Annotated in this window: 50 protein-coding genes and 10 pseudogenes (1 of these 60 running past the window's edge); 17 read left to right on the forward strand and 43 right to left on the reverse strand. The window is 57.3% G+C overall.

Annotated features, from left to right (window positions below; translation table 11 throughout):
* Positions 1-67: 67 nt before the first annotated feature.
* Positions 68-706, reverse strand: a complete 639-nt coding sequence (locus PD885_RS14085; protein ID WP_002811317.1) for an HD domain-containing protein — start codon at positions 704-706, stop codon at positions 68-70.
* Between the two features lie 149 nt (positions 707-855).
* Here PD885_RS14085 and PD885_RS14090 point away from each other — a divergent pair, with 149 nt between their 5' ends.
* Positions 856-1602 (forward strand): EAL domain-containing protein, encoded by a 747-nt coding sequence (locus tag PD885_RS14090; protein ID WP_040762866.1) that lies wholly within the window; start codon positions 856-858, stop codon positions 1600-1602.
* A gap of 51 nt (positions 1603-1653) precedes the next feature.
* Here PD885_RS14090 and PD885_RS14095 read toward each other — a convergent pair.
* From PD885_RS14095 to PD885_RS21450, 4 genes and pseudogenes are all read right to left on the reverse strand, one after another.
* Positions 1654-1917 (reverse strand): annotated as a pseudogene (locus PD885_RS14095) (ubiquitin carboxyl-terminal hydrolase family protein); the annotation flags it as partial.
* Positions 1914-3623, reverse strand: a complete 1710-nt coding sequence (locus PD885_RS14100) for an FAD-dependent oxidoreductase (RefSeq protein WP_002811323.1) — start codon at positions 3621-3623, stop codon at positions 1914-1916. The gene PD885_RS14100 and the pseudogene PD885_RS14095, both read right to left, overlap by 4 nt.
* 289 nt (positions 3624-3912) lie before the next feature.
* Positions 3913-4017 (reverse strand): annotated as a pseudogene (locus PD885_RS20870) (alpha-ketoglutarate-dependent dioxygenase AlkB); the annotation flags it as partial.
* Positions 4018-4076: 59 nt separating this feature from the next.
* Positions 4077-4214 carry a hypothetical protein gene (locus PD885_RS21450; RefSeq protein WP_156775348.1) on the reverse strand — a complete coding sequence of 46 codons (138 nt, stop codon included), beginning with the start codon at positions 4212-4214 and terminating at the stop codon, positions 4077-4079.
* Here PD885_RS21450 and PD885_RS14105 point away from each other — a divergent pair.
* The 5 genes and pseudogenes from PD885_RS14105 to PD885_RS14125 form a co-directional block, all read left to right on the forward strand.
* A pseudogene (locus tag PD885_RS14105) lies at positions 4209-5190 on the forward strand (SDR family oxidoreductase). The gene PD885_RS21450 and the pseudogene PD885_RS14105 overlap by 6 nt on opposite strands.
* A gap of 422 nt (positions 5191-5612) precedes the next feature.
* On the forward strand, positions 5613-6515 hold the full coding sequence (locus PD885_RS14110) for an SDR family oxidoreductase (protein WP_002811326.1): 903 nt from the start codon (positions 5613-5615) through the stop codon (positions 6513-6515).
* Positions 6512-6864, forward strand: a pseudogene (locus PD885_RS20875) (trehalase-like domain-containing protein); the annotation flags it as partial. The gene PD885_RS14110 and the pseudogene PD885_RS20875, both read left to right, overlap by 4 nt.
* Positions 6865-6901: 37 nt before the next feature.
* Positions 6902-7708, forward strand: a complete 807-nt coding sequence (locus PD885_RS14120) for an IS5 family transposase (protein ID WP_088056944.1) — start codon at positions 6902-6904, stop codon at positions 7706-7708.
* 6 nt (positions 7709-7714) lie between these two features.
* Positions 7715-9164 (forward strand): annotated as a pseudogene (locus PD885_RS14125) (glycoside hydrolase family 15 protein); the annotation flags it as partial.
* Between the two features lie 111 nt (positions 9165-9275).
* Here PD885_RS14125 and PD885_RS14130 read toward each other — a convergent pair.
* Both PD885_RS14130 and PD885_RS14135 read right to left on the reverse strand, forming a co-directional pair.
* A complete protein-coding gene (locus PD885_RS14130) occupies positions 9276-10145 on the reverse strand; it encodes an NAD(P)H-hydrate dehydratase (protein ID WP_002811336.1) in 870 nt (289 codons plus the stop codon).
* On the reverse strand, positions 10145-10924 hold the full coding sequence (locus PD885_RS14135; RefSeq protein WP_002811337.1) for a histidine phosphatase family protein: 780 nt from the start codon (positions 10922-10924) through the stop codon (positions 10145-10147). Before PD885_RS14135 ends, PD885_RS14130 begins: the two co-directional genes overlap by 1 nt.
* Positions 10925-11110: 186 nt before the next feature.
* Here PD885_RS14135 and PD885_RS14140 point away from each other — a divergent pair, with 186 nt between their 5' ends.
* Complete coding sequence (locus tag PD885_RS14140) at positions 11111-11740, forward strand: TetR family transcriptional regulator (RefSeq protein WP_002811339.1); 630 nt, start codon at positions 11111-11113, stop codon at positions 11738-11740.
* Between the two features lie 107 nt (positions 11741-11847).
* On the opposite strand, the gene xopAV is transcribed toward PD885_RS14140, so the two are convergent.
* Positions 11848-12543 carry a type III secretion system effector XopAV gene (xopAV, locus tag PD885_RS14145; protein ID WP_231895693.1) on the reverse strand — a complete coding sequence of 232 codons (696 nt, stop codon included), beginning with the start codon at positions 12541-12543 and terminating at the stop codon, positions 11848-11850.
* A gap of 422 nt (positions 12544-12965) precedes the next feature.
* Here xopAV and xopQ point away from each other — a divergent pair, with 422 nt between their 5' ends.
* Positions 12966-14312 (forward strand): type III secretion system effector XopQ, encoded by a 1347-nt coding sequence (xopQ, locus tag PD885_RS14150; protein ID WP_162138791.1) that lies wholly within the window; start codon positions 12966-12968, stop codon positions 14310-14312.
* Positions 14313-14447: 135 nt separating this feature from the next.
* On the opposite strand, the gene PD885_RS14155 is transcribed toward xopQ, so the two are convergent.
* From PD885_RS14155 to PD885_RS14170, 3 genes and pseudogenes are all read right to left on the reverse strand, one after another.
* On the reverse strand, positions 14448-14630 hold the full coding sequence (locus PD885_RS14155) for a hypothetical protein (protein ID WP_002811345.1): 183 nt from the start codon (positions 14628-14630) through the stop codon (positions 14448-14450).
* A gap of 86 nt (positions 14631-14716) precedes the next feature.
* A pseudogene (locus tag PD885_RS14160) lies at positions 14717-15010 on the reverse strand (XAC0095 family protein); the annotation flags it as partial.
* Between the two features lie 343 nt (positions 15011-15353).
* Positions 15354-16498, reverse strand: a protein-coding gene (locus PD885_RS14170; RefSeq protein WP_088056946.1) for an IS3 family transposase whose coding sequence is annotated in 2 segments (ribosomal slippage) — positions 15354-16261 and positions 16261-16498 — 1146 coding nt in all. Because the reading frame shifts where the segments join, the coding sequence is not laid out codon by codon here.
* Between the two features lie 62 nt (positions 16499-16560).
* Here PD885_RS14170 and PD885_RS14175 point away from each other — a divergent pair.
* Positions 16561-17514, forward strand: a pseudogene (locus PD885_RS14175) (MFS transporter); the annotation flags it as partial.
* 99 nt (positions 17515-17613) lie between these two features.
* Here the strand turns inward: PD885_RS14175 and PD885_RS14180 are convergent.
* The 14 genes and pseudogenes from PD885_RS14180 to PD885_RS14245 all read right to left on the reverse strand — a co-directional run bounded on the left by PD885_RS14180 (position 17614) and on the right by PD885_RS14245 (position 33915).
* Entirely contained in the window at positions 17614-18198 is a 585-nt protein-coding gene (locus PD885_RS14180; RefSeq protein WP_082244309.1) for a hypothetical protein, read from the reverse strand.
* 116 nt (positions 18199-18314) lie between these two features.
* On the reverse strand, positions 18315-18839 hold the full coding sequence (locus PD885_RS14185; RefSeq protein ID WP_002811354.1) for a hypothetical protein: 525 nt from the start codon (positions 18837-18839) through the stop codon (positions 18315-18317).
* A gap of 43 nt (positions 18840-18882) precedes the next feature.
* Entirely contained in the window at positions 18883-19557 is a 675-nt protein-coding gene (locus PD885_RS14190) for a cupin domain-containing protein (protein WP_108773690.1), read from the reverse strand.
* Positions 19558-19587: 30 nt separating this feature from the next.
* Positions 19588-20118 (reverse strand): hypothetical protein, encoded by a 531-nt coding sequence (locus tag PD885_RS14195; RefSeq protein ID WP_002811357.1) that lies wholly within the window; start codon positions 20116-20118, stop codon positions 19588-19590.
* A gap of 438 nt (positions 20119-20556) precedes the next feature.
* On the reverse strand, positions 20557-21051 hold the full coding sequence (locus tag PD885_RS14200) for a hypothetical protein (RefSeq protein ID WP_002811359.1): 495 nt from the start codon (positions 21049-21051) through the stop codon (positions 20557-20559).
* A gap of 251 nt (positions 21052-21302) precedes the next feature.
* A complete protein-coding gene (locus tag PD885_RS14205; protein WP_002801519.1) occupies positions 21303-22109 on the reverse strand; it encodes an IS5 family transposase in 807 nt (268 codons plus the stop codon).
* 173 nt (positions 22110-22282) lie between these two features.
* A complete protein-coding gene (locus PD885_RS20885; protein ID WP_134656588.1) occupies positions 22283-22849 on the reverse strand; it encodes a hypothetical protein in 567 nt (188 codons plus the stop codon).
* Between the two features lie 13 nt (positions 22850-22862).
* Positions 22863-23591, reverse strand: a complete 729-nt coding sequence (locus PD885_RS14210) for a hypothetical protein (protein WP_002811363.1) — start codon at positions 23589-23591, stop codon at positions 22863-22865.
* A gap of 110 nt (positions 23592-23701) precedes the next feature.
* The gene (locus PD885_RS14215; RefSeq protein WP_002811366.1) at positions 23702-25912 is read right to left on the reverse strand and encodes a peptidase domain-containing ABC transporter; all 2211 of its coding nucleotides are present in this window, start codon (positions 25910-25912) and stop codon (positions 23702-23704) included.
* Positions 25909-27218 (reverse strand): annotated as a pseudogene (locus PD885_RS14220) (HlyD family secretion protein). Before PD885_RS14220 ends, PD885_RS14215 begins: the two are co-directional and overlap by 4 nt.
* Positions 27219-27522: 304 nt before the next feature.
* Positions 27523-30465 (reverse strand): peptidoglycan-binding domain-containing protein, encoded by a 2943-nt coding sequence (locus PD885_RS14225; RefSeq protein ID WP_040762871.1) that lies wholly within the window; start codon positions 30463-30465, stop codon positions 27523-27525.
* 740 nt (positions 30466-31205) lie between these two features.
* Positions 31206-31667, reverse strand: coding sequence for a hypothetical protein (locus PD885_RS14235; RefSeq protein ID WP_002811373.1), 462 nt, complete (start codon positions 31665-31667; stop codon positions 31206-31208).
* A 40-nt stretch (positions 31668-31707) separates the two neighbouring features.
* Complete coding sequence (locus tag PD885_RS14240) at positions 31708-33411, reverse strand: type IV secretory system conjugative DNA transfer family protein (RefSeq protein ID WP_002811375.1); 1704 nt, start codon at positions 33409-33411, stop codon at positions 31708-31710.
* Between the two features lie 162 nt (positions 33412-33573).
* The gene (locus PD885_RS14245) at positions 33574-33915 is read right to left on the reverse strand and encodes a helix-turn-helix domain-containing protein (protein ID WP_002811377.1); all 342 of its coding nucleotides are present in this window, start codon (positions 33913-33915) and stop codon (positions 33574-33576) included.
* A 235-nt stretch (positions 33916-34150) separates the two neighbouring features.
* Here PD885_RS14245 and PD885_RS14250 point away from each other — a divergent pair, with 235 nt between their 5' ends.
* A complete protein-coding gene (locus tag PD885_RS14250; RefSeq protein ID WP_006449057.1) occupies positions 34151-34468 on the forward strand; it encodes a hypothetical protein in 318 nt (105 codons plus the stop codon).
* Between the two features lie 49 nt (positions 34469-34517).
* Entirely contained in the window at positions 34518-34910 is a 393-nt protein-coding gene (locus PD885_RS14255; RefSeq protein ID WP_088056947.1) for a hypothetical protein, read from the forward strand.
* A gap of 225 nt (positions 34911-35135) precedes the next feature.
* On the opposite strand, the gene PD885_RS14260 is transcribed toward PD885_RS14255, so the two are convergent.
* The 4 genes from PD885_RS14260 to PD885_RS14275 form a co-directional block, all read right to left on the reverse strand.
* Positions 35136-36050, reverse strand: a complete 915-nt coding sequence (locus tag PD885_RS14260; RefSeq protein WP_231892717.1) for a MobA/MobL family protein — start codon at positions 36048-36050, stop codon at positions 35136-35138.
* A gap of 79 nt (positions 36051-36129) precedes the next feature.
* Positions 36130-36624 (reverse strand): hypothetical protein, encoded by a 495-nt coding sequence (locus PD885_RS14265; protein ID WP_002811384.1) that lies wholly within the window; start codon positions 36622-36624, stop codon positions 36130-36132.
* Positions 36625-36655: 31 nt separating this feature from the next.
* Complete coding sequence (locus PD885_RS14270) at positions 36656-37780, reverse strand: DUF4062 domain-containing protein (protein ID WP_002811386.1); 1125 nt, start codon at positions 37778-37780, stop codon at positions 36656-36658.
* 80 nt (positions 37781-37860) lie between these two features.
* Positions 37861-38307, reverse strand: a complete 447-nt coding sequence (locus tag PD885_RS14275; protein WP_002811388.1) for a hypothetical protein — start codon at positions 38305-38307, stop codon at positions 37861-37863.
* A 224-nt stretch (positions 38308-38531) separates the two neighbouring features.
* Between PD885_RS14275 and PD885_RS14280 the strand changes: the two genes are divergently transcribed.
* Together PD885_RS14280 and PD885_RS14285 are read left to right on the forward strand one after the other, a co-directional pair.
* Positions 38532-39330, forward strand: a protein-coding gene (locus PD885_RS14280; protein WP_088056611.1) for an IS5 family transposase whose coding sequence is annotated in 2 segments (ribosomal slippage) — positions 38532-38803 and positions 38802-39330 — 801 coding nt in all. Because the reading frame shifts where the segments join, the coding sequence is not laid out codon by codon here.
* A gap of 106 nt (positions 39331-39436) precedes the next feature.
* Positions 39437-40660, forward strand: a pseudogene (locus PD885_RS14285) (conjugal transfer protein TraG); the annotation flags it as partial.
* 19 nt (positions 40661-40679) lie between these two features.
* Here the strand turns inward: PD885_RS14285 and PD885_RS14290 are convergent.
* Complete coding sequence (locus PD885_RS14290) at positions 40680-41060, reverse strand: DUF3742 family protein (RefSeq protein ID WP_002811392.1); 381 nt, start codon at positions 41058-41060, stop codon at positions 40680-40682.
* 225 nt (positions 41061-41285) lie between these two features.
* On the opposite strand from PD885_RS14290, the gene PD885_RS14295 reads away from it, so the two are divergent.
* Positions 41286-42044 (forward strand): type IV toxin-antitoxin system AbiEi family antitoxin domain-containing protein, encoded by a 759-nt coding sequence (locus PD885_RS14295; RefSeq protein WP_002811394.1) that lies wholly within the window; start codon positions 41286-41288, stop codon positions 42042-42044.
* Positions 42037-42963, forward strand: coding sequence for a nucleotidyl transferase AbiEii/AbiGii toxin family protein (locus PD885_RS14300; RefSeq protein ID WP_002811396.1), 927 nt, complete (start codon positions 42037-42039; stop codon positions 42961-42963). The genes PD885_RS14295 and PD885_RS14300 overlap by 8 nt, the downstream gene beginning before the upstream one ends.
* Positions 42964-42992: 29 nt before the next feature.
* Here the strand turns inward: PD885_RS14300 and PD885_RS14305 are convergent, their stop codons facing one another.
* Positions 42993-43283 (reverse strand): hypothetical protein, encoded by a 291-nt coding sequence (locus PD885_RS14305; protein ID WP_002811399.1) that lies wholly within the window; start codon positions 43281-43283, stop codon positions 42993-42995.
* A gap of 103 nt (positions 43284-43386) precedes the next feature.
* On the reverse strand, positions 43387-44409 hold the full coding sequence (locus PD885_RS14310; protein ID WP_040762874.1) for a GGDEF domain-containing protein: 1023 nt from the start codon (positions 44407-44409) through the stop codon (positions 43387-43389).
* Positions 44410-44790: 381 nt separating this feature from the next.
* Here PD885_RS14310 and mobH point away from each other — a divergent pair, with 381 nt between their 5' ends.
* The gene (gene mobH, locus PD885_RS14315) at positions 44791-46713 is read left to right on the forward strand and encodes a MobH family relaxase (RefSeq protein ID WP_088056948.1); all 1923 of its coding nucleotides are present in this window, start codon (positions 44791-44793) and stop codon (positions 46711-46713) included.
* Positions 46714-46840: 127 nt separating this feature from the next.
* On the opposite strand, the gene PD885_RS14320 is transcribed toward mobH, so the two are convergent.
* The 10 genes and pseudogenes from PD885_RS14320 to PD885_RS14355 form a co-directional block, all read right to left on the reverse strand.
* On the reverse strand, positions 46841-47647 hold the full coding sequence (locus tag PD885_RS14320) for an IS5 family transposase (RefSeq protein WP_002801519.1): 807 nt from the start codon (positions 47645-47647) through the stop codon (positions 46841-46843).
* The gene (locus PD885_RS20890) at positions 47634-47978 is read right to left on the reverse strand and encodes a hypothetical protein (protein ID WP_145954106.1); all 345 of its coding nucleotides are present in this window, start codon (positions 47976-47978) and stop codon (positions 47634-47636) included. The genes PD885_RS14320 and PD885_RS20890 overlap by 14 nt, the downstream gene beginning before the upstream one ends.
* Positions 47965-48477 carry a DUF4189 domain-containing protein gene (locus PD885_RS14325; RefSeq protein WP_088056949.1) on the reverse strand — a complete coding sequence of 171 codons (513 nt, stop codon included), beginning with the start codon at positions 48475-48477 and terminating at the stop codon, positions 47965-47967. Before PD885_RS14325 ends, PD885_RS20890 begins: the two co-directional genes overlap by 14 nt.
* A gap of 178 nt (positions 48478-48655) precedes the next feature.
* Positions 48656-48826, reverse strand: a pseudogene (locus PD885_RS22120) (type IV secretion system protein); the annotation flags it as partial.
* A gap of 144 nt (positions 48827-48970) precedes the next feature.
* A complete protein-coding gene (locus PD885_RS14330; RefSeq protein ID WP_088056950.1) occupies positions 48971-50347 on the reverse strand; it encodes a Tle-like phospholipase domain-containing protein in 1377 nt (458 codons plus the stop codon).
* Complete coding sequence (locus tag PD885_RS14335) at positions 50344-50934, reverse strand: hypothetical protein (RefSeq protein WP_088056951.1); 591 nt, start codon at positions 50932-50934, stop codon at positions 50344-50346. The genes PD885_RS14330 and PD885_RS14335 overlap by 4 nt, the downstream gene beginning before the upstream one ends.
* 65 nt (positions 50935-50999) lie before the next feature.
* Positions 51000-51530, reverse strand: a complete 531-nt coding sequence (locus PD885_RS14340; RefSeq protein WP_088056952.1) for a hypothetical protein — start codon at positions 51528-51530, stop codon at positions 51000-51002.
* 377 nt (positions 51531-51907) lie between these two features.
* Positions 51908-52456 (reverse strand): DUF4189 domain-containing protein, encoded by a 549-nt coding sequence (locus PD885_RS14345; RefSeq protein ID WP_088056953.1) that lies wholly within the window; start codon positions 52454-52456, stop codon positions 51908-51910.
* Positions 52457-52473: 17 nt separating this feature from the next.
* Positions 52474-53607, reverse strand: coding sequence for a TrbL/VirB6 family protein (locus tag PD885_RS14350; protein WP_088056954.1), 1134 nt, complete (start codon positions 53605-53607; stop codon positions 52474-52476).
* A gap of 31 nt (positions 53608-53638) precedes the next feature.
* Positions 53639-54310 carry a hypothetical protein gene (locus PD885_RS14355; protein WP_231895752.1) on the reverse strand — a complete coding sequence of 224 codons (672 nt, stop codon included), beginning with the start codon at positions 54308-54310 and terminating at the stop codon, positions 53639-53641.
* A 71-nt stretch (positions 54311-54381) separates the two neighbouring features.
* Between PD885_RS14355 and PD885_RS14360 the strand changes: the two genes are divergently transcribed.
* A protein-coding gene (locus PD885_RS14360; RefSeq protein ID WP_088056955.1) for an IS5 family transposase occupies positions 54382-55180 on the forward strand; the annotation gives its coding sequence in 2 pieces (ribosomal slippage) (positions 54382-54653 and positions 54652-55180; 801 coding nt in all).
* A gap of 987 nt (positions 55181-56167) precedes the next feature.
* Here PD885_RS14360 and PD885_RS14365 read toward each other — a convergent pair.
* Positions 56168-57325, reverse strand: partial view of an MASE1 domain-containing protein gene (locus PD885_RS14365; protein WP_088056956.1) — the 3' portion only. Its footprint extends 390 nt past the window's final position; 1158 of the gene's 1548 nt are visible here — the last part of the coding sequence; the start codon falls outside the window, past its right edge — the gene reads right to left on this strand; its stop codon occupies positions 56168-56170.

A 57325-nucleotide genomic window follows, 5' to 3' on the forward strand; every position in this document is an offset into this window, starting at 1 on the left:
TGCAGCCGATATCAGCGTTTGCGGCCGATCAGCGGCGACGTCCAACTTGCCACATCTTGCAAACGCATTATCCCAGCGCGTGCGCTGGCACCGGCTGCTCGCCGGTGTGCGCCAACGCCTGCATATGGGTCACCACGCCACTGAACAACCGTGCGGTGGCGGCACTGCGGGTGCGGAAAATCTCTTCCAGCGCGCCGTAGTACCACAGCGTGCCCTCACGCCCGGCGGTGAACACGTTGAAGATGTCCTGGCCCACGGCAGGGTTTTCCAGGTCCTGCACGATGGTCCGCGCGTTGTAAAGCTTGTCGCAGCCCGACACCAGCAGCGCACGCTCCGGCGTCTTGCGCAGATGGTCCAAGTAGGCGAGCTTGCGCTCGCGCCAATCGCGTTTGCGCGCACTCCGGGTATTGTCCACCTCGGCCTTGTCTTCGGCAGTGGCGTCGGTACATGCCATCACGATGTCGGCCACCGCATTGCCGAACTGCGCGCGGATCGATGCTTCGTGGCCGCCACCACAGTCTTCCACTACATCGTGCAACAAGCCGGCAATGGCCTGTTCTTCGTCGCCGCCGCATTCCAGCACTAGCGTCGATACGCCCAATAAATGGCTCAGATACGGGATCTGCGTGCCCTTGCGCACCTGCCCGGCATGGGCGATGCGCGCGTAGTCCACGGCCAAGGCGTAGCGTTCGGTGAGAGCGGTCATGGGGCGTCCGATGCGAGCGATGGACACATTATCGCCGAGCCCGACCACGCGCGGAGTGAGGATGCCGCGACGATACGTGTGCAGACGCGATAACGCGCTGTTGCCTCCGATAGGACTAGGGTAGCCCCACGCCGCACGATTGCTCAGCCATGCCTATGCTTTCCGTTTGCAACGCCTGCCGCGATGGACAGGACTTTCCCACCGCGATCACGATGGCCTTCCAGCCGATCGTCGATGTGTCCACCCGTAGCATCTATGCCAGCGAAGCACTGGTGCGCGGGGTCAATGGCGAATCGGCCGGCAGCATTCTGGCCGCCGTCGATGAGCGCAACCGCTACGCCTTCGACCAGGTCTGCCGCGTCAAGGCGATCGAATGCGCAGCGCAGATCGCGCTTCCGACATTGCTGTCGATCAACTTCATGCCCAACGCGGTCTACAACCCCGAGCACTGCCTGCGCGCCACGCTCTCGGCCACCGAACAATACGGCTGGCCGCTGGACGCCATCATCTTTGAGGTCAGCGAGCAGGAACGCCTGGCCGACCCGGCACATCTGCTCTCGATCCTGCGCACCTATCGGGCGCGCGGCATGAAAACCGCCATCGACGATTTCGGCGCCGGCTACTCGGGGCTCGGCCTGCTGGCCGATTTCCAACCGGACCTGCTCAAACTGGACATGGCCCTGATCCGCGGCATCAACACCGACCTCAGCCGCCAAGCCATCGTCTGCCACGTCACCCGCATGTGCGAAGAACTCGGCATCGCGGTGATCGCCGAAGGCATCGAACACCCCGACGAATGCCGCACCCTGCGCGACATGGGCATCCGCCTGCAACAAGGCTACCTGTTCGCCCACCCGCAAATCGGCGCGCTGCCGCAGGTCCATTGGCCAGAGTGAATGCATCGACTTCCCAATCCCGATTCCCAGCGGCGCTACCGTGCCGTCACACACGGACCGCGGAATTGGCCCGAGTTGCGATGTCTTACCCGGCAGCTCCACTTCCACCTCGTCTACATAGCACCAGCCCCAACCTTCGGGTCGGTCGTAGACTTCGATAATTGGGTGGCCGGTGGCATGGCAATGCGCGGTGGCCACACCTGCGGCATAGGCGTACATGCACCCATGGGCTATCGATGGCCAGGCATTGTTCGCAGCCACGCGCGCTCGACACGACCTCGGCAATCTGCGCGGTGTGGCGCAGTGGTCGCTCATGAGGTGGTGGACTCCTGGTTGGCGCTGGCAAGTTCGGACATGGGCACCGGGTCGGCCTGGCGCGCCAGATACTGGTGAATCTGCGCGACCACTGCGGCGCCCTCGCCCACTGCGGCGGCCACGCGCTTGACCGAGCTGGCGCGCACATCGCCGATGGCAAACACACCGGGGCGATTGGTTTCCAGCGGCCAACACGCCGGCATGCCATCGCCACGCGCGGTGCCGGTAATGACAAAGCCGCGCTTGTCGGTTTCTACGCAGTTCTGCAGCCAATCGGTGTTGGGGTCTGCGCCGACAAACAGAAACAGATGCCGCAATTCCAAGCGCATGGTCTGCCCGTCGGCACGGGTGCGTAGCACCGCCGCGTGTAGGCCGCGCTCCGGGTCGCCTTCGAGCGCGGAGACTTCGGTGCCGGTATGCAGTTGCACATTCGGCAGTGCGGCAATGCGTTCGATGAGATAATGCGACATCGACGCTTCCAGCCCATCGCCCCGAATGATCAGGTGCAGTTGCTTGACCCGCGGCGCCAGAAACGCCACCGCCTGGCCTGCAGAATTACCGCCACCGACCAACACCACCACACCACCCTCGCACAGGCGCGCTTCCACCGGCGATGCCCAGTACGACACGCCATGGCCTTCGAAGCGATCCAGCCCTTCGATGTCCGGGCGCCGGTAGCGCACACCCGAGGCGATGACCACGGTGCTAGCCAGCAATTGTTTGCCGTCGGCAAGATCCAGCGTCAACGCGCCATCGTCGCGCCCGCATTCCAGCGTGGCCGCTTCAATCGGGATGGCCAGTTCGGCGCCGAATTTCAGCGCCTGGTTGTACGCACGCCCGGCCAGCGCCTGGCCCGAAATTCCGGTCGGAAAGCCTAGATAATTTTCGATACGGGCCGAGGCGCCGGCCTGCCCGCCGATGGCGCGCTGATCCAGCACCAGCACCGATAAACCTTCGGACGCGGCATACACCGCCGTCGCCAGACCGGCCGGGCCGGCACCCACAATCGCTACGTCGTAGCGCTTGTTGGGGTCGATGTCCGGCGTCATGCCCAGGCAATGCGCCGCTTCGACATCGCTGGGCTGGCGCAGCACACGGCCGCTGGGGCAGGCCATCACCGGCAAGTCGTGCTCCTGGATGCCCAGCCGATCGACCAGCGCGCGGCCTTCTTCATCGGAAACATCGATCACCGTGTTAGGGTAGCCATTGCGAGTCAAGAACCCCTGCAAACGGGTCAGATGCGCATCGTCCGGCTCGCCGATCAACATCGAGCCGGAGGCATCGCCTTCGATCAATCCAACGCGGCGCAGGATCAGCGCACGCATCACCACCTCGCCTACGTCGGCCGAGCTGATCATCAGCGCGCGTAGATGCGCGGTGTCGAACGGCAACGCCAGACAGCCATCCGGCCCGGCCCGGCCGGCAGCGAGCGACGCGCGCCCTGCCAACTGGCTGATCTCGCCGGTGAACTGACCAGGCGTGTGGAGCATGATCGGCTTTTCATTGCCCAGCCCGTCGCGATGCACCACTTCGATGGCGCCGTCCAGCACCACCCACACAGGCGCGTGCGCATCACCCACGTCGAACACAGTTTCGCCGGCACTGAAGCGCTTTGCCGACCCGCTGGCGAAGCGCCGCGTAATCGCCAATTGGGCCAAGTCCAGCTCGGGAAACATCTGATGGTGGCGGGTATCGTCCAAAGGCATGGATCGGCGACACTGACGGGACAACATGCAAGCATGGCCAGCGGTGATGACGATGGCAAACAACTAATCGCGCAATGCCGGCTACGACATGCATCGCACGTGCAGCAAGCGCACGCGAGCAGATGCGGCGCAGGTTTGACGGCTCGCAATGCGTTTGGCGAAACCGTCGGCGAAACCGTCGAATGCGTGGTCGGCTTACCGAGCGCAACCCAGGCAATCAACCACAACCGTGCGCATTTAGTAGTGGCCAACAAAACGACTGCGTTCACCTCAAAGTGCATAACACGCGCTAATGCTGCGGCGGCTCCCAATGCCGGCCGTGCTGCCCGGCAGCCATGCGTTCGGCCGGGCGCACGCAACTCACCACGCTGATGCGCCACCCAGCACTGGGAGCGCCGCTGTGGGAACGTCGAATTCATCCATCTGCGTGATATGCGGGCAATGCGCTGGATTTCAGCGCAACAGTCTCGTCACGCACAGCGCCACTGCGACCAGTTCAGCTTCACGCTGCGGTACGCAAAACGCCGCGCCTTGTTCACCCATCATGATTAAGCATGCCTGTCTGATTTCGATGGAGTCATCAGTATGCATCGCACCCCTGCTGCCCACGTGGTGATTTCGGGCGCTTCCAGCGGCATTGGTCAGGCCACCGCTGAAGCGTTCGCCGAACAAGGCGCACGCCTGCTGCTGGCCGCTCGCAACGAAGACGCGTTGAATGCCATCGCCAAACGCTGCCGTGCGCATGGCGCCGAAGTATTGGTTGTGCGCACCGACGTCAAGCATGTCGAACAGGTGCAAGCGCTGGCCGCCAGCGCGCGGAGTTTCCTGGGCCGCGTCGATCTGTGGTTCGGCAATGTCGGCGTCGGCGCGGTGGGTAAATTTCATGAGGTGCCGATCGAAGCCAGCGCGGCGGTGATCCACGCCAATCTGCTGGGCCGCATGCACGACGCACACGCGGCCATCCCGATGTTCATCGAGCAAGGCCACGGGGTCTTCGTCAACATGATCTCTTCCGGCGGCTTTGCGTCCACACCATTCGCTGCCGCCTACAGCGCCAGCAAGTTCGGCCAGCGCGGCTTCTACGAAGCACTGCGTGCAGAACTGAGCGAATACCCCCAGCATCCATGTCTGCGATGTGTACCCGTACTTCGTCGACACACCGGGTTTGACACACGGCGCCAACTACGTGGGGCGGCGCGTCACCGGGCCGCCGCTCATACTAGACCTGCGCACCGTGGCCGCTGCGGTCGTGCGCCTGCTGGATCGTCCACGCAACACCGTGGTGCTGGGCGCGGCGACCTATGCAATGCGCGTAGGCCATGCGCTGGCGCCGCATGCGTTGGCGCGCGCCATGAATCGGTTATTCCAGCGCTACTTTGCACAGTCTCCACGCGTGGCGCGCTCCAGCGGCAATGTGTTCGGGCCGCCCATCATTGCCGGCGGCATCGATGGTGGCTACCGCAGGCGTGCTGCGGCGCGGCCGCGCTCGACAAGTAACAAGGTGATGATCGGTGCGGCAGCCTCCACGGCCGCGACCTTGGCGGCGTTGGCGTTGCGGCGTCGTTAGCGGCTGACGTTCGCACTCAGCTCGGCCCATGCCGGGAGCGCGTGGTGCGTGCTTTGCTCAAACCAGGCCGGATATCCACGCCAAGCGCATCAATCGCGCGTAATGCGGATAGCCAGCTCGGCCACGGTTGCGTAATACGCAAACGCCAACGCCAACGCATTGCTCGACTTTCCCGCTGCCAGCCAGCCGCTACCGCGCCATCGATTCCTGCACACTGTATTTTTCGCATGCCTGCCGGTTGGCTGATGCCTGGTGAAGCGACGCGTTCATCACGCGACACACGCCTGCTGCATGCGCCCCACGCGTTCACATGATGCACAACATTCGTTCACCCGTGCGCATCGTAATGGTTCCCACACTGGTGTCGATCGATACGCAGCCTGGTTGCGTATCTTGCTATCGCCCAATGCAGGAGACCGTGCATGTCCAGCGCCAAGAATCAGTACCAAATGCAGAACCCGTTGACCCAGTTTCCGCAGCCGCAATTCCCGGAACAGACCCAGCACGCGCCCGGATCCATCCACGCGTTGCAGCCGCAAGCCGACCATGGCGAGCAGAGCTATGAGGGCTTTGGCCGGCTCAAGGGCCGCAAGGCGCTGATCACCGGCGCAGATTCCGGTATCGGCCGCGCCACTGCAATCGCGTTTGCGCGCGAAGGTGCCGACGTCGTGCTCAACTATTTGCCGGAAGAAGAGTCCGATGCTGCCGAAGTCGTGCAGCTGATCCAGGCTGAAGGCCGCAAAGCCATCCCTATGCCGGGCGATCTGAACAACGAAGCGTTCTGCACCGAACTGGTCGAACGTGCCGTGCAGGAGCTCGATGGCCTGGATGTGCTGGTCAACATCGCCGGCAAGCAGACCGCAGTGAAAGACATTGCCGACATCACCACCGAGCAGTTCGACGCCACTTACAAGACCAACGTCTATGCGATGTTCTGGCTGTGCAAGGCAGCCATCCCGCACTTGCCGTCGGGCGCATCGATCATCAATACCGGCTCGATCCAGTCGTATCAGCCCTCGGCCACTCTGCTCGACTACGCCTCCACCAAGGCAGCCATCGTCAACTTCACCAAAGGGCTGGCGCAGCAGATTGCCGAGAAGGGCATCCGTGTCAACGCGGTTGCGCCCGGCCCGGTGTGGACGCCGCTGCAGCCCAGCGGTGGTCAGCCACCGGAAAAGATTCCCGATTTCGGTTCGGAAACGCCGCTCAAGCGTGCCGGCCAGCCGGTGGAAATGGCGCCGCTGTACGTCATCCTGGCGTCGCAGGAATCCAGCTATGTCACTGGCGAAGTCTTCGGTGCCACCGGCGGCCTGTTGCTGTCTTGAGCCACCGCGACGCACAGTTTCAACGTGATGCCACAGGCACCTTGCCGATCGCTGCGTATGCGGCGATCGGCGATGGCCGTTCGGTCGCCTGTGCGGTGCAGACGGCAGCATCGACTGGTGGCGCGTGCCACAGATGGATTCGCCACCGTTGTTCGATCGCCTGCTCGATGCTCGCGAAGGCGGCTATTTCGCACTCACACCGCAACGCCTGCAGCACGCACAACGCCGATATCGCGACGGCAGCAACATCCTCGAAACCACCTTTACGACCGAACACGGCATTGCACGCCTGACCGAATCGCTCAACAGCGGCGAAGCCGGCCGCTTACCGTGGTCGGAACTAGAGCGTGTTATGAACTTTGCCCTTGTCACGCTAACGTATACGGATGAAGCCTCGTAAGCCTTATTCCACCGATATTTCCGACGAAGAATGGGCCTTTGCGGCTCCCTATTTGACGCTGATGGACGTGCAGGCACCGCAGCGCAAGTATGAGCTACGCGCGATGTTCAACGCACTGCGGTGGATCGCGCGCGCCGGCGCACCATGGCGATTGCTTCCCAACGATTTTCCGCCCTGGGAAGCGGTGTATCAGCAAACACAGCGCTGGCTGCAAGCGGGCTGCTTTGAGGCCATGGTCAGTGATCTGCGCTCACTCTTGCGTGTGGCGCAAGGGAAAAAAGGCCAGCCGAGCGCGGTCATTTTCGATGCTCGCACGCTGCAGTCCACCTGCGAAAGCGGGCCGCGTGCTGGATACGATGGCTATAAACGCAAGAAAGGCAGCAAGGTACACATGGCCGTCGATACGCTTGGACATCTGCTCGCTGTCCAGGTGACGCCGGCTAATGAGCAGGAGCGCGCGCAAGTCCGATCGTTGGCACAAGAGGTACAACACGTGACCGGTGAAACGGTCAAGATCGCCTTTGTTGATCAGGGCTACACCGGTCAAGAACCGGCGCAGGCGGCCACGGAAGAAGGCATTGAGTTGCAAGTGATCAAGCTGCAAGAAGCGAAAAAAGGCTTTGTCTTGCTGCCGCGCCGTTGGGTTGTCGAGCGCAGCTTCGGATGGGCCAATCGTTTCAGACGGCTGGCACGCGACTACGAGCGATTGCCGGAAACCTTGGCCGGTTTGCACTTCGTCGTCTTCACGATCCTGATGCTTGGAAATGCAGCCACCCTCTTTCAAATTTCATAACACGCTCTAGCACGACGCATCGAAGGCGTCGAAGGCGAGGTCGTTTTCGATCTGATCTACCACCCCGGCACGCGTGCCGGCCAGGCCACGCCCTGGCAAAGCGAAACACCTAATGGCCGCGTGCATCACGTCGGCCCTGTGATGACGATGCTGCGCTTTGATGAAGCCGCAGCGACCATCTCGCTTTGCGACGACCGCGGCGTGCACGCCACGTTTGCCATCCGCGCAGGCGATACGCAAGTGGTCGCATTGCTGGCCGCTGATGCCGGTTCCTGCGCTGGAAGACATCGACGGACGCATCGAGCGCAGCGATGCGGAGTGGCGCCAGTGGAGCGGCAACCTGCGCTACGACAGCGGGTATCGCGAAGAGGTCGTGCGCTCGGCATTGGCGCTGAAGTTCCTGTGGTTTTCTCCTACTGGCGCCATCGCTGCAGCGGTCACTGTTGCATTACCCGAGCAGATCGACGAAAACGGCAATTGGGACTATCGCTACGCCTGGGTGCGCGATACGGCGTACACCACCAAGGCGTTTTTGCGCGTGGGCGCATTGGCTGATGCCAAGGCCGCATTTAGCTGGTTGATGCGCACCATCCGCCGCCATCGCCCCGGCGAGCGCCCCTGCAATACCCTCGATGGCGAGCTGGTGCCGGACGAACGCGAGATCGATATTCCCGGCTATCGCGGCACACGCCCGGTGCGCGTGGGCAATACTGCCAACACCCAGTTGCAGTTGTGCTTGTACGGCGATATTTTCGAAATGGCATCGCGCTTTCTCGACGCCGGCCACATCCTGGATCAAGCAACCGCCCGCCAGTTATTCGAGCTCGGTAACGAATGTGCGGACACCTGGATGCGCAAGGACTCCGGATTCTGGGAACTGGAAATCCACGAGCATTACACCATGTCCAAGGTGGAATGCTGGCTCGCGCTCCGCCGCGCCAGCGAGCTGGCCAAGGCCGGCCATCTCTCCACCGCCATGCTGCCACGCTGGGAGCGCGAGCAGGCACGCATCCTGGAATGGATCGACATGCAATGCTGGTCCGAGGCCAAACAGTCGTACACGTTCTACGCCGGCACCGAAGACCTGGACGCCGGCCTGATGCTGGCCTCGCGCTTCGGCCTGGGCGGCCCGCGCCGCGAACGCATGATCTCTACACGCGATGCCATCCGCACAGAACTGGGCAGCGACGAACTGGTGCATCGCTACAGCGGCATGCAAGAACGCGAAGGCGCTTTTATCGCATGCTCTTTCTGGATGGTTGAAGCCTACGGCCTGTTCGGCGACCGCACCGAGGCCAAACGTCTGTTCGAACGCCTGCTGGATCGCCTGGGCAACGACGTCGACCTGATGCCGGAGATGATGGATGCCAGCACCGGTGAAGCGCTGGGAAATTTACCGCAAGGCTTGAGCCACTTGGCGTTGATTCATGCAGCGCTTGCGGTAGATGGCGAGTAGCTGCCAAGCGCCGTAACACAGCTGCACGCACAAGCGCATGCCAGCCTGCGCCAACGGCACAAGATCTGGCTGACCTGGACACACGCATCGCCCAAGAAGAGGGGGCTTTGATCACCCGCGCGACAATCGATCAAGAATCCCAGGCACTTCCACCGGAATCTCACGCGCCAAAAACCCCACCGTGCCAATGCGCTTGGACAACTGCCTACCGGCCGTTGCATGCACGAGCACGCCCCACAACGCAGCGGTCAACGCATCGCTCCCACGTGCAGCAAAGCCCGCAATCAAGCCGGCCAACGTATCGCCCGAGCCGGAAGTGCCCAATCCGGACACGCCACCACGATGCACCCACAACGCACCATCCGGCCCAGCGATAAAACTGTCTGCACCTTTGACGATCACCACGCTGCGCATCTTCTTCGCAAAGGTCAGCGCGTACGCATCTGGCGCCGCTTCCACCGCCGCCTTGTCATCACCGGCCAACGTGGCCATTTCGCCTGCATGCGGCGTCAACACAAACGGCCGCCCAATCGGCGCACGCAAACCACGCGACAACGCCCCGGCATCCAGCACCAACGTGCACATCGCCTTCTCAGCTGCGCGCTTCACCAACGCAGCCGTGATCGATGACGGCGCCATGCCCGGCCCGATCACCGCCGCGTCGCATCCGGCCAAGGCCGCATCCAACGCACGATGCCCACGCGTAATCTCGCCCTGCCCGTTCTGCGCCAATCCCAACACCAGTGCTTCGGGCACCGCCAATGCCATGCCCGCTGCCAGGCTTGCCGCGGTGGCGATCTGCAACTTGCCCGCGCCCGCGCGCAATGCTGCTTCGCCGGCCAATAACACCGCGCCTGGCACGCGCATCGACCCACCCACAATCAACACGCGCCCGCGCTGCTCCTTGTCGCCGCCGGGCGATGGCAGCGGCATCGTGCGCAAAGCAGCAGCGGTGAGCGTGCGGATACGTGCGGCGGCCATCAGCGTGCTCCGGCCGGGCGATCGGATTCAGTGGTCACCGGCGCATCGGCCCGCTCGGGCGGCACGAACTTGGTACGCACCAGCTCCAGCGATTGCCCATCGGCAGCGGCCGCGTATTCGGTGACGCCGCAGTTCGGCACATCGCCTTCGCGGTCGATGCCCAGAATGGCGGCCTCGTCCATACGTTCGATCAGATAGCGCAAGCAATTGACGATCACCTGATGCCCCACGATCAACACGCGCGTGCCCACATGGTTGCGCTGCAGATCGCCCACGATGCCGCGCAGCCGAAAGATCACATCGCACCAACTCTCGCCACCGGGCGGGCGGAAATAAAACTTGCCCACCAACTTGCGCTGCTCGGCCAACTCCGGAAACGTCGCGATGATGCCGGCGGTGGTGTAACGGTCGAGCACGCCGAATTCCCTCTCGCGCAAGCGCTCATCCACACTCACCGACGCGACCGGCTGGCCCAGCGCACGCGCAACCGCGGCCGCGGTCTGGCGCGCGCGCACATAAGTGGAACTCAGGATCAAGGTCGGCCGCTCATGCTCGGGCAACTCGGCTACCCACGCACCCAGGGCTTCGGCCTGGCGCTCGCCCAACACCGACAACGGCACATCCGCATCGCGATGCTCCAGCGCGATTAGCGTCGCCCCGTTGGACTCGGCCGCATCGCGCGCCACATTTCCCGCGCTCTGCCCATGCCGCACCACCCACAACCGCGCCGGCCACTGCGCCGACACCCCGGCAACCGCACTGTTCTCACTCACATGCATCTCCTGCAATCCAGACCCACATGTCGCACAGCGGCCGTGAAAAAACGGTCGATCGCCGCATCGGCAACACGCATTTTCAAGCAACACGCGCAGCTACCCATGACCGATGGCATGGCAACAAGCCAACCCAACGGGTGAGTGACGCCCCGCCGGTATACTGCAGCCCCCACCGCCAACCTGCCGCCCATGTCCAACGTCCTGATGCTGCGCACGGCGAAAGAGCGAGAAGAACTGCTGCTGGAAGAGGTGCTGGACGCCACCGAGCAATGCATCGACGCCATCGGCCTGGGCGCCACCAGCTTCGAACTGATCGCCGAGCGCGCAAAGGTCAGTTGCGGCAGCCTGCTGCAGCGTTTCGAAGACAAGGATGCGCTGGTGCGCGCATTGCTCGAACGCAACTACATGCGCGCCATCCGCCAGATGTGGCTGGTCGAACGCCCGGCCAATGTGCACGTAGTGGATTTCATCGCCGGGCTGCTTGAAGAATGGCTGCTGCGGGATATCAACATCAAGCGCACCCGCATCGACCTGGAGCTGCACCTGGCCACTTTGCGCGAGCCGGTGCTGGACGCCTTCATGCGCCGCCAGAGCGCATCGCTGATCGAACACCTCAGTGCTCTGCTCAAGCGCCTGCTCCGCGGGCACGCCGACCCCGCCAGCAGCGAGCAGGAATTCCAGGCCCGCGTCTACGCCGTCGCCGCCATGTGCGGCGGATTGCATACCGTGATGACCTCCGGCATGGAGCTCAACCGCATGCATTTGCAACTGATATTGCGTGAGAGTTTGTCGGGGATTTTGAAGTCGGCGCCCGTGTAGGCCCGAAAAACAGCTGGCCCATGCGCGGTGCCACTCACCGCGCCATAGGCCGCATCGCGCTCATTCTAAAGTACCCAGACACCCGCTAAGAGGCGCCAAGAGGGCGCTCAGCTAGAGGACGATGCAGAGGCCTCCGCAGACGCACGGCTGCGCGCAGCCGACAGTAGACCATTAACCAACGCATAGGCATCGTCGCCAACGCCACTGGCGACGTCCCAGAGTTCAGAAGGCAGTACGGAACGATCTGCCGTTGCCAGGTGCATAAGATCCATGGCCAGCGCATTCCGTTCCCCTTCGTTCATTTCAGGGGCGGGAGTATCTGTGTCGAGCATGGTGACCATTTCAATGGCGGCATCCAAACATTCCTCAGTGATTCCTAATTCACGCGCTCTAGCTGCTTTTTTGACAGTTGTCTGTGTGAAAGGTGGCTGCTGTTGTGCTTGCAAATACCAGGCCGCCAAGTGCCCGACTGCGGACATCGCAACCACCGCCCCAAGCGAGGCCATAACTGGCACAACCAGGCACTTTGAATAGTTTTTCCACCATGCATCATCTGTCGCGTGGCCATATGCCCCTGTAAAAGGAATCTGCAATGCATTCGCGACGGAAATGAAGGCAGCCAGCTTGGAACCAGCACCTGCCACTTGCAGCCCACGACTCGCAATCCGGACGCCGATGCGCCTGTTCGGCTCTCTTGCTTCTCTTGGCTCTCTAAGCCGCGCCGCACGTACTGGCGGCCGTGGTAGGCGTTGCGCCAATTGTGTGTTGACCTGCGGATCGTCTGCCTGCGACGTGGAACCCACGCCAGCTTCGGCCGGCACATCTTTGTGATCTTGCCTGACCGGTCTACGTGTCGCTGACGTCAATGGCATAGGACGCATGTATCACCTCTCGAGCGGTTCGGTGAGTAACCAGTATTCCACTCCAACGCCATTGCGCCCCGGCCGACGCCCGAAAAATCTTGGCCTCTGGCGAAACAGATAGAACTGCATTGCCCAATCGATGCATAACACCCGTATCGCCTATCACGCGGCCACGCAAATAGACACCCATCACACTTTTATGTTGGGCAAGCATAGAAGAAATCGTCGCTTCGGGCTGTGGTAGCGCACTTCGCTTATCAATCTCCCGGGCAGATGGAGCCTTGTCCACAGTGATCTCCCATTGATCGGCGTCGGCACGAGGAGAGCAGATGGACTCCATCAGGCATCAACGCAAGACCCCCATGCATCTGAGCGCTCAGAACAGGCACGAGGACGCCGGTGAGCGCACTGCCACTGCGTCAACAGGCAATCACCTCGCCTGCCCGGAGATCGGCGACGGCTTGCTGCAGGCACTGCCGCGGAAAAGCCGCCCCGCCGCTTCTGTACTCAAGCGCTCACGCAGTGCCCCTCCACTGACGGCAACACAGCGGCGGATGCTCCTGCAACTCGGGGCTGAAGGCGATACGCGTCTGACGCCCGACGAAGCGGCGGTGTTGCGGGAGCTCACCTTCCACACGCCGGCAACACCGCGCGACACGGTGCTGTTTACCGATCCGAACAAGGACCCTGACGATGTGGTCACCTATACCATCGGCAAGCAACTGCAAGTGGCGGGCTTTGTGCGCCTCACCGACGTTGCAGTGACATTGGGCGATGCGGACGTGCGCCAGGAACGCGCCCGGCTCGCCAAAGGTGTCTTCAACCGCCTGCAATTACCCGACGTGCGTGTATCGCGTGGGCAGGATTACCAGATGCGTGCGGCGCAGGCCAAAGACCATGCCAAATTCCTGCAGGAAGGCCGTGCGTTGCGCGCGGAATCGGGCGAGATTTGCAGCAACAGCCTGGAGGCGATGAAGGACCGCCTGATGCAGACACCGCAGGGGCTGAGCATGGTGGTGATTGCAGGCATGACCGACGCCAATGCGCTGGTCCAGGCGCATCCGGATCTTGTGCGCGAACGCGTCAAGAACATCACCATCATGGGTGGGGTCGAGCCGGTCAAGGACGCACACGGCTATGTGCAGCCGGACGCGCGCGCCTACAACAATGCGACAGATCTGGACGCGGCGCGTGGTCTTTATCGGCAAGCACAGCAACTGCGCATTCCGTTGCGCATCGTCACCAAGGAGGCAGCCTACAAAACAGCGGTGTCGCCGGCGTTCTACGAAAGCTTGGCAGAGAATGGGCACTCAGTAGGCCGCTACCTGAAGGACGTGCAGAAAAACGCATTGAACGGCTTGTGGGACGGTATCCAGGCAGGGTTGCTTCCGGGCCTGGACGAGGCATGGTTTTTCCGCACATTCACCGCAGGCGCGCCAACGCAGGTGAATGGCCAGCAAGACGCTGCAGAAAAAGCGACTGCGTTCGACCAGATCTGGCCAAAGGTCACCAAACTCAACCTGTACGACCCGCTGACGATGCTGGCATCGGTTCCCGGCGCGTCGGAGATGCTGTTCACGCCAAGGCAGATACACGCCGATGGATTCAGCGTTGTGGAGCAGGTGAGCGACAATGAAGTCAAGCATCCAGAAAAGGCGAAACTGTTGATGTCTGCCTTGGCAAAAGCGGCGCTTGCCACGAAAGAATGATGATCGATTATTCTGTTGAAGCACTACACCGGGTTCTGTAGATCGGCCGCTGCACGCAGCGACGGGCGGCTCTTGTGTCTGCCACGCCAATGCGCGCAGGCGCCATGGGCGCAGGGAGCAGACAAGACCGGGTCATCAGAGCCGCTGAAGTTCCAACTGGTCCAGAAGGGTGCGCATGGCGCCGGCAGCATCGAAGGTCTCGCTGCCCAACCCGGGCAAGCTGCAGCGGTCCAGCCGATCGGCGTTGCCGCTAGCGATCACATCGCCATGGGCGGCGATGGGCAGCACCAACTGATCCAGCGCATCTACCTGCTCCACGGTGATACAGAAGGCAAACCCATCACGCTGCATGCCGTCCCCTGCCCGCCTGCGGGTGGGGGGGATGCCATCACCGGCCGGCTCAGATGGCCTCCCCCCGCGTCAGCACACTCGCTGTCAGAGGCGTCGGACTCCAGCCGCGCAGGCCACCGCACTTGTGCCAGTGCCTGCGTTAGCTGCTCGGCCAGCAGCTCCAGGCAGCACGCCAGCTCGTCCATGCGGATGGCTGGCTGCCGCAACTGCTCTTCGGCCTGCGTGCGTGGCTGCGCCAGGCGCGCCAGAAAGCGCATGTGGTCGCGTAGTTGCTGCAAGCGGTATTGCGCACCGTCTGGCAGGTAGTAGCCCGAGTGTGACTGCGCATCTCGTACATCGTCCGACATGGCCCGCTCCTCATTCCATGGAATCAGCCCGCCCGCCGCAAAGGCGACGGACGGGAAGTCGGGAGGCTCGAAACCGCAGACAGCCGGCGGGCGTATTCCCCTTGCGGGTGTTGTATTAGCCGCCCTCCCGACGCAGAGGATCGCGCCGGTTGCACCTGCAGAAAGATGCAGGCACAAAAAACCCACCGGTTTGTCGGAGGTGGCTACCGCTGTCTGCGGAGTTTCGAGGCTCCGTGAGGTGATCGTGCTACCCGTCAGGCGGCGCGTCAAGTTGCTTGAACGAGTCAGCTCTCTTCAGCCGGCGAGTCCCAGTCAACTGATACGCCCAGGGTTCCGTAGACACTCAAGACCCTCGTTGCGCGTAGCGCCGTTCAAACTCTACAGGGGACAGGTCGCCAGTTGAACCGTGGCGGCGGTTGGGGTTGTAGAACATCTCGATGTAGTCGAATACCTCGGCGCGAGCGGCGTCCTTGGTGGAATAGGTCCGTCGCCTGATCCGCTCGCGTTTGAGCAGGCCGAAGAAGCTCTCCACGGGTGCGTTGTCGTGGCAGTTGCCACGCCGACTCATGCTGCACACCACGCCATGGGACGCCAGGAAACTGCGCCAGTCATCGCTGGTGTAGACAGACCCTTGGTCCGAATGAACCAAGCAACCAGCGTTGGGTTTGCGCCGCCACACCGCAGACAACAAGGCCTGCACGACCAACTCGGTGTCGGCCCGATCGCGCATCGCCCAGCCGACGACCTGCCGGGAAAACAGATCGATCACAACAGTCAGGTACATCCAGCCTTCATGCGTGCGGATGAAGGTGAAATCGCTCGCCCAGGCCGTGTCCGGCTCAGTCACGTCGAACTGTCGGTCAAGCAGGTTGGCCGCCGCCTTGCACTGCATTCCTCCATGGAAGCGCGGTTTGCGACCATAGCCCACCTGGGCACGCAGTCCCTCGGTGCGCATCAGCCGATGCACCCGATGGCGACTGCAACGCTCACCCAGATCGCGCAGATCCCTGGTGATCTTGCGATGCCCATAGACACTGCCGCTGGCCAGCCAGTGGTGCTTGATCAGTCCAAGCAAGCGCTCATCTTCCTTGGCGCGCTCACTGTTGGGCGAGCACAACCAGGCGTAATAGCCCGACCGGTTGACTCGCAATACCCGGCACATCGCACACACCCTGAATTCCCCACAGTGGGCTTGCATGAAGGCGTACTTTGCCCTTACCCCTTGGCAAAGTACGCGGCGGCCTTTTTTAGGATGTCGCGCTCCTCGGTCACTCGACGCAACTCTGCCTTCAGCCGCCGAACCTCGGCGCTCTGGTCCACCTCGGCGCGCTGCACCACGCCAGGCTTGCCGAACTTGCGCAGCCAGGCGTAGAGGCTGTGCGTGGTGACACCTAGTCGCTCCGCGACTTCTGCTACCTTGAAACCACGATCGGTCACTTGCCGGACCGCCTCGATCTTGAATTCATCCGTATACCGCTTGCTGCTCATAGACACCTCCGAATTGACCATTTTCCATGGCCTTGAGATGTCTAGGAAACCCTGGGCGTATCATTCCGCTCATTGCACTGAGCTGCATCGCAGCCGCGTTTGGCGGTGCGACCCTGGATGCCTCAGTCGATGCATTTCGCATCGAACAGGAGGCGGTGCACCAGCAGCCAGCCAAGCTCCTCACCGCCTATCAATTTGGCTACCGCATTGCTCTGCTGTTGAGCGACGGCCTGGTGTTCCTGCTCGCAGCGCGGCTGTCCTGGCAAGTTGCTTATGCACTTCTGCTGCCCCTGATGTTGGTGCCCATCTGCGGAACGCTCTTTCTGCGATCTGCCCCCGATAGCGTTCTCACCCCAGATCGCGCGAGTGCGGATAAGCAGGGCTCTCCACTGATATCACTTCGACCATCCACGCTCCAAGGATGGATCGCGGTGGTCGTCTTCATCAGCTGCTATCGCCTACCGGATATTGTTCTGGGTCCCATGATCAATCCGTTCTTCTATGCCCTCGGCATTGGAAAGAGCGTGGTCGGATCCCTGCATATCTGGCTTGGGATCCCAGCAGCCTTCCTCGGAATTTTGGCTGCAGGCACAAGCTTGAAGCGCATGTCCTTGAGCACGACCATCCTTGTTGGCGCAGCTCTCCAAGTCCTTGCCCTCCTCGTTCTTGCATCGCTTTCGTCGAACGAGCAGTCTGCTGAACTGCTTTGGGCTAGCGTAATTCTTCAAAACCTTGCCAGTAGCTATACCGGCATCGCATTGGTTGCTTATATGTCAAAGCTGGTCACGCTTGGACGAGCAGGTGAGCACTACGCATGGCTAACCAGCTTCTACTCCATCTTCGGCAGGGTGCTTGCCGGCTTTTCAGGCCTTGCAGTGGCTTATCTCACCACGCGCTATGGACAAAGCCAAGGCTATGGCACTTTCTTCATTGGCATCTACCTGACGTGCGTGCCTGCCCTCCTCGTCTACTCGCTCATCATTCGGAACAACTTGAAGGAGCGACCCGAGCCGTAAGTGCCATCACGCTGTTGCCTTGCAATGACCTTGGGTTCTTTACAGAACATGTAACGCGTGAGCTCATTCGTTATGCACAGGCCGGTGCAAAAATGAACACTATTTGCTTGACGTTTGATTGACAGCATCCAAACCATCAGTCAGACTCATCGAAACCGTCAGCCCAGAAGCACAAGGCGAGGTCACGTCCGTCGTCGAGACATAGATTTTATACGGCCCTTTCGTCAATGTCGCTGGCTGAGTCCAAGCTGCATTTTTTATCACGGCCCGAGGCTCACGTATGCCTTCCACAAAAGCATATTTTTTTACGATATCACTATATCTTTCACAGCCTCGGGCTTTTTTGTCAGCAAAAATTACAGCCAGGGCAGCTACTGTCCAAGCCTGAGAGCTTTCATCACTGCGATGAACGCCGAAGCTCAACGCTGTTGCCTGTGACTTCCGATCATTCAATGAAACTCGATAGTGACGACGAAGGGGCTCGTCTCTGACAATCTCGATCTTGCCGGCTCTAATTAATTTATTGACCTGAGACTCTTCAACAATAACGCCGCTACTGAATAGCGAGACCAGTTCGTCAAGCAATTTTTCTGAACCATACGCGTCACCACAGAATGGGGCCGATACTAAAATAGAAAAGGCCACGATAGCTGAGGACCGTACACTACTCTTATAAAATTTCATTACAGCCCTCATTGCATTTAAAGCGCTTCAAGTGTTGTCTTGAAGCCTGCCCAGGTATCGGCCCAGATTAGCGCTAACCAATTAGATGCCTAATTGGCTAGCACCAGCGGACCTCATCAGTTTCGACTTCTCGTGAGACCAAGCAAGCACTCGCCCTTCGAACTCGCCTTTACATACACCGACGTTTCACCAAGATTAGTTTTATAGAAGACATCCTTACTAACGTCGGCGAGTGGCGCATGGGGATTGGGTGGCAGGACGTATGGGGTGAGCGCAAATTTCTGCTTGATCTTAGACACTTCATAACAGCGCCCAGGAGCGAGCTCCATATACATAAAACTCACTCCTTTATCGAGTTCAGGCGGGACCCTGAACTCAACAAAGGAGATCGCATACTGATCCCGCGTCTTGAACGCCTTTGAGCGAAAAGCAATGTTCAATGATCGACTTGAACTCACCTGATGGAAATCACTGAGTCCAATTTCGCGAAAAAATTCATAGCTAACCGGCTCACTAGGATCATAGATTTTACCAATTATTTCATCCATGGCGAGCCCTGAAATTCCATCTTCCGCAATGGCGCTTGTGCAGAAGACAGCCATCAGCAATGTAACCGCAAGACCTTTGTACACGCCCAACATTACTGGCCTCTCAAATAAGCACGCAATTCAATTTCAACCTGATCTACAGGCGATAAATATCTAAAGCAACCGACAACAAGGAAGAGTCACCTTTGACCAAAGCATAAAGAGTCCCCTGGTCAACCCTGTGCAGCGCACCGATTTGAGCCAGTGAAACTACTTGACCATCGATCTCGGCAATTGCCTCTCCCTTTTTCGGAAGTCCTGATTTGTTTTTTGAATACGTCATGAGGCGCGTTTTACCATTAGTGACCCAGGCTCCCACGTATTTGTCGTCTGAGTGATCGTGTGATGGCGATACGAGAATTGAATCGACCAATACGCCCTTTGACAGCGCACCATCTTTAGCTGCAAGAGAATTACCCTTATCAATCTTCTCGGGACGAGGATCTATATCACCAATAATCCCTGGCTTCGCCTGAATTTTTAGGTTGGTGGACAGGCAGTAGGTATCACCAGAATAATAGTCATCAAATTGAGCACACGTGCCTTTGATTGCATGAACTCGGACATTGTCAACCTTACTTACCTTGGCTAGGGGGACTACCAAATTCGCACTCCCGCCCTCCACATAGAAATTGTCTTTAAGCTGAGACTTTTCTGAACATAAAGCCCTAGCAGCACTGTCTCGTTGGTCATTTGACCGGGCCTGCCCGACCGCTAGGCCGGCAAGCATAAGCACGCAAATCGAATTTAAGGCAACCCTAACTATGGACATCGAAAGCACCTTTTTAACGCGAATGTAAAATCAAGGAGTTGGAACAACGATAGTCGGAGTTACCTCACTATATCCACCAACAACCTTTGTATCACTGGGACCGAGCACGCCTATGCTGAGATAATTTGCAACACCCCTCACAATATCATTGGCAAATTTCTCACTTTGATTGAACTCAGCATTGGTAAAACCATCTTGATAGAGGTTCTGGTAAAGGGTTCGAGCAGCTGCTGCGTTATGTGCCAGCTCATGCATCACCAAGAAATTCGCCCCTCCCATTAGATCAGAATACCCCTTGATGGTGTCAATGTTTATTGATATTTGCGGATCTCCGTTGTTATAGTCGGACTGCCCAGTCGCAAACCCATTGCTATAGCTAGTGCCCGCTTCGTTTACCTTATAGTCTGCATTGAGCATCAGACTCTTGATTTCAGACATCTGCACGGTTGAACCATCGCTCATTTGCATATAAGCGTTATCAGGAAGCGAGCTGATAGAGTCTTTAACAAAGTAGATTGCATCGTCAAATTTAACCAGAGCGGCAGACTCTTCCGCTGTCAACGCACGCGTGAAGTTGAGATCGTATTCCGGCGCTATTGGCGGAGGAGTGCCGCCCCCACCTGGAGGACTGATCGGTCCGGGCTGCTCAACTGGCGGTGAAGGGGGAATAGTCGGAGGCGGACTCGGGGTGGGTTCACCACAATCGGAGGAATTTCAGTGGGCGGCTCACTTGGATCGACGTCCGCAGCGGCTGCCGCACCTGCGACTAGGAACAGCTCTTCGTTTGTCAGCTCTCTCATCACAGCGCTCCATGCAATACTTGGATTAGAAAATCACTATTTCGCTTTCCTTTCTTTCTAAACAGCACTCTCAATTAACCCCTAGTAAAATAAATAATACCCCCGTGTGAAGCGGACTCACACAGAGATAGGGATAGCAAATTCAAATCATTTCAAGAAAATGATGGCTCTGTCCGCCCTTATTTTTGGCATATTTCCGTCATTTCTCTAACGTAACTGTTTCAAAAGTAGCATCTGGTGCGTATTCATGCGCCCACCTCAGGACTGATATCTCTGCATCTAGGTTCTTATTACTCCTCGGCACGAACAACGTGAATGTAGGATCTTTTGAGCAAGAGGCGCCCGACTTCTTAGTGTCGGCCCCGCAACTAAAGTGTATGAGCCCAGCGGCTTCGATCGTGTTATCGCTCTTAATCGCAACCGCACCTTTCTCGATGCAGCTCTTGTATCGGCAGCCTGATATCAATGTCAAGCCATTCCCGGCATCAACATCTTTATTCGGCGGACCACTCAGAGCTTCTCCAAACTGCTGAACCAGTAGCTTTCCGGGAACAATATAGTCACCCGCTGACTGACCAAAGTAAGTCGACAAGACACCAGCATTAATTTTTGCCGGCGAAGCTGTGGCCGCAATGCCTACCAATAACGCCAAGATCATTAGCGTGATCAATACAATTCTCTTATTATTCTTCATCTAGCACCTCACATTATATAAGTCAAGATTTAACCTCCACCCGGCACGCTGCCATTCGTAATATCCTGCTGAATGAGTGCGGCCTCCTTGTCTCGCCTTGTATCATATGCATCGCCAAAGTCGTTCAGATTCGTAACAGCATCCTGCCGACGTCCCGTTGTTACTTGAATCCCAAAATCGGCGATTGCTTTCGAAGACAGATCATTTAACTCACTTCGAAGTCTGAACGATCCGGACGCACCTAGAGCGTGTTATGAACTTTGAAAGAGGGTGGCTGCATTTCCAAGCATCAGGATCGTGAAGACGACGAAGTGCAAACCGGCCAAGGTTTCCGGCAATCGCTCGTAGTCGCGTGCCAGCCGTCTGAAACGATTGGCCCATCCGAAGCTGCGCTCGACAACCCAACGGCGCGGCAGCAAGACAAAGCCTTTTTTCGCTTCTTGCAGCTTGATCACGTGCAACTCAATGCCTTCTTCCGTGGCCGCCTGCGCCGGTTCTTGACCGGTGTAGCCCTGATCAACAAAGGCGATCTTGACCGTTTCACCGGTCACGTGTTGTACCTCTTGTGCCAACGATCGGACTTGCGCGCGCTCCTGCTCATTAGCCGGCGTCACCTGGACAGCGAGCAGATGTCCAAGCGTATCGACCGCCATGTGTACCTTGCTGCCTTTCTTGCGTTTATAGCCATCGTATCCAGCACGCGGCCCGCTTTCGCAGGTGGACTGCAGCGTGCGAGCATCGAAAATGACCGCGCTCGGCTGGCCTTTTTTCCCTTGCGCCACACGCAAGAGTGAGCGCAGATCACTGACCATGGCCTCAAAGCAGCCCGCTTGCAGCCAGCGCTGTGTTTGCTGATACACCGCTTCCCAGGGCGGAAAATCGTTGGGAAGCAATCGCCATGGTGCGCCGGCGCGCGCGATCCACCGCAGTGCGTTGAACATCGCGCGTAGCTCATACTTGCGCTGCGGTGCCTGCACGTCCATCAGCGTCAAATAGGGAGCCGCAAAGGCCCATTCTTCGTCGGAAATATCGGTGGAATAAGGCTTACGAGGCTTCATCCGTATACGTTAGCGTGACAAGGGCAAAGTTCATAACACGCTCTAGGTCCGGATCGTTTAACCAGCGATCTAATCCAAAGATCTGAAACAACTATTTTATAATAGCCACTTCCAAACGCACCTAGTCGCGAGCGGATAAATAATAACTATTTCTCGCAGCTCCCATTCCGTTTTCAGTGCTTAGGTTTTGGATAATTTTTTTCTTCTATAACCGTCAATGCAGAAACGCAAGGTGAAGTCACGTCAGTGGTGGATATTGATATGACATAAGGCCCTTTGAACAGAGTAGCCGGGCGAGTCCAAGACGCACCTCTGATTGACGCTCTAGGTTCGCGCATCCTTTCAGCGAAACCCATATTTTTAACAAAACTATCGTATGTCTCGCAGCCTTCCATCTTAGAATCGGGAAAAAAAGCAGACAGGGAACCAACTACCCATTCCCGGCTTTTAGCGTCTTCTCGATGAGAGCCAAATCTAAGCTCTTTTATCTGCGAAGATGGCGCACTGAACGAGGTCTTGTAGTATCGATGAAGGGATTCATCCTTGAGGATGGACGTTTCGCCCCCTGCAACGATATTTTCAACCTGACTTTGGTTGACGTAACCACCTCCATCAAATAAAGAGATAATTTTTTCAACCTGCTTTTCGGCACAATATGCATGTGGGGCCATGACACCAAAAGCCAACATTCCAGCCATGCTAAAAATAAGTTTGCTTCGATTGCATTTAAATGCTTTCATAAAGCCCGCCCTCTCAGTTCCCGTTGTATACAGACTCGTAATACTGCTTCACCGTTTGCCCTCCTCCGTGATCTTGATTTCCATACCAAGTCGCGAGTTGATTCATTGCTTGCTCCTGTGTCAATGTCGATCCTATCTGGTTATAAATGCTTGTAACTTCAGCTGGATATTGATTCAGCGTCGTCGGCTCGACTTGATTGACAAAGTTCAGCTCAAAAACCAATGAGCCGGCCTCATTATTTAACCAAGTATTCACATACTGTTCCTGGCTAGGATTGGAAGTCCCATAATCAACGGGATTATAAACATGATATAACTCATGACTAAGAATTGTTGCAGCTTCCAGAGTTGTACCCGCATAATTGTCGTCAATAAAAATTTGGCCACTTTCAACATCTCCCTTAAGAGCGCCAAGATCCTTAAAGGCGGGATGTCTTTCGCTAGCGACGTATTGCGCAAGCAAATTTTTTACCGCGTCGCTTTTATTGAGGTATTCATCCACACCAGTTCCAAGCCCGCTCACTACCGCTGGTGAAGGTGTAGGACTACCACCTCCCCCGCCTGGGGGAGTTATCGGACCTGGCTGCTCAACTGGCGGCGAAGGGGGAATAGTCGGAGGTGGACTCGTGGGCGGGTTAACCACAATTGGTGGCATCTCAGTGGGTGGCTCACTTGGATCGACGTCCGCAGCAGCAGCGGCGCCCGCTACTAGGAATAGCTCTTCGTTTGTCAATTCTCTCATTACAGTGCTCCATCGTGTGCGTTGACTTTAGATACGATCGTTTTTCTCATTGAATACGCTACTGCATTTTCCTTCCAAAAATATTTATTGAACGTTTCGACTTATCATTGCTAGTTAGATTTTTTGGTGACATCCACATCAACGCTGCCTTCAAAGGATCTAGGCTGCTCCTTGATCAAAGGTCTCAGATTTCCGCTCACGAAGAGATACTGCATATCGCACATCCGAGAGATGTTCTTGTCGTGCGTTACGATGACTGTGGTCGCGCCAATACTCCTGACGTTCTTCATCAGCTGTATGCCCATCTGCTCATCAACCCCAGTCGTTGGCTCATCCATCAACAACAACTTGGTGCGCCTGTAAAAGGCTCTGGCCAAGAAGATCCGTTGTTTCTGACCACCTGACAGCGTGTTTCCCAAGTCGCCAACTCTGGTGTTGAAGCCCATTGGCATGCGCTGGATATCGTCGTGGATACACGCCAATTTTGCAGCCTGCACCAGGCGCTCTTGGTCAATGTGCTCATCGAACATAGAGATGTTTTCCGACAACGTTCCTGACAACAGATTGTCTCCTTGCATGACGATGCTGACCTTGCTTCGGTAGCTCGACTTCCCCACTTTGCGCAGATCCTCTTCATTGACTAAGAAGTCCCCGACTTGAAGATCTTCAAGCCCCGCCAGAACGCGGACGAGTGTGGTCTTGCCCACGCCTGAGTTCCCGACGATCGCAATCACTTGGCCTGCCGGGGCTCTGAGCTGCAAAGCACTCATGATCCACTTGTCCGTGGACGAGTAGCGGAAGTAGCCGTTGACAATGGCAATGGCGGGCGCGGCATCCTCCAGTGCGCCGTTACCATGCAAAAACGACTCAGGCTCGCTGTGGGTGATGTCTGAAATGCGTTCTGTGTGCAAACGAAGCAGCCGGAGCTGCATCAAGTAGTCGGCCAAGTTGATGCTGCGTTGGCTGAACTGCGTCGCGTAGATCAAAAAGACCGTCAGCACCCCGACCGTCATATCCCCACTGAGCACCAACCGGGTGCCTTCCCAAATTACAAAGATGCGGCACAGGCCCTGGATGAGGAGCTGGACAGAATCGAACCCGATGCGGATCCGCTCGGCCCCGATTGTCGCGTTGGTCGCTTTCGCGCTGTAGTTCGTGAAGCGCGACGCCCAGAGCGCTGACTTGTTGAACAGCTTGATGGGCTGGATGCTTCGGACCGTTTCGTAGAGCAAGCTTTGCCGGCGTGCATCAATGTTGATCTGGTCGAGGTTGGCTTCTTTGAGCTTGGCGTAGTAGGCGTAGCGCGAACCCACATAGGCAATGGTGAAAGCCAACAAAGCGAAGGCAAGCGGCGCGTCGTAGCTCATCAAGAGCAACAGCATGAGGAAAGACATCACCCCATCGATGACCGCTTCCAGCATCTTCGTCGTGAGTGACTGCTGGATGGAGTAGATCGACTGGAAGCGGCTTGAAATATCCCCGGTGTGCCGCTTTACGAAATACGACTGGGGTAGCGACACCAAGTGACGGAACAAGTTGCTGCTCCACCGTAAGCCAGTGGTCGAAGAGATCCACAGCGAGGTCCACTTCCTGGCAACGGTCAAGACGAGCTGGACCAGGAGCACGATCGAAAAGCCGATCGCCAATGTGGTGACCAGGCCATCGTACTTGACGCTGAGCACCTGATCCATGGTCAGTCGCAGATATTGCGGCGCAATCAGCGCACAGCCTTCCAAGAAGAGCGCCAAGATGCCCACAACCCAGAACGCGGGCACCAGGGACCGAAGCGAGCCTGCAAGATCGCGAAGCGATACCGATGGCACGCTCTTGATCTTCTTGAAGGCCGGGCCTGGATGCGCTTCCAACGCAATGCCGCTAAAGAGTTCATCGAACTCGTCGAGCTTGATCTTCTTGACGCCTGTTGCGGGATCGCTGATGTGCACGTGGCCGCCCCGCACAGCCGTCAACACGACAAAGTGCCCGTGGTGCAGGTGGACCATGCAAGGCAGCAACAGCTTGGGCAGTTCGTAAAGCTCCAAGCGAAGCGGACGCGTTGTGAGCCCGTTGGCATCAGCGATTTCAATCAGCGAAGCGAGCGTTGCACCACTGGTCGACACCGTAAAGCGGTTGCGAAGCTCCCCGAGGCTCGTTTCATGGCCGTAGTAGGAAAGCAGCATCGCAATGCAGGCCAGACCACACTCACTGGACTCCGTCTGGCGGATATGAGGCACACGGCGCTTTGATGAGAACACCAGGCTTGGTTCAGCAGAGCGATCCGGCTCGGCATCGCCATTGGCGGATGGTGTCAAGACGTCCTTCATCGCTTTTCACCCGTCAAGCGCGATCCCATGGTTTGGAAGGGGTCAAACATCCACTCCCAGATCTTGCGGCCCTCCAAGATCAGCTCCGCGTCCACCTCCATCCCCGGCAGGAAGGACTTCGTTTCTTGGGCGACTCCGATGGTTTGAGAAGGCAAGGCCACCTTGGCCGTATAAACCGGCTCAGTGGGCGACTGGCGACCATAGCGGCGCTCCAACTCACCGAGCGGACTCGTTTGCGTCGACAGCGATGCGATGCGCCCCTGGATGGCGCCATACTTTGCTTTCGGGAATGCGGCGATGTTGAGCAGCACCTCGGTGCCGACCGTCACATGTCCGATGGCCCTGGAAGGAATAAGAATTTCAGCTTCGAATACCGACTCGCTTGGGGTGATGGACGCGATGATCGAGTCGGTGCCAATGCGCTGACCTTGGGATGCATAGATTGCTGCAACAGTGCCGCTCAAGGGTGAGGTAATGGTTTGCAGCCGGTCAGACTTGGCTCTGGCCACTTGATCTTCGATTGATCTTCGATCGTGGATTTTTCGCGCTCGATTTCACTTGCTTGTCTGCTGGCCGTTGTCTTTATCTCGGTGATTTCACCCAGCAATGCGGCACGTTGATTGCGAAGTGTGGACTGCTGCGCGCGGGCATCCTGGATCTGCGCCTCTGCATCCAAGAGGGCATTTTCGTAGGTGAGGTAGGTGTATTTGGACACATACTTCTCAGCAAGCAGCGGCTCAATGGTCTTCAACAGTTCTTTGTTCTTGGCGTATTTCCTTTCCAAGATTGAGATCTTGCGAGCGACTTCCTGCATCGCACCGCTCGTTTCTTCGACTTGACGCGTCAGTTCCCGCTCGCGCTGGCCGGAAAAGTCATGCGCCTGCAATTGCTCCTTGGTCAGCTCTTCTGATCGGGTGCGCGCACGCTTAATCGTCTCATCGGACAGAGAGCGGCCCGCTTCGTCGGTAATGTCGGCTGACAGCTCCGCGAGCACTTGGCCCTTCTTGACCAAGGCATTAGGCTTCAATGTCGTTGAAAGGATGAGGCCAGGCGTTCCACTGCGGATGTCCACTCGCCCATGCGTGGAAATGATCTGGCCCGACACGTGCTCCCGCTTGGAGTAGGACGCGGTCAGAACAAACGTGGCCAGCAAGAGGAAAAGCGCACAGCCGCAGCCAATCCAGATCCGGATGGACGAGGGAAACGCATCTTTTAGGTCGCCGAGTGTGGAAGTTGTCTCTGGCCCCTTCCGCTTGCGAAAAAGCGGTTGTTCTGCGTCATCCGTCTGACGTGACTCGCTATCCATAGCACCTACACTTCGAGATCTACTGCACAACTTGCGTGAGTTGAGGCTACCCGCGCAGACATTAAAATTACATTTGCATTTTGTTGATCTGGCGTTGGCATTGGCGCCAAACCTAAGGTTGCAAGCCCCACGCTACTGCTTTTTCAGCAACAAAGGTTTGCGTCAAGCGAAGGTTCGTTGCGCAAAGCGCAGCCACACATTGCGGAGTCGGACAACGGCGGATAGCGCAGAGAACGCGTCAACATCAACTTAGAGCACGTGCTGCTCCCAATCGTTATCACGCCGATCCTAGGCTTCCACCACATCAGCCACCGCCCCCATCACCACTGGACGCGTCTGACATCATTTGCTGCTGAGAGCGCGCAGCAAGCGTCATCACAGGGCCTGTTGGGTTCTTGTCGATCTCCCCGCGCTCGCGCTGGAATTGCACCATCTCCTGCGTCCGTTGTTGATCCAATGCCTCCGTCTTCTGCAAGGTCTCATTGATGCCAGGCGATGGCGTGTTGAGCGAAGTTTCCGAGTGAAAGCCGGGCGTTTTTCCAAAGACAAAGGCGACATCATCTTGGATGATCACTTTCCGGAGTTGATCCGCGCGCTCGATCCCTGACTCTTTGACGGCATGGAGCACTTCGACCGTTTTCTCATCAGATGTGCCCCTCGGGAGCTGCGCCTGGATGGCAGAGAACAAGGGGTAGTCCCGATGATCCGAGGGAAACCCCTGCTGAGGGACATCTTGAGAGGGTCTCGCTTGCTCGACCCGATCCTCATCGTTCATACCTGGGTTTGAACGCCCGCCAGCCCCACCGAAGCTCGGCGATGACGTATAGGAGGACGACGTGCGCTCAGGCAAGACGATCTCTGCCGGCGCTTCGCTCTGTGTTGGGATTGCCGGCGACGGCGCTCGCACCGCCTCTTGCTGCGTTGCCTGCAATAGAACAGCCGATGGCGCGTCGTTCTGCGGCATTCCTACTCGGGCTTGCTGCTCGCTGCCCTGCTCCACTGCTGCATTTGCCGATGCAGGCTCCGTGGGTTTCAGAGCTTCTCGGCGCGCGTGTTGTGCCTGGGACAATGCAGCATCCAAGTCTTGGCCGGCAACGCCCGTTGCAGGCAAACCCTGGTCTTGCTGGAACCGCCTTACCGCATGTTCGGTCTCTGGACCATAGTGCCCGTCTTGCGGCACGGCCTGACCGTTTGGCCCCCGGGCATCCACTTGCTGCAATCGATACTGCAAGAACTCGACCTCTTGTCCCCGGTCGCCGAGGCGCAGCCCTTCCACCTCATGCGATGACGGCGGCGCTGGAACAGTTGCCCGGGTTGGGATTTCCTCACGAGGCGTGAGAGCTGATGAAGGCGATCCGACGCTCGGCGCAGATGCGCTTGCCGTGGGTGGGTCTACTGCCTCTGCATTAGGCTGGACTGCACCGGCTGTCGGGGGTGCGGCAACCTCAGGTGTTCTGGTTTCTTGGGGTTCGCGTTGCGGGACAGACTCGGGCTTCGGTTCGGCAGGCTTGGCAACCGGGCGCACGTCTTCTGGCAGCGGCGCGTTGACGGATGCAGGCATCACGACCGGAGCAGGCGTTGCCATCTCCGCAGCAGCAGCAGGCGCGTCGGGTGTGCGTGCAACGTCTCGATCTCGCTGCACGTCAATGGCTGCCTGAGGCGCTTGGCTTTCGTCTACACGCGGAGCGGTGACCGTCGTTGCGGCGAAACTTGCGACCTGTTGCGCTTCTTGCGTCGAAACGCCCTGCCGATTGGCCTCCCGCAAGGCTTGCTCATAGGCGTCACGTTCTTGGGGCGATTGCGCATCAATGCGCAGCTCGGGTGCACCCGTCGAAGGTGGTTGCTCTTGCCGAAGCGATTGCATTTCGCCAAGCGCCTGATGGATCTCATCAGTGCTGGTGGTTGCCGCAACGCGCACCACACCATCGGCGTCACGGCGCAGATGCTGGATGGGGCTGTCCACCGAATATTGGCCGGTCGCATCACGCTCCAACGCCAAAGAGCTGGTCGCCGCATCAATCCCGTTTGCCTCACGGGTTTTTTGCACCGCAAGCTGGATCGCGCCTGCAGTCTGGGCATTGGGCGCAACGCCATAGGCGGCATAGGTCGCTTCGGTATTGGCCTGGTCCTGCTGCTGCAGCGTTGGCGTTTGCCGCGCGGGCATTTGTGCCATTGCCTGCGCATGCTGCTCCAACGCCGGTTGCAAGCGCTCACGCGTTGCATTGAGTTCCAGCGGGACATTGCCTTCGGCAGCAATACCATCATGCCGCCACTGACCCTGGATATCGCGCTGATACTGCTTGCCGTCCGATGCTTGCAGTGAGTCTGGGTTCAAGGCTGTTTGCACGGCCGCTGGCACGGGGCCGAAGTCGTCCCAACCATTGCGCCGATAAGCAGCTTGATAGGTCGCTGCAATCGCAGCTGGGCCACGGGCAATGTTGGCGTCCACCACCTGGGCTGCCTGCTGGTCCAGTGCAGCATTGCGCTCAGGGCTCGCTGGATCAACTGTCCAGACAGGTCGATCGTTCCGATCGACTTCGTCGGCGATCATCCGTGACCACTGGCCACTTGCCGGATCATGCCGCCAATCCCGTGCGTAGAGATGCGCCGCATCTGCCTCACTGGATGGCTGCACATAGGGATTACTGGGTTGCACCTTGCCCAGCGCCTGCTCGGTCGCTTCGCTACTTGCGTGATAGTTCAGCTCGCGCGCTTTTTCAGGCAGCGCGAACATGCCCTGCTTCTGTGGGGTATCCGCGCCATCGTTTTGCAGGTCTGCCTTTTCTTGGCGAAGCCACTGGCTGCCATTGGACTCCCAACTCACGCTCTGCTTGTCGGTTTGTGTATAGATCTGACGGTTGTCCCAAAGCGTCACGGCCTTGTCGGCAGCGGCACTGAATAGATAACCATCAGCCACCACCAGCGCGACGGGGCCGGCACCGGTGGTGCCAACAACGGCAGCGGTAGCAGCGCCGCCTGCCCAGCCGCCCGCGCCCCGGGCAGCAAAGTGCAACGCTTCCGAGCGCGCAGCGGTGAGGTTGTCTTGTGCCAACAGCGTGCCAACACGCTCGCCGGTTTGAGACGCGTCGTAGGCGGTGGCAGCAACACCCAAACCCGTAAGCCCTGCTGTCATCCCGGCGCGACGCAAGCCTGGGATCTCAGGCTCAGGCGTGGTCTGGATATTGCGTCCCTGCCACTCATCCCAGCGCTGCTGACCCGCTTGGGCATGCTCGGTTGGCGGGCTCATACGCTGACTGAGCGGAAGCGTGCTCTGGTCTAACGCCTTTGATGTTCCCTCAATGGCCGTTCCGCGAAAATACTCTCTGTTGTCGAGCCTCAGAACTTTGTTCTCGCGGAGCGCATCATCACTGGCCGGGATGCGCAGCATGCCTTCGTGTTCACGCGCACGGGCCACGATCAGTTCAAAGGCTGCTTGCTGACCGAGCCGGTCTTTCACACCGGCCAGCGCTTCACGTGGAAGGCCCTCAATCGAGGTGACGTTTGGATTGGCAAGAATGCGAGGCACTTCAATTTCGCCAAAGACACGGCTTGGCTGAGCGTCGCCCACGATGGCATGAACCTCACCTACGGTTGCATCTGCAAACCGTCCAGACGCATCTGCCCAAGGACCTTGCGTAGGGTGGTAAAGCCACTCTGTGGCAGGCCCACGATGAGACCCGTCTATCAGCTCACGAGGCGAAATTTCGTAGATGTCGGCGAGCGCGGTATAGAACTCACGGGAATTAAGAAACTTCGATGCCTGACTTTTATCGATAACCCGGATGTCTTCGCCAGAATCGATCATCGACCCAATGACATCAGTCGACCAGATGTCTTTCGCTGCCGGGCCACTGTAAAGAACAGTGACCTTGCCTGAGGCATTTGCATCCACCTGCGCGGCGAGCGACCGCAGCGATTCTGGTGTTTGGTAATCGCCAGGGTTCTGACGAATTCTATCGATTGCGTCCTGGGCAGATATCGAGCCATTCACACCAAGCACCCCTCATCGACTTCAAAAACGATGTGGTAGTCCGTGTTCCTGGAATGGACGCCAAAATCCTTGTATGCAAGCAAGGCTTCTTTGAGGTCAGCTATGAATTGCTCCCTGTCAGCCTTGAGATGCTCAGGCAGTCCCTCTCCACCATTGATCCACATAAGTCTCCAATGGGACCAGCCGGGCTGACCTCGCGCGCCTCCACCGTCGACCAAATCCAGTCTCAGCGTCAGGAGCTCGCCATGCCAATAGAAGGAGAACTTTGTCTGGTTTCTGACCTCGATTTCGGTGCCGCCACCGTTTGCGACATTGCGCAAATACATGTCGCGATCACGATCAATTGTCCAGTCTCTCGCATTGGTGCCACCGACCACGAAGCCTCTGTCGATCGCTTCTAGGTCGTATTTAACAACATCTGGCTCAGGAATAAATTCATTTACAAATGGCATCTTCATTTCCCGGCAATGGCTTGGATTTTTTCGTCAAGAGCTACTTTCATGAGCCCGAGACGGCGGCAGATAACTTCTTCACCTCGGCTTTTGGTAGCAGCCGTTTGGTGAAGTAGGTATCTTCGTAGTACTTGATCTTCTCGCAGAGCACCGGGCTTGGGATGCCTTCATAGAGAAAGACCTCCTTGTCAAAGCCCATCGCTTTCAACTCTTGCGGCAGCATCAAGGCACGGCGTTGCTCGGTTTCGGAGTAGGACACGCTGCTTTGCTTGCCACTGGTTTGCGACTTGTTCTTCTTGCGCACCGTGGTGTAGCCAAGCATGTCCGAGTAGTCGTTGGCGTCTTGCTGCTCGCGTGGGGCGTAGACGATTTGCAACGCATGGTTGGTGATGATGGTGCGCGAGACATCCTTGCCATAGGTCGCGTCCAGCTGCGCCATGCTCTGGATGATGGGCAGCAAGCGGATGTTGTAGCCGGCCATGTAGCTCACCGCGCTTGCGATGATGTCGACCCGGCCAATTGCCGTGAACTCATCCATCAGCAGCAAGCACTGGTGTTTGAGCGCCGGGTTGTTCTGCGGCAGCTCTTTCGTGTTGAGGTTGATGAGCTGACTAAACAGCAAGTTGATCAGCAAGCGGCTTTCGGCCAGCTTGTTCGGCTGGATGCCGATGTAGATGCTCATCTTCTTCTTGCGCACATCAGTCAGCAGGAAGTCGTTGCCGCTGGTTGCAGCATCCAGGATCGGATTGATGAACTGGTTGAGCGGCTCCTTGAACGTGCCCATGATCGAGGCGAACGTCTCTTCGGCTTGCGAGAGCAAGTTGTCAAAGGCCATCTTGGCATCGCGTCCCAGGAAGTCGCGCTGCGAGAGCTTTTTGAGGTAGCCCTTCAAGTCGCTCCCATCCCCAGACGACACGCGATAGAGCATCCCAAGGGTTGGGAACATCCAGGTCTCTTTCGGGTGCTTGCGCTTGATCTGATCATCGAGGCTATCGAACAGATAGAGCGTAAACGCCATGAACGCGTTGCGGGCCTGGCTCACCCAGAACTTCTGGGCGTCAGAGCCATCCGGGTAGAGCATCGCCGCAACACTCATCAGATCCGACACGCGAAACGCCGGATCCGGCGAGATGTAGCTCAGTGGATTCCAACGGTGGGTGCGCCCGTCTTCGGCAAAGGGGTTGAACAAAAAGACCTCTTGGCCTTGGCTTTTGCGCCAGCCGGAAGTCAGATCAAAGTTTTCCTGCTTGATGTCCAGGACCACCACTGAGCCTTGGTAGTCGAGCAAATTGGGAATGACGATGCCCACCCCCTTACCGGAACGCGTGGGCGCGGCCAGGATTACAAACTGTTGCCCAGGTAGGCGCACCAACTTGCCACCGTGCTTCCCAACCACAATGCCGGTTGGCGACGGTTTGAGCATGTCCTTCTTGGCCAGATCACTGCCGGAGGCAAAGCGGGCGTCGCCATGCAAGGCGGCGGCCTTCGGCTTGAACAGCGGGATCAGCAATGCGATCCAGGCCAGCAGCGGCACACCAAAGCCGATGGCGCCAGCCAGCTTGATCTTGGTGGCATAGGGAGCGAACTGCGGGAGGTCGAGCGCTTTGACGTAAGACCGGTAGGTGTCGACGCTGAGCGGCCCAGCCACCTTTAACAGCATCAAGATCAACTGACCGGAGAGGTAGACCCCTGCGGTGAGGGCGATGAGCAAGAGCGCGATGGCGACACTGAGCTTGGTCTTGCCGGTCATGACGCGCTGCCTTCCATCTGTGATCCCTGGCTTGTTTGAAAACGACCGTCCGCTCGCAAGATTACAGGATCACATCGCCCGCTCAGATCGGATGGGTGTTGGCATCTGTGTAGGAATTGTCTGATCTGCACGCATGCCAAGACACCAGCAAGGACCTTCTCACTATGCGCCAGAGGGATCGCTGCGCTTGGCTTTGAGCTGCAATTCGGCCACGACTTTTCGCTGCTCCTCGACGGAGAGCTTGGCGAGCGCCTGGATGGCGTCTGCCAACTCATCGGTCTCGGCGAAGAAGGCAGCCAGTGGCATGCCGAGGGCATCGGCCAGGCGCTTGGCGGTGCGCAAATCGCACTCGTTGACACCCTTCTCGTAACGATTGATGCGTGTCCTGGCCACCTCAGGTGCCAGTCCAGCGGCAACCCCCAAGGCTTCCTGGGTCAGCTCGGCCTTCTGGCGCGCATGACGGAGGCGGTTGGCAAAGATGAGACGAGCGTCGTCCAGATCCAAAATGTGACCACAAGCATGCAATGACGTGTTTGAGCATGAGGTCTCCGACTTGCCTTGTCTGTTACTTTATCAGTAACATGGTTCCGTCAGCCAATCAACTGTGACTGCCAAGCACCAACACCGGTCATTCCTGCCGGTGTGCGGAGGCTTGCAGTCATTGAGCATGCCGGCAATCAGGGCATCCGAACCTGTCGGTCTGGTGGATCCCCAGCGCTCTTCCCTTCCTCTTTTGGAGATGCACATGTCAAAGCTTTGTTTGGCCCTGGTTGGCCTGATGTCGGTCTGTTTGGCCAGCTGCTCGGGCGGCGGCCCCGCTGAGACTGAGCGGGAGCACGCTTTTTTGCAGTTCGTCAAAGCGAACAGCAATGAAGAGGCGCGCATCGAAGACTTCGAGAGCAATCAGTGCACGAAGGCGGAAGGTGCGCCCAGCTACACCTGTGACGTAAGTGCCAAGGTTGAAGCCATGGAGCGGGACTTTGGTCATCAAATGGATGGGGTCTACACCTTCACCAAGGTGGGCGGCACTTGGAAGATCACCGGCCGCGTCCAATAGCCATCCGTCTGCAATCAACGATGGTCCCTTTCTGTTCTCAGGAGTTCACATGACCGTTAGCACGTTTCTCATCTTACTTGTCCTGGGCACAGCGGTGCTGGTCGCCTTTGCCGTCAATCGGGCTGACCGATTGCGCAACCAGCGAGAGGTCTTTGGGCGGGAGTTTGATCGCTTCTATTTTGGGCGACAAGGCGCTTTGGCGATCTCGATTGAGCGGTCGCGGTTGAAAATTCGTGTCGGGAGGACAGTGAAGATCTACCCGTTGATGGATGTTCGCTCCTGGGAGAAGCACTGGCACAACTCAAGGCGGGAAGGCACGATCACGGTCAGCGTTCGAGATGTGGATCATCCAGTCTGGACGATCAAGTTCGGCAGCGAGCGCGAGATGAACCAGTGGTATGAGATCTTGAATCAGGCGATCAATGAGGGCGAGAAGCTCTGACCGCTCGTTTTGCGAGCGGCTAAGGGCGGCTTGACGAAGATCCGCTTTGTGCTACGAATCAAGTGCATCAGCCACTTGGATTCTTCGCCATGCCTCCTTCCGTCAGCCAGCAAGCCTTACCTCTGGACCACCAAGAACATCAACTCCGCCAAGCCCATGTTGAAGGCTGGATCGCCCAACAGCATGCGGCTGGCTTTGGCGTTGATCAGCACATGGCCAACGCCCTCAATGCGTATCTTGATGGCCGCTTCGATCTTCTTGGTTTGCTGACAGAGCTTCGTCGTCCCTACTTGAACTGAGCCCGCCAGTGGGTGACAGCATGATGGGCATCTGCGCCACCGAAGCCTCATCAACAGAAGTGTCCATGTCCGGCCCATGACGCTCTCGCTGGGCCTCTTCCGCCGTGTGGCCATCCGGCACGCTCAACAGTCGCCCCTCTTGGCGGTAGCGGGACAGAAGCTGCTCAAAGCCTTCCTGGCCTTGGACATAGATCCCGTTGCCTCGCGTCGCTTCTAAGCGTTTCGTCAAGGGCCGATGCTCAACCGATTTGCCAATGCCAGCTTGGGCAAGGTGTGCATTGATCCGATCAGCGATCATGGCGCGGATCCATTCGATTTCCTTCTTGCCATTGATGCGCCCGTCTAGCACACGCGTCTTTGTCGTCAGCCCCGAGGCTTCCATCTTTCGCGTCGTGGCAAGCAGATGGCAATAGAAATATCGCGGATCATCTTTGGTCGGGCGATGGTGGCTGGCCTGCAACGCAAAGCCAAAGCGCTCAATCAGGCGATGAGCGATATCGAGCACTAACTCCCAGCGCTTGGGGTCATCGAGTTCGTGCGGCAGCGCAACCGCGAAGTCTCGGCAAACGGTGCTGTTGCGGCGTCGCTCTGCGGCTTCTGCAGCGGCCCAAAGTGCTTGCGGGTCATCCGCCCATGCCGGCGAACCAGGTGGTGCCAGGCAACGCGACTGGATGATGCCCGCCCTACCCCGTAGTCGTGGCGCGCACCCGACTTGGGATCGGTGAGCAAGTAGCCACCGCGATATGCCGCTGCGGCAAGCGCCGAATGCCCTTTGGCTCGGCTGTAAGTTTTGATGCGGGTGTGATAGATGGCCATGTGTGTTTCCTGAGTCAGAGTTCATCAGTTCTGACTCAAGATTTAGCAAGGCTCAAGAGCGTAAGACAGCTATTTTCGAGCGTTCTACTTTGCCTGTTATGGAATCAGGACATACTTCGATCGACCTCAAAGATCCGCCCCAAGCTCACGAAAGGCTGGGCGGGATGACAAAGCTCAACACTCCATGTAGCAAAGCGCTTGACCGCACCACGGGGATGGTCACCAAGGGGCTGTCCATGCATGCCAAACGCGATCTTGTCACCGCATTGGTCGGGAATCTGCCCCGCCACGACCGGTCCATCTGACGTGAGTGAGAGTGATGCAGTATCCACCACGTCATGCGCCGGGAGCACCCCCTCTTTCACTGATGCGAACCATCCGAACGGTTCGGCCAGAGTCAGGCATGGTGACATGCCTTTTCCTATCTTGAAGAGCGAGCCTGTGTGCTCGCCTTGGAGCACCAAGAATGCGAGGACAGGCTCAACTTCTTCCTGCTGATTGTTGACCAACAGCGCCCAACTCTCTCGGAAAAGAAAGATGCTGCCAGGCCAAAGATCATTGGGCAGCCGATCTGCAAAAGCTTGTGCGGGAACGCTCATTGATTTCTCCCGGTTGATGTCCTACTGGATCTCAGTTAATCCAACGACGGCGCAGCAGCACGACCAGATCTTCTACGATTCGCTGCATGTCCATGGATAGCGCTTGCCTGACTTGGTGGGCTGGCGTGAGAAGTACCGGTTCTTGATGCTCTCCCTGTCTCCAAGGCACTTGCATGCTGTTGGGACTTGCTTCGTGCTCTGCGCGGGTCCTCCAAGCGCCGGCATGCTCTCCCAGCAATCGCACAGCAGAAACGACATGGCTAAGCCGTTCGGTGGGGTCAATCTGACCCAGGAGCCAGGCGGCATAGGCGATCGCCGCTTCGAGCTTCTCAGCGACGCTTTCTTCCAAGACGACTGGTAGCCCCATGCCGCGCTCTGGTGGCGGAACAGGCAAACTGATCAGGACATCTCCGTTGGGCCAAAGTCGGATCGACGCGCCGTCACTGCGCTGCGCTTCCTGGACCAGCACGAGCGCCTCACCGTTCAAGCCCGCCTTCATCCCTAGGCTCCGATCGAAAACGGCTGGGGCTCCAAAGAGTGCGTGCTTTTGCATGGCATCAAGGAGGGGCTGAGCTTCCATCTCGGCGGGGCGAAGCACTGTTGAGTCCGGTCCAGCTGCAACAGCAAGCTGCAAGACCGTGCCACTTTGCTGATAGCCGCGCTCGATCCGTGGGAAGAGTGTCAGTGCACGATCGCGCAGTCCTGCTGGGTCAAGGGGGGCAACTGCTTGCATCAGCTGGAACTTATGGATAGCGCGCGCCGCCTTTGGGCCTAGGTCATCTGCTGAGACGAAGCCATCCCAGTGCTGACCACCTTGCCACTTGCCAATCTCCTTAATCAGTGCGGCTTGATCCAGTTCCGCCTCCATGCCGGACTGCGCAAACATCAGGAGCGGCTTACGGTTCCGGGCCTCATTTACCTCCTCGTGGGTAGCCGAGACGCCTCCTGCCTGCTTGGCTCCGTAGCGAGGCCCAAGGACGAGCATGACGAGGTCCGCCTCGCGCACGCCATTGAGGCATGCGACCTGGGGAGAGCTGGCACGCGCTCCAAAGTCCTCCGCCATGATGGCTTCATGACCGAAAAGCTCGATGGCCTGCTTGACCGCTGCTCGCTCGGCTTCCATTCCCGTGATAAGCGAACTGATGAAGATTTTCATGTATTACCCATGTTGAGCGGTGGGATAACGCTAGCCTTGACTTGGCGAAAACCAGGTGACCATCATTACTTCAAGCAGGGCTATGGGGTCTTTCGCTGCCGGCGGAGTTCAAGTCGCTTTTCAGCTCGGGCAATGCGCTCTTGTTGACGCTTGATGTATGCATCGCCCTTCCGCACGCGGACCATCATGCCTGCCGGGAACACAACGCAAAAATAAATCACTAAACCAACGCACCACAGTCCTGGCGTGAGTAGCTTCATGCCACCATCCATAAAGGCCAGCGGCAGCAGCATCAGCCCAATAGCCAATGCGCCGAAACAGTAAATGCCTTGAAGCAATAGGAAATGCGTGATGTGGACAGGGTCAGCCCTGAGCAACTCAATCTTCCTCAGTTCAGCTCGATTGATCATCAAGCCAAATTTCTCATCCCAAAAGCTAAGCTTATCGAACGCCCACTTCGCAACAATGAGAACAGCTGCTGCAACCAGGCTACCGACCACGCCAGATACATCGAACGGGATGCCCATTTGTCGAACTCCATTAGTAGTTAATCAAGAGAACCAAGGCACAGCCTTGCAGATCCGGACGCCCATAAGCTCCGGTCTCCGAGCGCTATCTCAGACTACTTATGTCTCAAAAGCTGAGACTGCGTTTCGGGAGTTTGCTAAGGCAGAACACAGTGAACTCGGATTGCCTAACTGTTTTCTTAGAACCTGTTCACGATCTTTCCTGATTGGTGCAGACTCTGCGGATGCGCCAAAAAACCTATCCGAGCGACATGAGCCGGGAGCGTTTCGAACACATCCTCCCGATCCTGGAACAAGCGCGCAAGCGCACCAAGCCACGCCGAGTGGATATGTATGAGGTGTGGTGCGCAGTGTTGTACGTGCTGCGAACCGGTTGCCAATGGCGAGCGCTACCCAGCGACTTTCCGAAGTGGCGGACCGTGCACGCGTACTTTGCCAAGTGGAGCGAGTGCGACGATGAAGGAGTGAGCCTGCTGGAGCGGGCGCTCAAAAAATCAGGTTGGCGTGGCCCGCCAGAAACAGGAGCGCAACATCTTCAGCAGGTTCTTGATCGTGGACGCGCAGAGCGTCAAGAACACGGACACAGCCGGGCAAAAGGGATATGACGCGGGCAAAAAGGTGTCGGGCATCAAGCGGCATATCGCTGTTGATACCCAGGGGTTGCCCCATGCCATCGCGGTGACGACGGCGGAGGTGACCGACCGCAAAGGTGCGCTGCAGGCGCTGGAGCGCTGTCAGTCAAACTTGACGCATGTACAAAGCCTGCTGTGCGACAGTGGTTACACCGGAGTACCGTTTGCCGAAGGCGTACGAGAGATTCTAGGCGAGCAGCTCACGGTGCAGATTGCCAAGCGCAGCGAACTGCACACCTTCAAGGTCATGCCCAAGCGCTGGATCGTCGAGCGCAGTTTTGCCTGGCTGGAGAAAAACCGAAGGCTGTGGAAGAACTGCGAGCGCAAACTCAACACCAGCTTGCAGTTCATCCATTTGGCCTTCTTGGCGCTTCTACTCAAAAGATCGTGAACAGGCTCTTAAGAATGATTAGATTAGGCAAACCCCACCCTCGTTTAACTTGCGTTCATTTTTTTAAGTGAGATGTCTCTCACTTTCTCCCGGTTTGTTACTTTTAAACACTACACGTTCGACGCAGTGTCAGGTCAACATGCCCGAACCCGCAGCAACCGGTTGGTCGCAATCTTTCAGCACGCTCAACAATCAGAGTGCCAAGTTGCCGGTCTGGTGGGCTTTCGTACACGCAGTATCGCGCGCAATCACCGGAGCTTCAGTCGCTGCAATTCCATGCGGTACCGACGTGCGCCAGATTCGAATGGATATCAACGCCACGCGCATTGACGATCCGGTCCTGGCTCAGGAAGTTGCTGACTTCACGCGCGATTGTTACGGGCCGGCGCGTGCCAAGTTGTTCATGAACCGCCCGCAGCTCGATGACACGCAAATGCATGATGTGTCTTGGATCGGCTCATCGTATTTCGTTGATACCAGCGGTTTCTACGACACCTATCACGCCAAGACTCCGCGAGACGGCTGGGCTTACGAGAGCAACCGGGATGCGGGGCTTACGCAGGTGCCCAGCGGCGCGGGCTATCCGACATGTGGCCAGTGGTGGAGCGATAGCAGCAACGGATTACGCGCTCGATTGCTGTCCCAAGTCGATCCAAGCTTGCTCAATCGGGTGGCTGGTTGGGCAGGCTTTTTGAGCCGCCAGGAGGTAGATGACTCGGTGATTCGAGCGATTGCTTCACCACGTCAGCAGAAGCTCAATCAGGGCTCGGTCTACACCGATTATGGCGGTCAGATTGACAAGACATTGCCCAACGTCGTCAATCGTGCAGCCAGCGATGTTGGCCTTGCGGTCGGTTCGCTTGCAGCTTTCCCGGCAATGGATGTGGTGCGCCAGGCTCTGCCGATGGTGCTGTCGCTGTTGAAGATGGCCTTGGTGATCTGCATACCGCTGGTTTTAGTGGTGGGGACTTACGACCTGAAAACGTTGGTGACTGTCAGCATCGTGCAGTTCGCATTGTTCTTCGTGGATTTCTGGTTCCAGCTCGCACGTTGGATCGACAGCACCATTCTGGACGCGCTTTATGGGTGGGGATTCGGCTACAACCGGCCGCATGCAAACTTTGACCCGCTAGCAGGCTTAAACAACGCGTTTGGCGACCTGCTGCTGATGTTTGTGATGGGGACGATGTTTCTGGTCCTGCCAACATTTTGGGTTGCTGCACTGGGTTGGGTCGGAGTACGAGCAGGTGTGATAGCTCAAAACCTCGCCACAGGTAGCAAGGATGCAAGGGACGCTGCAGCATCGGGCACCAACAAACTGATCCGCTGATCCCGGATGCGGCCTGCCCCTAGTTATCGTAGGGACTATTGGGGTCGTGCGGGTCAAGTCGGTGGCCTTCGGAGGAATAGAGCCCGAATCCTGCCTCTCCGTGCCGCATTTCCTCGCGCGGCTCTAGCGAGTCATCGGGGCCGTAGGCTCGCCCCGCAAGTCCGCGAGCAAGTAGCACCGCAAACGCTAACAACAGCGTGAGCCAGAATGCGGTGTAGAGCAGTACAGCCACTGCCGCGGCCTTCACAAACCAAAACAAGACTGCCGCTAAACCGATTGGAACGCCCTTGGATGAGAGCGATATCGTGAGTCTCCGCTCGACCTGGACATATGAGCGCCAAGCTTTGCCAAGCCAGCGACCTATCTTCTCCGGATTGCTGCTTTGAGGGTTCGTCTTCATGGCTATCACCTATCTCGGGGCGATATGTCTACGGTCCAGTTTGCCTTTTCCCGGGCATGGGGGCCAACAATGAGTTTTCGTCGGCACATGAGTCAGTTGGTTAGGCAATGCATGCTGGCCAAGTATGATTAGATCTATGCGTAAAATTCAACTATGAGGCTATTTTTTCTACCAAAGATGTATTTTGGGATGACAGCTGATTAGATTGTGTTTTACATTTAACATATGAGTAGAACTATACGACATCAGCTAATCAAGCGCCTCCAGGCTGAGCTACCGCGTGGTGCGCCGTTCGGTCTATCTACGCTTGAGTCATTTGGCGTGTCACCACAGCTGGCTGCCCGCTACGTGGAGGGAGGCTGGCTCGTACGCCTCGCCCATGGCGTCTACGCATTCCCGAACGACGACTTCGATGTCACTGGCGCGCTTCGCTTCCTTCAAGGCCATGTGGCTGGCCTGCACCTCGGAGGGAAAAGCGCGTTGGCGCTTCAGGGGGTCCGCCACAACCTGGGGTCATGGGACATCCTCGTTCTTTGGGGGGATGTCCGTTTCGTCATACCGACCTGGTTCTCCGAGCGTTTTCCGGCGCGGTACGTCGGGGCCAAGCTCTTCGACTGGCCAGACGATACTCTCGCCGGAAAGACCCTGCATACTCCCCCAGGGCAGCCCCAAGGCCTGCAGGTAGCTGTGCCAGAGCGAGCCGTTCTGGAGCTGCTCTATGACGCCGGCACGAGGCAAAGCCTCGAAGAGTGCCGCAATATTTTTGATGGCCTTCGGTCACCGCGCAAGGATCTGCTTGGCCAGTTGCTTTCCTGCTGTACCAGTGTAAAAGCCGTGCGATTGTTTCTGACATGGGCACGCGAGTCAGGGGTCGTCGATGTTGACCTATTGCTTGAGCACAACCAGGTCAGAACCGGAAGCAGCAGGCGCTGGATGAGCCGACTGGACGATGGCACCTTGCTGAGCCTAAACCCCCATGGATAAGCACTACGCTGACACCGTTCGACTTCTGCTTGACATTGCTCCTGCTGTATTTGCCAATGACATCTTCGCCATGAAAGGCGGCACCGCCATCAACCTGTTTGTACAGGATATGCCGCGCCTTTCTGTGGACATCGATGTGGTGTACCTGCCCTGGCAAGTTCCCCGTGATCAAGCACTTCAAGCAATTAATCAAGAGCTGGCTGCGATCGCAGAGCGCGTTGCACCGATGGGTGTGCAAACACGACTGATACACAGCAAAGATCTGGGCGACACGAAGCTGATTGCTGAGAATGACAGCACTCAAGTAAAGGTTGAGGTCAACGTGGTGTTTCGCGGATCCGTCCTTCCGATCACCCGACTGCCATTGAGTGCCAGGACGCGCGATCTTTTCGGAGTCGAGTTCGACGTCCCCACCCTGGCCCCGGATGAGCTTTATGCAGGGAAGTTGGTAGCCGCGATGGATCGTCAACATCCGCGTGATCTGTTCGACACGTGGCAAATGTATGAAACGGTCGGCATCACCGATGAGATGGTCGAGTGCTTCGTGGTCTATCTGGCCGGCCACAACCGTCCTACGCACGAAGTGCTGTTCGGCAATGACAAAGACATCGCCGGGGAATACGAGCGCGCCTTTCAGGGCATGACGGAAACACCTTGCCCGCTGGGTGTATTGCTGGAGACTCGTGCACGGCTGCGGCAAGAATTGCCCGCACGCCTCTCTGAGGCCCATCGACGTTTCCTGAGCGGATTGGCGAGGGGAGAGCCAGAGTGGTCATTGCTGCAGTCCCCGCACGTCGATCAGTTGCCAGCATTACGTTGGAAGCTCACCAACCTGATCACTTTCAAGCAACGTCGGCCTACTGATTTCGCTGCACAGGCCGACGTCCTGGATGCTGCGCTGGCTGCATCCAGAACCTGAGATGTGGGGACTTGATCGCAGGCGCTCGATCAGGCTGGCAAGGACATGTCATCCTCATGCTCTGAAGGCGACTGCTTCGTGCGAGGATGGGTAATGTGCTCTAGCTCTTCAAAGCTCATGTCTCGAAGGCGATCCAGAAACGCGTGATATTCCTTGTCTCCGCCAGTCATGCGGGTTAACAGCGCGCACTGAAACATCAACGAGTCAAGAAAGATGCGCTGATCTTTCAACCCCTTAAATTCTGCCACACCCCGCATGATGAGCTCGCAAGACTTACTTGCGGGCACGGGAATTAAGCTGCTGTCATTCGGAAGGTTCATGTCGGCCCCCTTGGCCTTTGGTTCGCCAGTTGCTCTCAAAATTCGACTCGGAATTTGTGCCTAGGTACTGCGCTAACCGCTACGTATGACGACTGCATTACTCTCAAGAAATAGCCAGGCCTTCGACTGGCTGCTCTCCTGTGAACCAGCGCCAGGAACCTTTTGCCCCAGTCCTTTTGATTTGATACAGGGCTCGGTCAGCGCGCCGCAGTAGTTCGTGCTTATCAGCAGCTTGATCGGGATAGAGGCAGGCGCCAATGCTGACGCCGACACTAAGTTTTAGGTTGTCCACCAGAAGCGGCGTATTCACCGACTCCAGTATGCGGCTGCAGACCATCTCGATATGAGACAAGTCACTTGGTGCAACAAGCAAGATACCGAACTCATCGCCACCGAGGCGGCATACCAAGTCTGTCTCTCGCACAGCCCCTTTCAGTCGCTCTGCGATGATCTGAAGCACGGTGTCACCTACCGCGTGCCCATAGGAGTCATTGATGGGTTTGAAGTGATCAAGATCCAGCATGAGGAATGCAAGTCGACGCTGCGGATCTTCGGAGACCTCCGCATGCCAACGCTCGCGTAGGCCACGCCGATTGGAAACACCAGTCAGATCGTCTCGATAGATAAGCTCCAAAAGCTGGCGGCGATTGGACTGCACAGCAGAAAAGTCCTTGAAGATCGCTACCGCCAGCTTCTCGTCGTGAAGTATCAAACCCGAGTGCAACACCGTGCGGATTGACCCTCCGCTGATCACGACATCAATCTCCATATCACCGGTCCCAACGGGATGTACCGAGTGATGCCGTTCGATGTCTAGCCAGCGCTTGCGTACCATTTCGCGCTGCCGTTCATGAAGATTGAGGCTGTCCACGAATTTATCGACTGTACGGAATTGGCTGGCGTCGTGGCCGAATAGACGAACGAATTCCGCATTGCAGTACTGAATTTTTCCATCAGGAAAGCTAGCCCACGCGATGCCGAACGGAAGAGCGCTCAGCACTCGCAGCAGGGTGCTCGCCTCTGGTGGGGTGCGTAGTTCGTCCTCATGCTGAACCATCATGTTGCTCCTTTCCTCCAAGCGCATCGAGGCATTGCTGCTGATGCTCCAGGCCTCGATGTGTAGCAAATCTGCATCGTGGTATCGCCCGTGGGCATCGGCCCGCTGCAGTCCAGTGCATTGATCCGTGCCTATCCATTATGGGTTATTTTTAACTCATTGAAACAATGCTGACCAGGCCTCGGCAGCGTTGATGCCTTCATGGCTTTAGCTGCTTCCAGTCTTGGGAGGTCTGGTTGCGGCCAGCGTGCTTGAGCCGATAGGCCGGGTAAAGGCGCAAAATGGGAGCGCCTACATCCGATTGATGCTCGCTAGTGATCGGCGGAAATGGTGTAACCCAAAGGCAGAAGGGTAGAAGGGCGGTGCTAAGGGAATGGTGCCCAAGGGAAATGGGGCTACCTGGAAAAGGAAAAAGGCCATCCCTGCCCTGCATCATCACTGGGAGTAGGCATGCTCAGATTGTTTCAACGAAAGGCCGCCGTCCTGCCACCTGTTGCGGCAGTGACCGAGAGTGCGCTTGGTAAAGGGCTGTTGCACCCCATGCCGGCAGCGGAACTGCTGGCTACACCTCGACGCCAGAAGCTTCTGGAACATATCTGGCAGCGTACCTCTCTATCCCGCAAGCAGTTCCGCTCGCTCTATGGAGTCCCGCTTGAGCGCTATGCGGCTCTTGTGCAGCAATTCCCAGCGTCTGAAAGCCATCACCACGCCTACTTGGGAGGCATGCTGGATCATGGCCTTGAAATCGTTGCGTTCGCGTTGAAGCTGCGACAGTCGCACCTGCTTCCCGCAGGAGCTTCGCCTGAGGACCAAGCGGCGCAAGCGGAGGCTTGGACTGCAGCTGTTGCGTATGCCGCACTGCTACATGACATAGGCAAGGTCGCTGTCGATCTGCATGTAGAGCTGCAGGATGGGAGGATCTGGCACCCCTGGCACGGACCACTGAACCAGCCGTATCGTTTTCGCCATCGAGAGGGTCGCGAATATCGCTTGCATGGGGCTGCGACTGGATTGCTCTACACTCGGATACTCGATAGCGCCGCGCTTGACTGGCTCAGCAGCTATCCAGCCCTATGGTCCCAGTTGCTTTACGTGCTGTCCGGCCAATATGAGCATGCTGACATGCTTGGCGAATTGGTGGTCCAGGCTGATCGCGCATCGGTTGCGCAGGAGCTCGGTGGAGATCCTGCGAAGGTGATGGCCGCACCAAAACACGCATTGCAACGCAAGCTGCTTGAGGGGCTGCGCTACCTGCTAAAAGAGCAGCTGAAGCTGAACCAGCCAGAGGCATCAGATGGTTGGCTCACGGAGGATGCGCTATGGCTGGTGAGCAAGACTGTTTCGGACAAGTTGCGTGCCCACCTGTTATCGCAAGGCATAGACGGCATCCCAGCGAGCAACTCGGCTGTGTTCAACGTTCTTCAAGAGCACAGCATGCTCCAGCCCGCACCGGACGGTAAAGCGATCTGGCGTGCAACGGTGACCAGCTCAAGCGGCTGGTCACATGCCTTTACGTTACTGCGGCTCTCGCCCGCACTGATCTGGGAGGCTGGTGAGCGGCCGGCCGCCTACGCGGGGACGGTGCTTGTTGAAGCAGGCCAAGGTGCCGAGGCAACCGGCGAGAGTGCGCCGGACTTGCTTGACTCGGCCATGCAGGACACCGCCGATGATCGAGCCAATCCGCCGTTGGGATCGAAGCCTTCTTTGAGTACACAACCCGTAGCGAAAAACACGCCGGATATGATGGATGAACTGCTGGCAATGATTGGTGAACCAGATCCACCGAAAGCTAATGATCAAGAAAACTCTTCGTTTCAGCGAAAGCCTGAAGCTCCCGGAAAGCCACTCCAGGGGAGCGAGTTCGTCACAGCGAAAGAAAATCCAATATCGACTAGCGCCCACCCATCTAGGGATGAGTCGAATGGCATCTCAACTCAAATGTCAGCTGATCATTTCGTGACATGGCTGCAGCAGGCGATTGCATCGCGCCGACTCGTCATCAACGATGCTAAGGCGCTGGTGCATATCGTGGCGGATGCCGTCTATCTGGTAAGCCCAGGTGTATTTCAGCGCTATGCACAAGAACATCCTCAAATCGCTGACTATGCCAAGCGTGAAGAGATGGCAGATTGGCAGTGGGCGCAAAAAAGATTTGAGAAATTGCATCTACACCGTAAGCAAGCCAATGGCCTGAACATTTGGACGTGCGAAGTAACCGGACCTCGCAAATCGCGGCGGCTCCACGGCTACCTGCTTGAGCGTTGGCAGGGTGTATTTGGGGAGCTTCCGCCAAACAACCCATACCTGACGCTTCGGGAAGGAAACTCACAACCGCCGATCCATACGGACGCATCCACTTCACTTGAAGCCTGAAGGTATACCCCTCATTGGCCTGCTGGAGCTTGCCCAGACCAAACGTCAGTTGCATGGATCATTCCTCAACGTAGGTGGGTAGTGTCGCGCAGCTGGGATGCGTTGTTCGGAGTTTCCTTAGAGCGTGTTATGAACTTTGAAAGAGGGTGGCTGCATTTCCAAGCATCAGGATCGTGAAGACGACGAAGTGCAAACCGGCCAAGGTTTCCGGCAATCGCTCGTAGTCGCGTGCCAGCCGTCTGAAACGATTGGCCCATCCGAAGCTGCGCTCGACAACCCAACGGCGCGGCAGCAAGACAAAGCCTTTTTTCGCTTCTTGCAGCTTGATCACGTGCAACTCAATGCCTTCTTCCGTGGCCGCCTGCGCCGGTTCTTGACCGGTGTAGCCCTGATCAACAAAGGCGATCTTGACCGTTTCACCGGTCACGTGTTGTACCTCTTGTGCCAACGATCGGACTTGCGCGCGCTCCTGCTCATTAGCCGGCGTCACCTGGACAGCGAGCAGATGTCCAAGCGTATCGACGGCCATGTGTACCTTGCTGCCTTTCTTGCGTTTATAGCCATCGTATCCAGCACGCGGCCCGCTTTCGCAGGTGGACTGCAGCGTGCGAGCATCGAAAATGACCGCGCTCGGCTGGCCTTTTTTCCCTTGCGCCACACGCAAGAGTGAGCGCAGATCACTGACCATGGCCTCAAAGCAGCCCGCTTGCAGCCAGCGCTGTGTTTGCTGATACACCGCTTCCCAGGGCGGAAAATCGTTGGGAAGCAATCGCCATGGTGCGCCGGCGCGCGCGATCCACCGCAGTGCGTTGAACATCGCGCGTAGCTCATACTTGCGCTGCGGTGCCTGCACGTCCATCAGCGTCAAATAGGGAGCCGCAAAGGCCCATTCTTCGTCGGAAATATCGGTGGAATAAGGCTTACGAGGCTTCATCCGTATACGTTAGCGTGACAAGGGCAAAGTTCATAACACGCTCTAAAGCTCCCACATCAGATTTATCAAGCGACACAGCCCCCCAAGTTTTTATCCATTTGCCTGTAGGACGTGGTGATTGCTGCTGTTCGAGATTTTCTTGTGATCCTTGTGGAATAGGGGCACATGCAGCGACACCTTGCCCGCCAATGGGGTACTGCCCAGGGGGACATCCCTGCTCAGCCATTGCTGAAAATGCAATGCTCAGCAGGAGCAATAAGCAGACATTACATAATCTCATCTCAATACCCACCGGTGGTAGTGCATTCCAATGAATGTCAAAATTTTTCAAAAATCTGCTCGGTACAATTGGAATAAATTACCCGGCATGAGTTGTTATTGGCTGCGGCGCACTTCTTTTCTGCGTCAGCTTTAGCTTCTTCGAGTTCAGCGTTTCCTACGAACTGCAGCTTCCCAGCAACAGATTTTCCATCCTTATAGGGTTCCGCAACAGCTGCGCATTGATTGTGATAGGTAGCCCAATCACGGCACTCCTTCCCACCCGCTTTTACACAACTAGCGATGGCGCCTTTCTGCGCTTCGCGCTTAGAAAGTTTCCCGTAGTCAACTCCTACGGTACCCTCGCCATCAAGTGCAACAGCTCCCCAGGTTTTAATCCATTTCCCAAGCGGCCGAGGCTGCTCTTGGATGGAATTCTCTTGTGGAATCGGCGCACATGCGGCTACCCCTTGCCCACCAATCGGATATTGCCCAGGCGGACAGCCTTGCTCAGCAATCGCGGGGAACCCAACGATCATAAGAAATAACAATGCAAATCCGTTGAAACTCATATATGCACGCCCCCTACAAAAAACCAAATCCCGGCAATTTAATGCATTCCCGCTTTCATTTCTTCCAGCATTGCCGCGAGAACCTGGCAAAGGAGTAGATTCAGAACAAAGCGGGATCCTGTTCTGGCTTTATCACTTGCTATCTCAGCAGGCCGATCTGTAGAACTAGATGACCGCTGTGGCATATACGATTCTGCCGGTCGCCCCTGTGGTCCAGGGCTTGCCGCACCGCCACGATCAAATGCTGAATACGCCATCAGCGTTCCATATTACCTTGCCAAATGGCCGCGGCCAATGTTGGCACGCTGATGATTAACCCGGTCATGATCAGTCCGATGCCGCCCTGCTGCCAGCCAGGAGGGCCGTGGTGAACTTGAACAGCAGCAGCAGCGCGATGGTGCACACCCCGGTTATGGCGCGGCTCATCAACTCCGGGCCGAAGGCCTAGATTTCCTTATTGAAGTCCTCGTTGTCGATCCGCTCGGCCATCGCCCTACATGACACGCGTCGGTGTCGGCTGGGTCATGTCCGGCTGCGAACGCTGTGTATCCAGTGCTTGGGATTGACGGATGCTCTCCTGCAACGGAGGCACTCCCTCGGACAAGTCCACCTTGACTCGGAAGCCCGGGGTTTGACCGACGATCCAAACAGCGTCCTGATGCGCGGTCACGCTTGGCAGCTGATGGACACTCAGGATACCCACACGCTTGGCTTCGACCGTGGCATGCATGGCCTCGGCCGGCGAGGTGCCGGCGGGGAGCTTGCTGTGGATGGCGTGATAAAGCGGATCATTGGGAACCGATGCGGATACAGGCTCACCGAACCGACCACGCGGCGCTGCCGGTGCATCCACTTCGCTGCCGGATGAGCCCATAGGCATCTTCCAGCCGGGCGCGACATACGTAGGGGCGTTTTCGCTTTGCATGTGCTGTTGCACCTCTTGCCAGCGTGCCGCCGCCACCTCTGTCGTTCCGGCGCCGGTTTCCAGGGGGCCGCGTAAATGGTCGATGGCATCGACGGCCATGCCATAACCACCGCGTGCACCAAGCGTTAAGCCACCACGCAACACTTCCACGTCATCGCGGTATTTGTCGATCATCGGCGCGTATTGACGGGCTAACTGCTGCGCCTTGGGGTCTTCCAGCACCGAGCGGTCTGGTGCGTCGTTGGCATCCACCGGCAGGAAGTTGTGCATGCGGTGCGAGTCGGCGAGTGGTTTGACGACAGCTGGATTGCGAGCGTCCAAAAGACTGCGGTCATTGGCGTAACCTGCCTTTTCCAGCGTGGCAATCTCCTGCTGGGTAGCGTAGAGCCTGACTTGGCCGTAATGCTTGCTGGCAGCACTGACCGCATCGCCGGCCATCACATGATTGATGACATCAGTGCCGCCCTCGGGAACCCGCCGGTCCAGGCTGACCGCGCCGAAGGCATTGAAGGTCTCGCCCTTAAGCCCGAAGTGGTGGGCGGTGACCTGGGCCAGGTTGCCGCCGAGGGAGTGGCCGGTGACGGTAACGTCGGGAGCTTCGCCGTCCTTACCGATTTTTTGTGCATAGACCAACGCATGTCTGGTCAACTCAATTGCTTCGGCGGCCTGGCGGTTGTGACGTGCTGCGACCATGCCGCCATCGGTGTAGACACCATCCTGCTTGAGCTCACGCTCAGTCTCGGTCCCACGATGGGCGACGATGAGCTCGTTCGTATCGACACGTTGGTAGATGACGCCTTGATAGCCTGAGGGGCTTTCACGGTACTCAAGACGCTTATAAAAGACTCCACCGATGTCTACAGGGTCGCTGTCCACTCCGACTTCGTTTGGTTTGTCGTATGAATCTCTCGAAAGTGCGGCGTACTGCTGGCTCGTAAGACTCATGGGATCACCTTTTCAGTAGTCAGGGTGACTTTGAAGATGTTGTTGCGAGCATTATCGTTGAATTGATCGATAGCAAGGCGGCCGCCATCGGGGAAGTTATCGATATCTTCTTTCGGATAGCGTCCTTTCCAAAAGTAAGTAATTTTTGGGACTGAGCTATAAATTTCACTCTTAAATAGCGCTGGCTGAAAGCGCGTATCTTCGTGCTTACCGGTTGCTTTCAGCGAGATGCCAACTCCATTGAGTTCAAAGCTGCACATCCCCTTGCCGTAGTAGTCAGCATTGATCATGCCATCGGCATAAATCTTCGCCACGTATGTGGTGTCGTTGACCTTTTCGAAATTGATGGGAATCCCATCTTCTTTCTGCTTTGTGGACATGCCCAATGAGCGATCAATGGGTGTGCACGCATCGCGATTCGTCATCTCATAGAACGCAGTTCCCGATACCCACTCAAACGGCCCCGGCGCATCCTCGATGGTCATCGTGATCCGGTACGCCTGTGTCGGATGCGGGTTCTTGCGGTAGACCGGATCGCCGTCGGTGGTGGTCGCGTCGGTGTCGTGTCTTTCAGAGTCAGTATTCATTGGGTTGCATCCTGCTAAGAAAACCAAGACAAGAGAGCTAGCAATTTTAATTCCTAGCTTCCTTTTCATGCGGCCATCGTGCGCTTTGCAGAACGTTGCGCGGCTGTCATGGAGTTCGCAAGTCGTCCACAGATGCGGTTGATGTTGACGCGATGTATCAACAAGGCAATGAGCATGATCGCGAAGACTATACCGAACTCTGGAATCTCCCTCATTACATCCATCACCAAGGGAATGCAAGCTGCTGCTACTGCAAGCATGAGCATTAGTAGCGTCATTGCAGTCGCGCTGACAATAACCTGACGCAGCTGTTTTAGTTCTTCGGTATGTTTTCCCTCTGCTTGCAGCTTTTTCCAAACTGTCAAAGCACCTGCAATGAGACCCAGCAGCATTGCAACTATAGCGAAATGCAATAAAGCACAGATGGAGGCTGCATACTGTGCAAGATCCAGCAGGACCGTGAATGAAGTTCGATAGGCCAGGACAACCAAACTTGCGGTCAGTAAGGTTGACATCAGCAGGATGGTCAACATGCGCCGAACGCCCTTGGGTGACCGGTACCAATGTGCGTTTTGGGAGGGAAACACGCTATCCATTACATCGCTCCTAAGAGCTCTATTGAACTAACGGCGAATGAACTAACGGCGAACGTGGCCAGGGGGGCGGGACGAGCTTTGAGGGATGCCTGTAGGAAGCGCTTACGGGCAAACGCGTGCAAATATCTATGCCGAGACGGGGTTGAAGCATTTGGGAGAGGTCACAACATAGGTTCCGGTCGCAGTGTTTACCGGCAACCAGCAATCCGTAGGAACACCGGATGTGCAAAAGGTACAATGGGTAGTTGTTGTAATATGAAATGAATCATAGAGGCCGCCGTTCTGAGCTAGCGAAGGGATAGAAATGGCGTATAGCGAAAACGCCGCGAACAGTCCACGCCTTTTCATGACTTTTTCTTTTTATAAGCATGGAATTATCAATAAGCTTTGAAAATAGGCTCCGAGCATGCTTCATAAATAATCTTGCACTCTACTCCCGGCGTAGGCCTATTGTCAGTTTTGCACCTTTCTAAAGCGACATTACTTGCTTCTTCAGTGGTCCCAGCACCCACAAAATTTGAAAGGCCAGTTGAAAATGGCTTCCCGTTAACTTTTGGCTCAGCGATAGCAGCACATTGATTTTTATAAGCAAGCCCAATCTTGCAGTCTTTTTCGCCATGGGAGGCGCAACGATTGAGTGCGTCCTTTTCAGCCTCGGATTTCGAGAGCTTGCCAGTAGTTACGCCGTAGCTAAAAATAGAGTCGATAGACCCCATTGCTATAGCTCCCCACGTTTTTATCCACTTACCACTCGGTCGAGGAGCAGCAGAATCCTGCTGCTCGTAATAGCCGGAGGGAATTGGACCGCAGGAGGTAATACTGCCGTTTGCCGTCGCAGGAATCTGGCCCGGCGGACAGCCTTGCTCCGCCTTAGCATTACTAGCAGCGCACAAGGCGGAGAAAATCAATGCCCAGCCAAATTTCATAAATACCTCTCTTCAACTCAAGTCAGTCGGCTATCGCCCTGATTAGCTATACCTCTAGAACCACTACCCTCTTGAGGGGGAGGGGCTTGCGGAGTGCCGGAAATCCGCTGACCCGCTGAACCAAGAGATGAGGGCGGTGTAACCGAAGTATCTTTAGCAGCCTGTTGCGGCATGTAAGACCCTGCGGGCTGCCCCTGCGGTCCAGGTGTCGATGCTGCACCTCCACCAAATGCAGAGAAATGCATGAAGCTACTCATATTACCCTGCCAAATTGCAGCCGCCAACGTTGGCACGCTGATGATCAGCCCGGTCATGATCAATCCGATACCGCCCTGCTGCAGGGCTTGGCTAGACAGTCCTTCTGCATTGCCCAACGTGATGAGTTGCGCAGCCCAGTAGGCCGCAGCTACTTTTGCTGTGAATTTCAGCACCATCGCCGTGACCACCGACAGCATTGCCATCGAGAACAGCGTGCCGATCACGTAGAACAACCACTTCTTGAACAGGTCTTTGGTCTGGTCGAAGATCAGTGCAAGGATGAAGATTGGCCCGATGCCGATCAGGAACGCCATGGTGAACTTGAACAACAGCAGCATAGCCCCAGCTGCCATCGGTGGGCTGGCGGTGCCGAAGCCCGCCATCAAGACAGCGCGGCCTTTCTTCTCCAGTGCCTCCGGATCGGTGGCGTCGACGCGCACCGCATCCAACGCGGTCAGGGCCACCTGCGTGTAGGCAAGATTTTCGTCGATCGCATCTGAGGCGGTGCTGTCTTCATCACCCGTGAACAGGCCATGGATCTCTTTGTCCAGGTTTTGGGTCATGGTCTGGTGCAGCATTGCGCCGTTGACCCCGACAGCTGAAGCAAGGCTGATGATGATCGCGACCTTGCCGGCCTTGATCATGGTCGCCATTGCACTTTCACGCGACTGCCCGGTTGCGATGCGATAGCCCAGAATCAGCACCCACAGAGTGGTCACTGTCAAAGCGATCGTACTGACCCACCTCATAGCGCGGCTCATCAACTCCAAGCCGAACTCTTGAATCTCATTGCTGAAGTAGTCGTTGACCAGTTTGAAGAAAACGAACTCACCGAGGCCGATATCCGCCAAAGGCTGCAACCAGTTCATCGCTCCGTGGAGAATTGCGTCCATTACCTTCTGCCTGTCTGTCGTGGTGTAGCGATCAATTGGATAACGCGGCTTTCAGCGTTGCGGCCTGCACGAGCTGTCCCAGCGGTTTGAGCCAGCTATTTTGGTCGCCATCCAGCGCTTTTCTGGCCATTCGCGACTGATCTTCCTGAAGCCCGGCGATGTAGCTGTCATAAGCCGTCATCTGGGCCTGCCAGTAGTCCAAGTCCATGGCGTTTTGTGCTACGAAGCGCTGAACTTCGTTATCGTTGGCAGCAAGCGCTCCTTGGCTGGTGCCACCTTTGTCGCGCTGCGCCTCAATCGCTTTAAACTGGTTGTTGCGTTCTATAAGGCGCTTGATCATGCGTACCGACTGGTTGTACTTGGCATTTTTGGCCAGCACCATGCGTGTGCAGACCTTCATTTGCTCCTCCACCATTTTGCCGTTCATGTTGGGGGCGAGTGACTTGAATTGCTGCAGCACCCCTGAGAGGCCAGTCTTTGGGGCACCCGGACAGTCGTCTTCCAGGCCATAGTCTTCTGGACGTTCGGCAAAGTTGTCAGCCATGGTGGACGTCCCTAGGTTCAACCGCTGAAGCTTGATGAGCTGCTGCTGATAGTGATCCAGTTGCTGCTGATACTGCTTGAGAGTCTCGGTCCATCGCTTAGCCTGCTCTGCGTACTCCTGTAAGGCCTTCGCCATCGACGTTGGGTCATTGACAATCACTCCCACTGCATTCGCGGGCCCAACACTAAGAACCTGTTCACGATCTTTCCTGATTGGTGCAGACTCTGCGGATGCGACAAAAAACCTATCCGAGCGACATGAGCCGGGAGCGTTTCGAACACATCCTCCCGATCCTGGAACAAGCGCTCAAGCGCACCAAGCCACGCCGAGTGGATATGTATGAGGTGTGGTGCGCAGTGTTGTACGTGCTGCGAACCGGTTGCCAATGGCGAGCGCTACCCAGCGACTTTCCGAAGTGGCGGACCGTGCACGCGTACTTTGCCAAGTGGAGCGAGTGCGACGATGAAGGAGTGAGCCTGCTGGAGCGGGCGCTCAAAAAATCAGGTTGGCGTGGCCCGCCAGAAACAGGAGCGCAACATCTTCAGCAGGTTCTTGATCGTGGACGCGCAGAGCGTCAAGAACACGGACACAGCCGGGCAAAAGGGATATGACGCGGGCAAAAAGGTGTCGGGCATCAAGCGGCATATCGCTGTTGATACCCAGGGGTTGCCCCATGCCATCGCGGTGACGACGGCGGAGGTGACCGACCGCAAAGGTGCGCTGCGGGCGCTGGAGCGCTGTCAGTCAAACTTGACGCATGTACAAAGCCTGCTGTGCGACAGTGGTTACACCGGAGTACCGTTTGCCGAAGGCGTGCGAGAGATTCTAGGCGAGCAGCTCACGGTGCAGATTGCCAAGCGCAGCGAACTGCACACCTTCAAGGTCATGCCCAAGCGCTGGATCGTCGAGCGCAGTTTTGCCTGGCTGGAGAAAAACCGAAGGCTGTGGAAGAACTGCGAGCGCAAACTCAACACCAGCTTGCAGTTCATCCATCTGGCCTTCTTGGCGCTTCTACTCAAAAGATCGTGAACAGGCTCTAAGACCGGCCGCAAGCAACAAGCCTGCGGCGAGACGTGAAAATGAAAGGCGTGAGCGGCGTGAGCGGCGTGAGCGGTCATTCATGGCGGGACTCGTCGGTCTTGTTGGGTGCAGATGGATGGCGGGGATAGCAAAATGAGGGATATAGAGGGCACAGCCCGGAAGGCCATAGGCAGCCCAGGTAGGTGGTGGGGAGTCAAGCGCGTAACGCAATCATGAAGCGAGAGAATTTTGTTCAGACACAGGCACAGCGACGAGAAAGACGCCGCCGGGGGTGCGGAGGTGAGCGCCTGCTAGAGTCATTATCCTTATGTGCTATTGAGGCAGGTTGGGTCGAACTCTGGCATAGGTTAAGGCAGATTGCCACCACCTGCTCCCCCTCCAGATGGTCATCTCATTGCCTAGCGGCCGCCACCTCAAGGGACAAGGTTGCCTGGGTAGGAAAAATCTGACGTCCGGGAACGGCAATTCCCCACCCTCTACAATGGCGTGCCCGGTCGAGTCCGCACGATATCTGTCAACCGAGGAAAGCTCTGGATCGCGTACCGTCGCAGCTGCCTGGACCGCAGGCGAGCACTCCCTCTTCGAGGGAAAGGACATGTGATGCGTAACTTCCAACGTACGGCAAAAGTGGCAGTGGGACTGCTAGGACTTGCACTGTCATACAGTGCGGCGGCGTGCTGTCCGGATGTCGGTCATAGCCCCGCTGCAGCAACAACAGGGCTGGGGGCCAGTCGTCCCTCTGCGACTGATCTCTCGGCTGTCAGCACCTTGCACGTGTATGCGTTCGAGCGAGATGGGATCCGCTATCTGCAAGTCAATGGCCCTAGTGGCGATGTCCGAACTGCAATCGGATGGATCGACGGTACCCGTTGGGTCATGCCGGTTGGTATCGATGCAGACCGCACCACGATCCTGGCGGCGGGTTCACGCCCGAGCGGTACAGTCGTATATGAAGGAGACGGTATGACGGTGCTGCTACAGACACTCCCGCGTGGTAACAGCTAGCTCATCGTACCTAAAAATTGATCGTGTCCCTGTTGGTTCGGAAACAAAGAAGCTGATCTTGCCCGTATGGTGGCGCCGGCAGGTGCCACCATACGAGCGCACCCTGCTGGACAACTCTGCTGTGTTCTCAAGAGCGGTCCGACTGGCAGGCTTGATCTGTGGCTTATCCCCGTAAATACATACAGCGATGCCCTGGAGCCCGCGCAGTTTTCCGACTCTGGCCTTGATGGTATGACGCCTTGCTGGAGGCAGACAGGCAATCGCCTGCTGGGTGCATCTGTAGACGGCAAGCTGCAGCCCAACAGACAATTGCATGGGATTGCCGCGAAGCATGACTGGGTGGATTTCTGTGTGACTGGAACTGGCGAAGCCTGGCGAACGGAAAACGTGATAGAGCCCATGCGTCTCGATCTCCAGCGGGTACAAAGCATTGATGTACTCGTGCAGCATCTTCGATTGGATAGAGCCCGTGCGAATCATCCGCATAGCGGCTTCATGTTGTCCGCGTGACTTGAGATGACTTTCGATGTCGCGGCGTAGTCGGTTCATCTGTACCTCGATGTCGACGTACTCGATCACGTGCTCGCGCAATTCCCGCTCAGCCCATAGGTAGCTCAGTTTTGCCGTATCCAATGCCTGTTGCTCGCCTCGCAGACGCAGGCGCACTTCGGCAAGGGTGCTGGAGATACGCGCGCCCAGCACGAATAGTCCCGTCGCCGTTGTTGCGAGCATCACCTGCACAACAAAGCCTATTGAGTCATAGGCCCCCAGCACACCCGTATTTCCCAGTGAAAATGCCAGAGCGGTATTCGCCAGCACAACGCCAATGGCCGCGCCCCGCCAGCCATGCAGCCAGGTGAGTAGAACGGCAGGAACGATCAGCAACGACATTAAGCCCAACCGTGCAACATTGCTTTGCGGCAGTGTTGCTAATGCAAAGATCAATGCCGTCGCCAGAACCGCCAGTGCGCAATGAGGCGTCAGGCGGCTGGGCGTCTCTTCGTCGTGGCGGCGCATCCATAGAAGCACCGGCAGGACCACCATCAACATTCCGAGGTAGTCACCTACAGCGAAACGGGCGAACTTGACGCCGCTGATTGCCGACGAAGGTCCATCGAGCATGATGTT

The sequence above is a fragment of the Xanthomonas fragariae genome, from assembly GCF_900183975.1.
GTDB lineage: Bacteria > Pseudomonadota > Gammaproteobacteria > Xanthomonadales > Xanthomonadaceae > Xanthomonas > Xanthomonas fragariae.

Excerpts from the sequence above, each read along its gene's own strand:
- PD885_RS14335 (WP_088056951.1), bottom strand. The coding sequence starts at position 50,934 with ATGAATACTGACTCTGAAAGACACGACACCGACGCGACCACCACCGAC.
- PD885_RS14110 (WP_002811326.1), top strand. The coding sequence starts at position 5,613 with ATGTCCAGCGCCAAGAATCAGTACCAAATGCAGAACCCGTTGACCCAG.
- PD885_RS14085 (WP_002811317.1), bottom strand. The coding sequence starts at position 706 with ATGACCGCTCTCACCGAACGCTACGCCTTGGCCGTGGACTACGCGCGC.
- PD885_RS14275 (WP_002811388.1), bottom strand. The coding sequence starts at position 38,307 with ATGGGCATCCCGTTCGATGTATCTGGCGTGGTCGGTAGCCTGGTTGCA.
- PD885_RS14330 (WP_088056950.1), bottom strand. The coding sequence starts at position 50,347 with ATGAGTCTTACGAGCCAGCAGTACGCCGCACTTTCGAGAGATTCATAC.
- PD885_RS14225 (WP_040762871.1), bottom strand. The coding sequence starts at position 30,465 with ATGAGCCCGCCAACCGAGCATGCCCAAGCGGGTCAGCAGCGCTGGGAT.
- PD885_RS14290 (WP_002811392.1), bottom strand. The coding sequence starts at position 41,060 with ATGAAGACGAACCCTCAAAGCAGCAATCCGGAGAAGATAGGTCGCTGG.
- PD885_RS20885 (WP_134656588.1), bottom strand. The coding sequence starts at position 22,849 with ATGAAAGCATTTAAATGCAATCGAAGCAAACTTATTTTTAGCATGGCT.
- PD885_RS21450 (WP_156775348.1), bottom strand. The coding sequence starts at position 4,214 with ATGCATACTGATGACTCCATCGAAATCAGACAGGCATGCTTAATCATG.
- PD885_RS14350 (WP_088056954.1), bottom strand. The coding sequence starts at position 53,607 with ATGGACGCAATTCTCCACGGAGCGATGAACTGGTTGCAGCCTTTGGCG.
- PD885_RS14130 (WP_002811336.1), bottom strand. The coding sequence starts at position 10,145 with ATGGCCGCCGCACGTATCCGCACGCTCACCGCTGCTGCTTTGCGCACG.
- xopQ (WP_162138791.1), top strand. The coding sequence starts at position 12,966 with ATGCATCTGAGCGCTCAGAACAGGCACGAGGACGCCGGTGAGCGCACT.
- PD885_RS14305 (WP_002811399.1), bottom strand. The coding sequence starts at position 43,283 with ATGAACCTTCCGAATGACAGCAGCTTAATTCCCGTGCCCGCAAGTAAG.
- PD885_RS14235 (WP_002811373.1), bottom strand. The coding sequence starts at position 31,667 with ATGAAGATGCCATTTGTAAATGAATTTATTCCTGAGCCAGATGTTGTT.
- PD885_RS14185 (WP_002811354.1), bottom strand. The coding sequence starts at position 18,839 with ATGTTGGGCGTGTACAAAGGTCTTGCGGTTACATTGCTGATGGCTGTC.
- PD885_RS14180 (WP_082244309.1), bottom strand. The coding sequence starts at position 18,198 with ATGAAATTTTATAAGAGTAGTGTACGGTCCTCAGCTATCGTGGCCTTT.
- PD885_RS14100 (WP_002811323.1), bottom strand. The coding sequence starts at position 3,623 with ATGCCTTTGGACGATACCCGCCACCATCAGATGTTTCCCGAGCTGGAC.
- PD885_RS14345 (WP_088056953.1), bottom strand. The coding sequence starts at position 52,456 with ATGAAATTTGGCTGGGCATTGATTTTCTCCGCCTTGTGCGCTGCTAGT.
- PD885_RS14255 (WP_088056947.1), top strand. The coding sequence starts at position 34,518 with ATGACCGTTAGCACGTTTCTCATCTTACTTGTCCTGGGCACAGCGGTG.
- PD885_RS14190 (WP_108773690.1), bottom strand. The coding sequence starts at position 19,557 with ATGTCCATAGTTAGGGTTGCCTTAAATTCGATTTGCGTGCTTATGCTT.
- PD885_RS14340 (WP_088056952.1), bottom strand. The coding sequence starts at position 51,530 with ATGGATAGCGTGTTTCCCTCCCAAAACGCACATTGGTACCGGTCACCC.
- PD885_RS14215 (WP_002811366.1), bottom strand. The coding sequence starts at position 25,912 with ATGAAGGACGTCTTGACACCATCCGCCAATGGCGATGCCGAGCCGGAT.
- PD885_RS14210 (WP_002811363.1), bottom strand. The coding sequence starts at position 23,591 with ATGAGAGAATTGACAAACGAAGAGCTATTCCTAGTAGCGGGCGCCGCT.
- PD885_RS14120 (WP_088056944.1), top strand. The coding sequence starts at position 6,902 with ATGAAGCCTCGTAAGCCTTATTCCACCGATATTTCCGACGAAGAATGG.
- PD885_RS14140 (WP_002811339.1), top strand. The coding sequence starts at position 11,111 with ATGTCCAACGTCCTGATGCTGCGCACGGCGAAAGAGCGAGAAGAACTG.
- PD885_RS14295 (WP_002811394.1), top strand. The coding sequence starts at position 41,286 with ATGAGTAGAACTATACGACATCAGCTAATCAAGCGCCTCCAGGCTGAG.
- mobH (WP_088056948.1), top strand. The coding sequence starts at position 44,791 with ATGCTCAGATTGTTTCAACGAAAGGCCGCCGTCCTGCCACCTGTTGCG.
- PD885_RS14300 (WP_002811396.1), top strand. The coding sequence starts at position 42,037 with ATGGATAAGCACTACGCTGACACCGTTCGACTTCTGCTTGACATTGCT.
- PD885_RS14270 (WP_002811386.1), bottom strand. The coding sequence starts at position 37,780 with ATGAAAATCTTCATCAGTTCGCTTATCACGGGAATGGAAGCCGAGCGA.
- PD885_RS14135 (WP_002811337.1), bottom strand. The coding sequence starts at position 10,924 with ATGCATGTGAGTGAGAACAGTGCGGTTGCCGGGGTGTCGGCGCAGTGG.
- PD885_RS14240 (WP_002811375.1), bottom strand. The coding sequence starts at position 33,411 with ATGACCGGCAAGACCAAGCTCAGTGTCGCCATCGCGCTCTTGCTCATC.
- PD885_RS14325 (WP_088056949.1), bottom strand. The coding sequence starts at position 48,477 with ATGAGTTTCAACGGATTTGCATTGTTATTTCTTATGATCGTTGGGTTC.
- PD885_RS14200 (WP_002811359.1), bottom strand. The coding sequence starts at position 21,051 with ATGAAGAATAATAAGAGAATTGTATTGATCACGCTAATGATCTTGGCG.
- PD885_RS14250 (WP_006449057.1), top strand. The coding sequence starts at position 34,151 with ATGCACATGTCAAAGCTTTGTTTGGCCCTGGTTGGCCTGATGTCGGTC.
- PD885_RS14090 (WP_040762866.1), top strand. The coding sequence starts at position 856 with ATGCCTATGCTTTCCGTTTGCAACGCCTGCCGCGATGGACAGGACTTT.
- PD885_RS14265 (WP_002811384.1), bottom strand. The coding sequence starts at position 36,624 with ATGAGCGTTCCCGCACAAGCTTTTGCAGATCGGCTGCCCAATGATCTT.
- PD885_RS14320 (WP_002801519.1), bottom strand. The coding sequence starts at position 47,647 with ATGAAGCCTCGTAAGCCTTATTCCACCGATATTTCCGACGAAGAATGG.
- PD885_RS14260 (WP_231892717.1), bottom strand. The coding sequence starts at position 36,050 with ATGAACTCTGACTCAGGAAACACACATGGCCATCTATCACACCCGCAT.
- PD885_RS14205 (WP_002801519.1), bottom strand. The coding sequence starts at position 22,109 with ATGAAGCCTCGTAAGCCTTATTCCACCGATATTTCCGACGAAGAATGG.